Origin of the sequence: Zafaria cholistanensis (assembly GCF_008580665.1) — a bacterium.
Classification (GTDB): domain Bacteria; phylum Actinomycetota; class Actinomycetes; order Actinomycetales; family Micrococcaceae; genus Zafaria; species Zafaria cholistanensis.
The window spans coordinates 172,486-230,156 of record NZ_BKDJ01000004.1 but is presented as its reverse complement, the minus strand read 5'-3'; the positions used below and the strand labels follow the sequence as shown (position 1 = coordinate 230,156).

At 71.3% G+C, this 57,671-nt stretch carries 38 protein-coding genes, 1 tRNA gene and 1 pseudogene (2 of these 40 only partly in view); 30 read left to right on the top strand and 10 right to left on the bottom strand.

Annotation, left to right across the window (positions count from 1 at the left end; all coding sequences use genetic code 11):
- Nucleotides 1–86 carry part of the coding region annotated (locus NCCP_RS05960; RefSeq protein ID WP_149956318.1) for an aldehyde dehydrogenase family protein on the top strand (this coding region is incomplete at its 5' end). Its footprint begins 27 nt before the window's first position, so 86 of the 113 annotated nt are shown.
- A gap of 68 nt (nucleotides 87–154) precedes the next feature.
- Here the strand turns inward: NCCP_RS05960 and NCCP_RS15430 are convergent.
- From NCCP_RS15430 to NCCP_RS05945, 3 genes are read right to left on the bottom strand one after another with little or no spacing between them, the layout of a single operon-like run.
- On the bottom strand, nucleotides 155–2,911 hold the full coding sequence (locus NCCP_RS15430; protein ID WP_149956317.1) for a transglutaminase TgpA family protein: 2,757 nt from the start codon (nucleotides 2,909–2,911) through the stop codon (nucleotides 155–157).
- A complete protein-coding gene (locus NCCP_RS05950; RefSeq protein ID WP_149956316.1) occupies nucleotides 2,908–4,359 on the bottom strand; it encodes a DUF58 domain-containing protein in 1,452 nt (483 codons plus the stop codon). Before NCCP_RS05950 ends, NCCP_RS15430 begins: the two co-directional genes overlap by 4 nt.
- 11 nt (nucleotides 4,360–4,370) lie before the next feature.
- Nucleotides 4,371–5,417, bottom strand: coding sequence for an AAA family ATPase (locus NCCP_RS05945; RefSeq protein WP_149956315.1), 1,047 nt, complete (start codon nucleotides 5,415–5,417; stop codon nucleotides 4,371–4,373).
- A 188-nt stretch (nucleotides 5,418–5,605) separates the two neighbouring features.
- Between NCCP_RS05945 and NCCP_RS05940 the strand changes: the two genes are divergently transcribed.
- The 15 genes and pseudogenes from NCCP_RS05940 (at nucleotide 5,606) to NCCP_RS05870 (ending at nucleotide 28,388) form a co-directional block, all read left to right on the top strand.
- The gene (locus NCCP_RS05940) at nucleotides 5,606–6,583 is read left to right on the top strand and encodes a TatD family hydrolase (protein WP_149956314.1); all 978 of its coding nucleotides are present in this window, start codon (nucleotides 5,606–5,608) and stop codon (nucleotides 6,581–6,583) included.
- A 377-nt stretch (nucleotides 6,584–6,960) separates the two neighbouring features.
- On the top strand, nucleotides 6,961–8,097 hold the full coding sequence (locus NCCP_RS15515) for a resuscitation-promoting factor (protein WP_149956313.1): 1,137 nt from the start codon (nucleotides 6,961–6,963) through the stop codon (nucleotides 8,095–8,097).
- 185 nt (nucleotides 8,098–8,282) lie between these two features.
- Nucleotides 8,283–9,215 (top strand): 16S rRNA (adenine(1518)-N(6)/adenine(1519)-N(6))-dimethyltransferase RsmA, encoded by a 933-nt coding sequence (rsmA, locus tag NCCP_RS05930; RefSeq protein ID WP_149956312.1) that lies wholly within the window; start codon nucleotides 8,283–8,285, stop codon nucleotides 9,213–9,215.
- Nucleotides 9,215–10,132, top strand: a complete 918-nt coding sequence (locus tag NCCP_RS05925) for a 4-(cytidine 5'-diphospho)-2-C-methyl-D-erythritol kinase (RefSeq protein WP_149956311.1) — start codon at nucleotides 9,215–9,217, stop codon at nucleotides 10,130–10,132. The genes rsmA and NCCP_RS05925 overlap by 1 nt, the downstream gene beginning before the upstream one ends.
- Nucleotides 10,133–10,194: 62 nt before the next feature.
- A complete protein-coding gene (locus NCCP_RS05920; RefSeq protein ID WP_149956310.1) occupies nucleotides 10,195–12,027 on the top strand; it encodes an ABC-F family ATP-binding cassette domain-containing protein in 1,833 nt (610 codons plus the stop codon).
- Between the two features lie 194 nt (nucleotides 12,028–12,221).
- Complete coding sequence (locus NCCP_RS05915) at nucleotides 12,222–15,089, top strand: helix-turn-helix transcriptional regulator (RefSeq protein ID WP_149956309.1); 2,868 nt, start codon at nucleotides 12,222–12,224, stop codon at nucleotides 15,087–15,089.
- Nucleotides 15,090–15,361: 272 nt separating this feature from the next.
- Nucleotides 15,362–17,953 carry a helix-turn-helix transcriptional regulator gene (locus NCCP_RS05910; RefSeq protein ID WP_149956308.1) on the top strand — a complete coding sequence of 864 codons (2,592 nt, stop codon included), beginning with the start codon at nucleotides 15,362–15,364 and terminating at the stop codon, nucleotides 17,951–17,953.
- Entirely contained in the window at nucleotides 17,950–20,616 is a 2,667-nt protein-coding gene (locus NCCP_RS05905) for a LuxR family transcriptional regulator (RefSeq protein WP_149956307.1), read from the top strand. The genes NCCP_RS05910 and NCCP_RS05905 overlap by 4 nt, the downstream gene beginning before the upstream one ends.
- Before the next feature lie 27 nt (nucleotides 20,617–20,643).
- Nucleotides 20,644–21,093 carry an FAD synthase family protein gene (locus NCCP_RS05900; RefSeq protein ID WP_149956306.1) on the top strand — a complete coding sequence of 150 codons (450 nt, stop codon included), beginning with the start codon at nucleotides 20,644–20,646 and terminating at the stop codon, nucleotides 21,091–21,093.
- An 892-nt stretch (nucleotides 21,094–21,985) separates the two neighbouring features.
- Nucleotides 21,986–23,491 carry a sugar transferase gene (locus NCCP_RS05895; RefSeq protein ID WP_172627313.1) on the top strand — a complete coding sequence of 502 codons (1,506 nt, stop codon included), beginning with the start codon at nucleotides 21,986–21,988 and terminating at the stop codon, nucleotides 23,489–23,491.
- A 35-nt stretch (nucleotides 23,492–23,526) separates the two neighbouring features.
- Nucleotides 23,527–24,453, top strand: a pseudogene (locus tag NCCP_RS05890) (DUF1972 domain-containing protein); the annotation flags it as partial.
- A gap of 559 nt (nucleotides 24,454–25,012) precedes the next feature.
- Nucleotides 25,013–25,084 (top strand) — tRNA-Gln (locus NCCP_RS05885).
- Between the two features lie 105 nt (nucleotides 25,085–25,189).
- The gene (glmU, locus tag NCCP_RS05880; protein ID WP_149956304.1) at nucleotides 25,190–26,644 is read left to right on the top strand and encodes a bifunctional UDP-N-acetylglucosamine diphosphorylase/glucosamine-1-phosphate N-acetyltransferase GlmU; all 1,455 of its coding nucleotides are present in this window, start codon (nucleotides 25,190–25,192) and stop codon (nucleotides 26,642–26,644) included.
- 46 nt (nucleotides 26,645–26,690) lie between these two features.
- Nucleotides 26,691–27,671 carry a ribose-phosphate diphosphokinase gene (locus tag NCCP_RS05875; protein WP_149956303.1) on the top strand — a complete coding sequence of 327 codons (981 nt, stop codon included), beginning with the start codon at nucleotides 26,691–26,693 and terminating at the stop codon, nucleotides 27,669–27,671.
- Between the two features lie 126 nt (nucleotides 27,672–27,797).
- Entirely contained in the window at nucleotides 27,798–28,388 is a 591-nt protein-coding gene (locus NCCP_RS05870) for an arsenate-mycothiol transferase ArsC (RefSeq protein WP_149956302.1), read from the top strand.
- Between the two features lie 78 nt (nucleotides 28,389–28,466).
- Here NCCP_RS05870 and NCCP_RS05865 read toward each other — a convergent pair whose 3' ends face one another.
- Nucleotides 28,467–30,233, bottom strand: coding sequence for a tyrosine-protein kinase domain-containing protein (locus NCCP_RS05865; RefSeq protein ID WP_225873698.1), 1,767 nt, complete (start codon nucleotides 30,231–30,233; stop codon nucleotides 28,467–28,469).
- 322 nt (nucleotides 30,234–30,555) lie between these two features.
- Here NCCP_RS05865 and NCCP_RS05860 point away from each other — a divergent pair, with 322 nt between their 5' ends.
- From NCCP_RS05860 to NCCP_RS05830, 7 genes are all read left to right on the top strand, one after another.
- The gene (locus NCCP_RS05860; RefSeq protein ID WP_149956301.1) at nucleotides 30,556–30,840 is read left to right on the top strand and encodes a 50S ribosomal protein L25; all 285 of its coding nucleotides are present in this window, start codon (nucleotides 30,556–30,558) and stop codon (nucleotides 30,838–30,840) included.
- A gap of 18 nt (nucleotides 30,841–30,858) precedes the next feature.
- On the top strand, nucleotides 30,859–31,449 hold the full coding sequence (gene pth, locus NCCP_RS05855; RefSeq protein ID WP_149956300.1) for an aminoacyl-tRNA hydrolase: 591 nt from the start codon (nucleotides 30,859–30,861) through the stop codon (nucleotides 31,447–31,449).
- Between the two features lie 602 nt (nucleotides 31,450–32,051).
- Nucleotides 32,052–32,870, top strand: coding sequence for a CDP-alcohol phosphatidyltransferase family protein (locus NCCP_RS05850; protein ID WP_225873697.1), 819 nt, complete (start codon nucleotides 32,052–32,054; stop codon nucleotides 32,868–32,870).
- A complete protein-coding gene (locus NCCP_RS05845) occupies nucleotides 32,860–33,675 on the top strand; it encodes a hypothetical protein (RefSeq protein ID WP_149956299.1) in 816 nt (271 codons plus the stop codon). Before NCCP_RS05850 ends, NCCP_RS05845 begins: the two co-directional genes overlap by 11 nt.
- 3 nt (nucleotides 33,676–33,678) lie before the next feature.
- Nucleotides 33,679–37,938, top strand: coding sequence for a PKD domain-containing protein (locus tag NCCP_RS05840; protein WP_149956298.1), 4,260 nt, complete (start codon nucleotides 33,679–33,681; stop codon nucleotides 37,936–37,938).
- Nucleotides 37,935–38,858 (top strand): hypothetical protein, encoded by a 924-nt coding sequence (locus NCCP_RS05835; RefSeq protein ID WP_149956297.1) that lies wholly within the window; start codon nucleotides 37,935–37,937, stop codon nucleotides 38,856–38,858. Before NCCP_RS05840 ends, NCCP_RS05835 begins: the two co-directional genes overlap by 4 nt.
- 11 nt (nucleotides 38,859–38,869) lie before the next feature.
- Nucleotides 38,870–41,446 carry a PKD domain-containing protein gene (locus tag NCCP_RS05830; RefSeq protein ID WP_149956296.1) on the top strand — a complete coding sequence of 859 codons (2,577 nt, stop codon included), beginning with the start codon at nucleotides 38,870–38,872 and terminating at the stop codon, nucleotides 41,444–41,446.
- A 162-nt stretch (nucleotides 41,447–41,608) separates the two neighbouring features.
- On the opposite strand, the gene NCCP_RS05825 is transcribed toward NCCP_RS05830, so the two are convergent.
- From NCCP_RS05825 to NCCP_RS05810, 4 genes are all read right to left on the bottom strand, one after another.
- Nucleotides 41,609–43,318, bottom strand: coding sequence for a right-handed parallel beta-helix repeat-containing protein (locus tag NCCP_RS05825; RefSeq protein WP_149956295.1), 1,710 nt, complete (start codon nucleotides 43,316–43,318; stop codon nucleotides 41,609–41,611).
- Between the two features lie 216 nt (nucleotides 43,319–43,534).
- Nucleotides 43,535–44,479, bottom strand: coding sequence for a glycosyltransferase family 2 protein (locus NCCP_RS05820; RefSeq protein WP_149956294.1), 945 nt, complete (start codon nucleotides 44,477–44,479; stop codon nucleotides 43,535–43,537).
- Nucleotides 44,476–46,077, bottom strand: coding sequence for a lipopolysaccharide biosynthesis protein (locus NCCP_RS05815; protein ID WP_172627312.1), 1,602 nt, complete (start codon nucleotides 46,075–46,077; stop codon nucleotides 44,476–44,478). The genes NCCP_RS05820 and NCCP_RS05815 overlap by 4 nt, the downstream gene beginning before the upstream one ends.
- Nucleotides 46,074–47,309 carry a glycosyltransferase gene (locus NCCP_RS05810; RefSeq protein ID WP_149956292.1) on the bottom strand — a complete coding sequence of 412 codons (1,236 nt, stop codon included), beginning with the start codon at nucleotides 47,307–47,309 and terminating at the stop codon, nucleotides 46,074–46,076. The genes NCCP_RS05815 and NCCP_RS05810 overlap by 4 nt, the downstream gene beginning before the upstream one ends.
- 201 nt (nucleotides 47,310–47,510) lie before the next feature.
- On the opposite strand from NCCP_RS05810, the gene NCCP_RS05805 reads away from it, so the two are divergent.
- From NCCP_RS05805 to lepB, 6 genes are all read left to right on the top strand, one after another.
- Nucleotides 47,511–48,944: a tyrosine-protein kinase domain-containing protein gene (locus tag NCCP_RS05805; RefSeq protein ID WP_172627311.1), complete on the top strand. Its 1,434-nt coding sequence runs from the start codon at nucleotides 47,511–47,513 to the stop codon at nucleotides 48,942–48,944.
- Nucleotides 48,945–50,294, top strand: a complete 1,350-nt coding sequence (locus NCCP_RS05800; protein ID WP_149956290.1) for a hypothetical protein — start codon at nucleotides 48,945–48,947, stop codon at nucleotides 50,292–50,294.
- A gap of 5 nt (nucleotides 50,295–50,299) precedes the next feature.
- Entirely contained in the window at nucleotides 50,300–51,814 is a 1,515-nt protein-coding gene (locus NCCP_RS05795) for a glycerophosphodiester phosphodiesterase (RefSeq protein ID WP_149956289.1), read from the top strand.
- A gap of 169 nt (nucleotides 51,815–51,983) precedes the next feature.
- Complete coding sequence (locus tag NCCP_RS05790; protein WP_149956288.1) at nucleotides 51,984–53,306, top strand: aminotransferase class V-fold PLP-dependent enzyme; 1,323 nt, start codon at nucleotides 51,984–51,986, stop codon at nucleotides 53,304–53,306.
- The gene (gene sufU / locus NCCP_RS05785) at nucleotides 53,303–53,764 is read left to right on the top strand and encodes a Fe-S cluster assembly sulfur transfer protein SufU (protein WP_149956287.1); all 462 of its coding nucleotides are present in this window, start codon (nucleotides 53,303–53,305) and stop codon (nucleotides 53,762–53,764) included. Before NCCP_RS05790 ends, sufU begins: the two co-directional genes overlap by 4 nt.
- A 43-nt stretch (nucleotides 53,765–53,807) precedes the next feature.
- Nucleotides 53,808–54,527, top strand: coding sequence for a signal peptidase I (gene lepB, locus NCCP_RS05780; protein WP_149956286.1), 720 nt, complete (start codon nucleotides 53,808–53,810; stop codon nucleotides 54,525–54,527).
- Here lepB and NCCP_RS05775 read toward each other — a convergent pair.
- Together NCCP_RS05775 and NCCP_RS05770 are read right to left on the bottom strand one after the other, a co-directional pair.
- Entirely contained in the window at nucleotides 54,490–54,933 is a 444-nt protein-coding gene (locus tag NCCP_RS05775) for a VanZ family protein (RefSeq protein ID WP_172627310.1), read from the bottom strand. The genes lepB and NCCP_RS05775 overlap by 38 nt on opposite strands.
- Before the next feature lie 60 nt (nucleotides 54,934–54,993).
- Nucleotides 54,994–55,494, bottom strand: coding sequence for a DUF2505 domain-containing protein (locus NCCP_RS05770; protein ID WP_149956284.1), 501 nt, complete (start codon nucleotides 55,492–55,494; stop codon nucleotides 54,994–54,996).
- A gap of 212 nt (nucleotides 55,495–55,706) precedes the next feature.
- On the opposite strand from NCCP_RS05770, the gene mfd reads away from it, so the two are divergent.
- A protein-coding gene (mfd, locus tag NCCP_RS05765) for a transcription-repair coupling factor (RefSeq protein ID WP_149956283.1) crosses the window boundary here: on the top strand, nucleotides 55,707–57,671 show its 5' portion. The gene runs 1,644 nt beyond the window's last position; 1,965 of the gene's 3,609 nt are visible here — the first part of the coding sequence; its start codon is at nucleotides 55,707–55,709; its stop codon lies off the right edge, out of view.

The following is a 57,671-nucleotide window of genomic DNA, read 5'->3' as shown; positions in this document are numbered from 1 at the left end:
TGGGCCGCGAAGGCGGCGCCGAGGGCCTGGACGAATACACCACCGTGCAGTACATCGGCATCAACGACCCCTACGCGGCCCAGTAACACCCAACCCCCAAAGGGGCCGCACCGTAACGGACCACACCGTAACGGACCGCACCGCGAAAGGCCCCTCAGGGCCCGGTTCCACCACGGTGGAACCGGGCCCTGCCCGTCTTCCCGGGGACCGCCTCCCGGGGACCGTTCCCGCCCGCGCGGGAACGGCGCGCCGGAAGGGCAAGGCACGACGCCGGAAACCAGCGGGCACGCATCCGCGCCACAGGCGGCGCGGCCAGGCGCAGGGCCGTGTCCACCTCCGCCAGGGCCCGCACCAGGCTCTGCCCCGGGGCCGGAGGGGCGGCCGTGGGCCGGTCGTAGGCGGCGGACTCCTGGGCCCGGCGCAGCAGGTCCAGCGCACCGGCGGCCTGCGGGACGGCGGATGCCAGGCGCCCGGTGAAGGCGGCGGGGCTCTCGGTGGGGCGCGGACCGCGCCCGTGGTCCCGCCCAAGCGCCACCAGTTCCTGCCAGGCGGCCTCCGTGCCGGATTGCCACCTGACGGGAGCGGGCACCGGGCCCTGCCGCGGCCGGCCCCGGCCCACCCGGCGCACCCCGCCCGCCCCTCTCACTCGGCCCGCCCCGCCCACTGGTCCCGCCCCGCCCACTGGTCCCGCCCCGTCCGCTGGTTCCGCCCCGCCCACCAGGCGCAGCCGCCGGCGGCGCTGTCCCCGGCGAAGCAGCCACGGCAGGAGAAGGACGGTGGCCCCGGCCAGGGCTGCGCCAAGCCACGGCAGGGCCGAGGGCGCGGGCGGTTCCGCCGCAGCCGTTGCCGGGGAGCCGGGGACCCCGGGGGAGGGATCCGGAGCCCCGGCGCTCGGCTCCAGCTCCGGCAGGGACACCGGGAAGTCCCCCAGGGCGGGGTCGGCGGGAGCCGGGGCCGGAGCGTACTCCGGCACCGCTCCGCGCCCCGGGGTGGGTTCGAACGGGACCCACCCCACCCCCGGGAAGTGCAGTTCGGGCCAGGCATGCGCGTTCCGGGCGCCGAGCACGTACCCCGTCAGCACGGTTCCGTCGGGTTCCTCCCGGGTCTGCGGGGTCTTCTGGCCCGGGGCGTAGCCGACGGCGATCCTGCTCGGGATGCCCAGGGTCCGCGCCATCAGTGCCATCGCCGAGGCGTAGTGCACGCAGTAGCCGCTGCGCTGCTCCAGGAAGGCCCCCACAACCTCCAGGCCACCGCCGTCGTACCCCTGCTCCAGCGGGGTCTGCTCCGAGTAGGTGTAGGCGGAGCCGCGGAGGTGGTTCTGCAGGGCAACGGCCTGCTCGTAAGGCGTGGCGGCGTCCGCATCGGACGCCACGCGGGATGCGGTCTCCTCCACGATCCGCGGCAACCCGGCTGGGACCCGGGAGTACTGGGGGGCGGTCCCGCCCAATCGGCCCTGACCGCTGCGTTCCAGGCGGTCGGCGGTGACCGGAGCGGACGCGGAGACCACCCGGTAGGCCTGGTGGGAGCTGGAGGTGCCCGCCAGGGCGTGCAGGGTCGAGGTGGCCGGGGACCAGCCCCACCGTCCCTCAACCCCGGCCACCGAACGTGCCCCCACCGGCAAGGGCAGCCACGGACTGTGGTACTCCCCGGTGGCCACCCGGGTGACGGTGCCTCCGGGGGGGAGCGGTTCCCCCGGGCCGGGCGGCAGGTGCCCGGAACCGCCGGGGACCACGGAACGGCCGGCCGGCTCGTCATCGGGCATCCAGCGGGCGGCGTCCAGGTTGCCGATGACGGCGGTGCGCAGGTACAGCGGCACCTTGGAGTTCGTGTAGTAGGAAACCGGAGCCGGACCGCGGCCGGTGCGCAGGTTGTTGCCCAGGTCCAGCAGCGTGCTGACCCCTGTTTGCCGGCCCAGGGCGTTCAGGCGGGTCCCTTCCGGGAACAATCCGGTGCTGAACCCGGGCAGCAGCGGGGGAACCAGCAGCATGGCGGCCAGTGAAGCGGCGATGATTCCGGCACCGCGCACTGCTCCGGATCCTGCCGCTCCGGATCCTGCCGCTCCGGATCCTGCTGCTCCGGTCCGCATGGTCCCGCCCCGTTCCGGTCCGCCCTGTTCCGGCGCGCCCTCTTCCGGCCCGCCCGGCGGCGGGTGGGGTGGCGTGCGGGGCGGCTGCCCGGCCTCCTCCGGCTGCCCGGCCTCCTCCGGCTGCCCGGCCTCCTCCGGCGGACGGGCGGCGCCCAGCAGCAGCAGGAACGCTGCCGCAGTGGCGGCCAGGGGAACCAGTCCGGCCCCGGAGGCCTTGGCCACCGAGCTGGCGCCGAGCACGGCCACCAGCGGGACCGCCGCCAGGGTGGGCAGGAACAGCCCGAATGCCACCAGGTCCACCATCAGTGCGGCCAGGCCCAGCAGCAGGCAGGTCATGAACACCACCGGACGCTCGGACGACACCGGGGCCGTGTCCGCGGCGGCGGTCCGGTTGGCCTCCACGGCCAGGTCCAGGGCCAGGCGCAGTGTCGTTCCGTCCGGCACCACGCCCCACCATCCCGTGCCGGGGAAGAAGAGCGGGGTCGCGGCCAGGCACAGGCCAAACATCCCCGCCAGGGTGGGCACCGGCACCGGCGCCCTGGCCGCCCGTGCGGCCGCGGACGCGGCGAGCGTGGCACCCACGCACACCGCCGCGGGACCCAGCCACTCCCACCCCGCCAGCACCCCGGAGAGGCTGGTGGCGGCACAGAGCAGCGCCAGCATTGCCGCCGCGCCGCGCCGGGCCTCAGCCCACAACCGGGCCCACCACCGGGCCCCTGCCGGGGCCCGGCCCGGGCGGCCTGCCCGCAGGGGCTCCGGGGGACCGGCGGCGGGTCCCTTTCCTCCCGGGGTGCGGGACGCGGCCGTGGCCGTGGGGCGGCTCACCGGTCCTGCCCCGGATGTGCGCCGTTTCGCGGACGGGTCGGGTTGGGGCGGGGCGGGGCAGGTCTGGCCTGGGCGGGTCGGGTTGGGTCTGGGCGGGCCTGGTCAGGCGGGACGGGGCCCATGTCCAGGGCCAGCCAGGCCTGCTCCAGCGGGAGGGACGGCGGGGCCGCCGCCGCCCTCCAGCCGTTTTCCCGAAAGATCCGTACCGCGGCCGCCGAACCTTCGGGCAGGCCGTCGGCCAGCAGCGCGCTGACCGCCCGGTTGGGGCCCAGGGCGGCCACCCAGGCGCGGGCCGCGGCGCCGTCGAGCCGCCCCGTGAGCAGCACCACCGGCCCGCCTCCGCCCTGCCCGCCTCCGCCCCGCCCGCCGCCTCCGTCCGGACCGCGCACGGGAGGATGTCCCCGGTCGGCCTCGAGGCCAACGGCGGCCAGGACGTGCCGCAGCTCGGCCCCGGCTCCGGCGCCGTTGAACACCGCCCGGCCCGGGTCGGGGGCGCTGGGGGAGGAAGCCGCCAGGGGACCGCCGTACCGGTCCAGCAGTTCCACCGCATACCCGAGCATGGACAGGCTGGCACCGATGCCGGCCGCGGCAGCGACCACCCAGTCGAAGCATGCGGTGGTGGTCCCGGGGGCGCCGGTGAAATGGCCGACCGGTTCCGGCCGGCTGGACGGGGCGGAGCCGGGGGTGAAGGCGGCGGCGCTGCGGTCCAGCACCAGGGTGGCCCGGCGCGGGGCCCGCGGCTGTTCCTGGCGGACCATCAGCCGGCCCCGGCGGGCCGTGGTGGCCCAGTGGACGCGGCGCATCGGGTCCCCTTCCCGGTATTCGCGCGTGGCGGCGTCGTCGCTGTCCGCGGACGCCGTTCCGCGGGCCGCGGTTCCCTCCATCCCGCCGCGCAGGCCCGGCAGCTGGCCCGCATCCACCCGGGGAAGCGGGCCCAAGACGGTCAGGGGGGAAGGCTCCCCGAGGGCCACGGTCCGCCGCGCCAGCCCAAACGGATCGGTCGATTCGACCGTCAGCGGCCCCACCGCGTACAGGCCGCGGCGCGGCGGCCGCAGCCAGTACCGGAAGGTTCCCGGCACCGGGGTGGTGCCGGAAGGGGGCGGACCGGATCCTGGAGGCAGCGTTTCGGTCAACCGGAGCGGACCGCGTGACCCCCGGCGCGCCGGCCGGGGAAAGGGACCCTGTCCGGGAACCGCGGAAGGGGGCGCGACCTCCACCACCACCATGCACTCCCGTCCGGCGACGGCCTGCGGGGTAAAGGAACGGCGCACCTGCAGCCTGGGAAGGCCCACGCGCAGCACCGCGGCAGCCACCAGGGGAGCCGACACCAGGAACACCGCCACGTTGAGCAGTTCCCGCCGGCCCAGCAGCCACGCCAGCACCAGAGTCCCCGCCCCGCACGCCAGCAGTGACCAGCCCCGGGCAGTCAGGAAACGCAGCGCCGCCACTTTTGGCCCCGTCAGCCGCGGGCCCCGGGACGCACGGGGATCCGGGCCAGCAGGGCCGCCACCAGCTCCTCGCCCGTGGTCCCCGCGGCCTCCGCCCGGCGGTGCAGCACCAGCCGGTGGGCCAGGACGGCGGGGGCCACAGCGGCGACGTCGTCCGGCAGCACGAAGCCCCGCCCGTTCAGGGCCGCCTCCGCCTTGGCCGCGCGCAGCAGCTGGAGCAGCGCCCGGGGGCTGGCGCCCAGCCTGATATCCGGGTGCGCGCGGGTGGCCTGCCCCAGGGCCACCACATACTCCTTGACCGGGTCCGCGGCGAACACCGAGCGCACGGCCGCGGCCAGGTCCAGGAGCCCGGCGGCGCCCACCACCGGGCGAACCGCCTCCAGCGGGGAGCCCGACTGGTGCGCCTCCAGCATTGCCAGCTCGGCCCTGGTGTCCGGATAGCCCATGGAGACCCGCGCCATGAAGCGGTCCCGCTGGGCTTCCGGCAGCAGGAAGGTCCCCTCCAGCTCGACCGGGTTCTGCGTGGCGACCACCATGAAGGGGTCCTCCAGCCGCCACGTGGCCCCGTCCACGGACACCTGGTGCTCTTCCATGCATTCCAGCAGGGCCGACTGCGTCTTGGCCGAGGCCCGGTTGATCTCATCCGCGATGACGATGTTGGCGAACACCGGTCCCGGCCGGAACTCGAAGGAGTGCGTGTCCTGGTTGTAGACGGAGACCCCGGTGACATCGGAGGGCAGCAGGTCCGGGGTGAACTGGATACGGCTGACGCTGCAGTCCACGGTGCGGGCCAGTGTCTTGGCCAGCATCGTCTTGCCCACCCCCGGGACGTCCTCGAGCAGCAGGTGGCCCTGGGCGAGCAGCACCGTCAGGGCGGTCCGGGCCACCGCTTCCTTACCGTCAATCACCGTGGCCACCGCGTCGAGGATCCCGCGGCAGGCGCGCTCGAACTCGGCTGTCTCCGGCCCGGCGGCGAACTGCCCGGCGTGCTGTCCTGGGGCGCGCCCTCCGGCGGAGTCCCGGGCGGTCTGCGGCGCGGTCCCGGCGGTGGATTCCATGCGTCCTCCCGGTTCCTTGGGGAAGTGCGGGGTGGGAAGTGCGTGTGGCGGTGCTGCACCCGTGTCGGGTGGTTCCAGACTACCTGCGATTGGCGGGGCGGGGACCACGCGATTTGCCCCTCCGGCCCGGGTAGCCGGCGCGGCGGTACCCTTGGTGGGTTCCCGTAGACCACGAAAGGACCTCTCGCATGTGCCACGGATCGGGCGGGGTTTCCGCCCATGCGCCCGCGGCCGTCCCCGGACTGACGCCTCCTGCCTACGAACGCCCCGTTGAAGGGGCCGACGCCGGCGCGGCACCGTCCGCCGCCCGCGACCCGCGCGACGGCGGCCGGAAGCGCAACCTTGACTATCCGCCCGCTCCCGAGCCGCTCGCGGTGCCCGTCCCGGACAACCACACCCACCTGGACTTCCGCGACGGGCTGGTCGCCGTGGACGTCTCCGATGCCCTGGACGCGGCCAACGCCGTAGGGGTCTCCGGCGTCGTGCAGGTCGGGTGCGACGTCGAGTCCTCGCGTTTTGCGGTCGAGGCCGCCGCGTCCGACCCGCGCGTGCTGGCCGCCGTGGCGCTCCACCCCAACGATGCGCCGCGGTATGCGGCACGGGGCGGGCTGGAGGCGGCGCTGGAGGAAATCGACCGGCTGGCGGCCCACCCGCGCGTGCGCGCCGTGGGCGAAACCGGCCTGGACTACTTCCGCACCGGTCCCGAGGGGGCGGGCGTGCAGGAGCTTTCCTTCCGCCGCCACATCGAGATTGCCCGCACCCGCGGCAAGGCCCTGCAGATCCACGACCGGGATGCCCACGCGGACATTGTCCGGATCCTGGAATCCGAGCAACTGCCGGAGCACGTGGTCTTCCACTGCTTCTCCGGGGACGCCGAGCTGGCCCGGATCTGCAACCGCCACGGGTGGCACATGTCCTTTTCCGGGACCGCGACCTTCAAGAACGCGCAGGACCTGCGCGAGGCGCTCGCCGTGGCGGACCCGGACCTGGTCATGGTGGAAACGGATGCGCCGTTCCTCACACCCCACCCCTATCGCGGCCGGCCCAACGCGTCCTACCTCATCCCGTACACGGTGCGGTCGATGGCGGAGGTCCTGCAGGAGGACCTGGACACGCTGTGCGCGCGGATCGGCGCCACCACCCGCAGGGTCTACGGGGAGTTCTAGCCCTCCCGGACCCCGCCCGCGAGCCGGATCCGGGCGGGGTCCGGGGGAGCACCCGGGCTACGTTCGGGCAACGGAAAGGTCACGGAAAGGCATCTATCCTTCCCCGGAATCTCGCGGATTTTGGGACCTGGGCTTGTCTATTTATTACAGAACGGTTACGGTTGGGGGCTAGTAGCCGGGATCGGGGAAGGTTTCCGGGTATCAAGCCGAGGCCAGCCTCGCGGCGGGACGTCCGGTTCGGGCGGTCCGCCGCAGTCCGGCTGCCCCGGCCTGTGCCAGCAATGACGCCAGCATGGGAGCATCCCGCGTGAGACCCGTCGGGGTTCCCCTCCCATGACGCATCCCCGTGCCCGGGTCAACGCAAAGTTTGGATTCCCGTGCTGCATGCCTTCAAGAACCGCTGGGTGAAAATCGGCGCCCAAGCCACCGTCCTGACCGCCCTGGTCCTGGGCCTCGTCTCCTTTGTCGGGGCCAACAAGACCATCGCAGTGACCGTCGATGGGCAGACGCGAAGCGTCCAGACCTTCGGCTCCACGGTCGCCGACGTCCTCGCCGCCTCCGACATCACGGTCGCCCCCGAGGACGAAGTCACCCCGGCGCTTGAAGCCGGAGTCTCGAACGGTTCCTCCATCGAGGTGAACCGCTCCAAGCAGGTGTCCGTCTCCATCGACGGCGTGGACCGCGTCGTGCACACCACCGGGCTGACCGTGGCCGACGTCCTGGCGCAGCTGGAGGTTGCCGGGGGCTCCGAGGTGTCTGCGGCCGGCCAGCTTGAGCTGGTCTCGCTGAAGACCCCGCTGGAGATCACCACCCCCAAGGAGGTGCGCATTGCCGTTGACGGCAAGGACCGCAAGCTCTCCACCACCGCCGCCACCGTGGCCGACCTGCTGGCCGAGGCGGACATCACCGTCGGCAAGGAGGACGAACTCTCCGCCAAGACCGGCGACGAGGTGGTCGACGGCCTGAAGCTGAAGGTCGTGCGGGTCGAGACCAAGACCAAAACCGAGACCGAGTCCATCGCCGCCGGCACCACCAAGGTCAAGGACCCCAAGCTGGCCAAGGGCACCACCAAGGTCCTTTCCGAGGGCAAGGACGGCGAGCGCAAGCTCACCTACAAGGTCGTGGTCAAGGACGGCAAGGCCGTATCCACCGAGCTGGTGAAGACCGAGGTCCTCACCGAGGCCAAGGATGCCAGGATTGCGGTCGGCACCAAGCAGGCTGCCTCCTCCAGCTCCGGCGGCGGGACCACCGCCGGCGCGGGTGGCGTCTCCGGCGCCTGGGCCGCGCTGGCCAAGTGCGAATCCGGTGGAAACTGGGCCATCAACACCGGCAACGGCTACTACGGCGGACTCCAGTTCAGCCTGAGCAGCTGGCAGGGCGTGGGCGGCACCAAGTACGCCCCGTACCCGCACCAGGCCACTCCTGCGGAGCAGGTTGCCGCCGCGGAGAAGCTGCGCGCCAATGGCGGCTGGGGCCACTGGCCCTCCTGCTCCGCGAAGCTGGGCCTGCGCTAGAACCTGGGTTAGGTGCCTCCGCCAGGGGCGCGGCCGCCCCGCATCCGGGGCTGCAGTGCCCCATGCCGTGCGCCTGTGCCGGGAGCGGCCGGATTTTTCCGGCCGCTCCCGGCACAGGCGCACGGTGCGTACTCCGCTGCGGCGCACCGGCCAAGCCGGGGGGTCCGCTCAACTAGAATTGATTCGTGACTGAAGCCCCGAACACCCCCGCCCCGCTGCTGGGCGCCGCCGATATCCGACGCCTCGCCGGGGAGTTGGACGTTCGGCCCACCAAGACGCTGGGGCAGAACTTCGTGATCGACGGCAACACCATCCGCCGCATTGTCGCGGCCGCGCGCCTGGATCCGGAGGAGACGGTGCTGGAGGTTGGGCCGGGACTCGGGTCGCTGACGCTGGGCCTGCTCGATGCGGCCCGGCGCGTGGTCGCCGTGGAGATCGACCCCAAGCTGGCCGCCCGGCTGCCGCAGACCGTGCGCGAGTTCCGCCCGGAGCGGGCCGACCGGCTGGACGTGGTCCTCTCCGATGCGATGAAGGTGATGGACCTGCCGCACGCGCCCACCGCGCTCGTGGCCAACCTGCCCTACAACGTCGCCGTCCCGGTGGTCCTGCACCTGCTGGAACACTTCCCGAGCCTTCGCCACGGCCTGGTCATGGTCCAGGACGAGGTGGCCGACCGGCTTGCCGCCGGCCCGGGAAGCAAGACCTACGGCGTGCCCTCGGTCAAGGCGGCCTGGTATTCCACCATGCGCAAGGCGGGCGTGATCGGCATGAATGTCTTCTGGCCCGCCCCCAAGATCCATTCCGGCCTGGTCGGGTTTGAGCGCCACGAGCCTCCCGCCACCACGGCAACCCGCGAGCAGGTGTTCGCCGTCATCGACGCCGCGTTCGCCCAGCGCCGCAAGACCCTGCGGGCCGCCCTGGCTGGCTGGGCCGGCGGGGCCGCGCAGGCGGAGGCAGCCCTCGTGGCCGCGGGCGTGGACCCGCAGGCACGCGGGGAAAGGCTCGGCATCGAGGAGTTCGCCCGCATCGCCGCCGCCCATGCCTCGGGCGCCCCGGTGGGGGAGCCGGCCGCGGAGGCCACGGCGCCGGAGGCCGGCTCCGGCTTCGGGGGCGCCTGATGCGTTCGGTCGTGGCCCGCGCCCCGGGCAAGATCAACGTGTACTTCCGGGTCGGACCGCCCCGCGAGGACGGCTACCATTCGGTCGCCAGCCTTTACCTGGCCGTCTCCCTCTACGAGGACGTCGCCGCCAGCGCGCGCACGGACAACGAGATCACTGTGTCGCTGAACCCGGCCTCCACCTCCGTGGTGGACCCGGAGGACTTCCCGCTCGGGGAGGACAACCTGGTGGTCCGGGCGGCGCGCCTGCTCGCCGAGCACACCGGCCACGTCGCCGGCGTCCACCTGGACATCACCAAGCGCGTGCCGGTCGCCGGCGGCATGGGCGGCGGCTCAGCGGACGCGGCGGCCGCGCTGGTGGCCTGCAATGCCCTCTGGGGCACCGGCCTGACGCGCGAGGAGCTGGGCCGCCTCGGGGCCCGGCTCGGGGCGGACGTGCCGTTCGCGCTGTCCGGAGGAGCCGCCGTCGGCCTGGGCGTGGGTGATGAGCTGTTTCCGCTGCTGCTGCGCGGGCGCAGCGACTGGGTCCTGGTGCCCGCCAGCTACGGACTCTCCACCCCGAAGGTCTACGCCATGCTGGACACGCTGCGCCACGGGGTGGACGTGCCCGCCCCGGAGGAGGTCGACCCGGAACTGGTACAGGCGCTGGTCGTCGGGGACCTGGGCCGGGTGGCCGACCTGGCCGCCAACGACCTGACCCCGGCCGCGCTGGCACTGGCGCCCGAGCTGGGGCCGGTGCTGGAGATGGGCGACCGCGCCGGCGCGCTGGCCGAACTCGTTTCCGGGTCCGGCCCGACCGTGGCCATGCTGGTCCGCGACGGCGAGCACGCCAGCCAACTGGCCACCCAACTCCAGGACGAGGCCGGCGTCGACGCCTTCCCCGTCCACGGCCCCGTCCACGGGGCACGCATCCTCTAGCGCGGCTCCCGCCGCCCCGGTGCCGCCCGGCCCGCGTCCTGACCCCCATCGATTGGAACACCATGGCCCACCTGCTCGGCGCGGAGAACGTCTCCGTCGCCTTCGGAACCCGAACCGTGCTCGACGGCGTCAGCCTGGGCCTGGAGGACGGCGACCGCATCGGAATGGTTGGCCGCAACGGAGACGGCAAGTCCACGCTCATGCGCCTGCTGGCCCAGCGGCAGGACCCGGACTCCGGCCGCGTGACCAAGCGCGGCGACGTGGTGGTCGGCTACCTTGACCAGCAGGACGTGCTCGACGGCGACCTCGAGGTCGGCCAGGCGATCGTCGGCGACGCCGCGGACCACGAATGGGCCGCCAACCCCAAGGTCCGCGACGTCATGGGCGGCCTGGTCGGCGAGGTCGACTGGCACGCCCGCGTCAGCAGCCTCTCCGGCGGCCAGCGCCGCCGCGTGGCCCTGGCCAAGCTGCTGATTGGCGACGCCGACGTGATCATGCTCGACGAACCCACCAACCACCTGGACGTCGAGGGCGTCGCCTGGCTCGCGCGGCACCTGAAGCAGCGCTGGCGCGCCAACGAGGCCGGCCTGCTGGTGGTCACCCACGACCGCTGGTTCCTCGACGAGATCTGCACGCGCACCTGGGAGGTCCACGACGGCGTCGTGGACCCGTTCGACGGCGGATACGCCGCCTACGTCCTGGCCCGCGCCGAACGCGACCGCTCGGCCAGCGTGGCCGAGGGCAAGCGCCAGCAGCTGGTCAAGAAGGAGCTCGCCTGGCTGCGCCGCGGCGCCCCCGCCCGCACCTCCAAGCCCAAGTTCCGCATCGAGGCCGCCAACCAGCTGATCTCCGACGTGCCCGCCCCGCGCGACTCCGTGGCCCTGTCCAAGCTGGCCACGGCCCGGCTGGGCAAGGACGTGCTGGACCTGGAGCACGTGAGCCTGGCGTTCGGCACCGGGGCGCCCCTGTTCAACGACATCACCCTTCGCCTGGCCCCGGGGGAGCGGCTCGGCCTGGTCGGGGTCAACGGAGCCGGCAAGTCGACGCTGTTGCGCCTGCTCAACGGAGAGATCGCCCCGACGTCCGGGAGGATCAAGCGCGGTAAGACGGTCAAGACGGCCGTGTTGACCCAGGAGGTGCGCGAACTCGACGAGGTGGCGGACCGCCGGGTAATCGAGGTCATCAAGGACGAGCGCAACGTTTTCCAGGTCGGCGGTAAGGAGGTCTCCGCCGGCCAGCTGGTGGAGCAGCTCGGGTTCACCAACGAGAAGCAGTGGACCACCGTCAGGGAACTCTCCGGCGGCGAGCGCCGCCGCCTGCAGCTGCTGCGCCTGCTGGTGGGCGAACCCAACGTACTGATGCTTGACGAACCCACCAACGACCTGGACACGGACACGCTCGCCGCCGTAGAGGACCTGCTGGACGGCTGGCCGGGCACGCTGGTGGTGGTCTCCCACGACCGTTACCTGCTCGAACGCGTGACCGACCACCAGCTGGCGCTGCTTGGCGACGGGAAGCTGCGCGGCCTGCCCGGCGGCGTGGACCAGTACCTCGAACTGCGCGAAGGCCTGGCCGGGACCCCCGGGCAGGCCGCGAAGACCGGCCCCGCCGCCAAGTCGGGCGGCTTGCCCGGCGGCGATCCCGGGGAAGCGGCGGTTTCCGGGTACTCGGAGGCCCAGAAGCGTGAAGCACGCAAGGAGATCAACCGGATCGACCGCCAGCTGGCCAAGCTGGCCCAGCAGGCGGAGAAGCTGCACGCCCAGATGGCGGCCGCATCCGGGGCGATGAAGCTCGATGAACTTGGCGACCTGAACGCGAAACTGCAGGCGGTCGAGGCGGAGCAGGCCGGCCTTGAGGAGGCCTGGATGGACGCCGCGGAAGTCGCCGAAGACTAGCGGTTTGAGCCCCGCCCAAGTCAGGCGCGGGTCGGGAAGACGCGGCGGCCGGTGGTGCCGGGCGCCGCACCCTTTAGGTGCGGGTTGACCGACCCCTCTGGCGCGCGGGCCGATCCGCCCCTAGACTCGGCGATCTGGGGGTGCATCTGTGGGGAACCCCCCAGGCAAACCTACTGTGGGGGATAGGTGCAACTGTGGTACGTGGGAAAGGTGATTCGGGGCAGGACCGTGCCATTGGCGCGGCCCCGCTTGGCTTCAAAACCGACAAGGAGGGGCTTGCGCCGGCCGGGGACGCCGTGGAGGGGATCCTTCATGCCCTGCGCCAGGGCAGCGGAGCGGTAATCGAGGGGGACCTCGGCACCGGCCAGGACGAACTCGCGCACCAGGCGCTCCAAGGGGTGCGCGGCATGGCGCACGTGGTGCTCGTTGACGCCCCCGCGGACACCCATGCCGCAGGGGCTTCCGCTGCGGGGGCGCCGCCGCCGGGGGGCCTTGGGGACCTGGGCCGCCTGGGTGGCGCGCTGGAACCGGGGGACCTGGCCGAGGGGCCCAAGGCCATGAACGCCGTCCGCGGCCTGCTGGCGCGCGAATCCGGCGGCCTGCCCGTGGTGGCCTACGTGCCCGACTGCGGCAGGCCCGGGCCGGAAGCGGTCTCGCTTCTTGCCAACCTGGCCCTCGCCGGTGTCCTGTCGCTACTCGCGGTCTGCCGCGGGCACGCGCCCAATGCCCCCCACCGGTTGTGCCGGGTGGCCCACTTGGAGCGCTTTCGTCCGCAGCCGCTGACACCGCAGGAAACCGCCGCGGAGATTGCCGCCCGCTGCGGCTCGGATGCCAGCCCCGAGGCGGTGGCTGCCCTGTGGGAAGCGAGCGCCGGAAACCGGCGGTGGCTGGCCGCAATCGCCGGGGATTGGCTGGAGCTGGGCCATCTGGTGAACAGTTCGGGAACGTGGGTCCTGGCGGCGGGCCCGGCGCCGGTGGGCGAGCGTGCTCGCCGCGAATGGCGTGACATTTTGGATGCGCTCCCGCCCGGGCCGCGCACGGTGGTGGTCCTGGTGGCCCTGGCGGGCAGGATTCCGCTGCATGCGCTGCTGCAGGTGGCGGATCCGGCCGATGTGGACCACGCGCACGAATCGGGTCTGCTCGATCCCGGTCCGGCTCCCATCAGGACTCCGCGGCTGCGCGGCACGCTCTCGGCCCGGACCATCGCCTCGCTCATCCCGCCGGGGCGTTCGCGCGAACTCCTGCGCCTGCTGCAGGAGAAGCTGGGCCCGGACGCCGGGATTCCGCCGCGCGAACTGGTCGACTGGAAGCACGCCGCAGGCGCCGCTCCCGACCCGGCAGAGGCATTGGCCGCAGCCCGGGAGCTGCTCGGTGACGGAGAGCCGCGCAGCGCCTTGGCCTACCTCGACATGGCCAGGGACCTGGCCGGAACGCCGGCCTTCGCCACCGTTGAGGCACTGGGGCTGGCTGCCGGCGGCCGGGCCGAGGAAGCCTGGGAGACCGTGGCGTTCGCGTGGGGTCCCGCGCCGGCGCACGGACCGGGGGAAGCGGCTGCCGCCGCCGTGGCCGAATGGGCCGAGCTGGGGTTGGCCGGGGCCAGGGCGCAAGCCCTTCGGGGAGTCCACGGGGACGGTCCCGCAACGGGGGAGTGCGCAGCCGTGCTGCTGGCCCGGGTGCGGGAAACGCTGGGGAAAGCTGCGGACGCGGAACCGGGCGCCGCCGGGCACCGCCGGCTCCGGGGGCTCACGGCCGAGGCCGAACTGCTGGAACTGGAATTGGCCGTGGGAACGGGCCGGCATGCCGAGGTGGCCGCACTGCCGCACGACCGTCCCGACTTTCCGCCGGAGGCCCGGCTGCTGTGGCAGGCCCTGGTGGCCGAGGCGGAGGTGATGTGCGGCCGGGTGCATGACGGGCTCGAACTCGGCCGCGAACTGATGCTCCAGCCCCGCTCCCCGTCCGGCCGCGCCGGCGTGCGCGGGAACGCGCGGCGGCACCTCCTCAACGCCTGCGCCGTGTCCGGCGACTGGGCGGAAGGGACCGACCCCGCGGGTCCCCTGCGCTGGGCGGGAACGGCGCCGCCCGGCGCAGGGGTACCGGGCCGGCGCGCGGACGGGCTGGCGGAAGTCCTCAGGACCTGCCTCGCGGGCCGGGGCGAGGGGCTGGAACGGGAGATCCACCAGTTGCGGGTCAATGATCCCTGCGGCCTGCTGCCGCTGGCCCTGGCCGGTTCGGCCCGGACACTGGCGGCACAGGGCCGCGAGGTCCTGGCCCGGGAGCGCCTGCGGGAGCTGGCGGACCTGGAGCAGCAGCCTTCCGCCTGGCTGGTCCGACGCGGCACCGAACTGGCGGCCACATGTGCCGAGGCCCTGCTCGGCGCCACGGATCCGGGTCTCAGGCTGTTGCTGTGCCGCGCCGCCGAGGACCGTGACGCCGGACGGACCTCCCTGGAGCTGCTGGTCCTGGCCGCGGCGGTGCAGATGGGAAGCACTGAGGCGGTACCCCTGCTGGCCGACGCGGCCGGGCGGGCCGACGGAAGGTTCGCCGCGGCCTGCCGGGCCCTCGCGGCGGCGCTGGCGGCTCCCGGGGGGCAGCGGGCCAGCCCGGACGGAGCGGGGCTTTTGGCGGCCGCCCGGACACTGGAGGCACTGGGACATGGGCCCCTGGCGGAGCACGCGTACGCTGAGGCCGCCGCGGCGGGCGTTCCGCGTTCGGAAATGGGGGACCGGGGGTACGGTCTCCCGACCCCGGGGCGCCGGAGCCCCGGCGGGGCCGCCGTACGGACACCGCCCGGCGGCCACGCGTCCGCGGCCAGGCCGAGTCATGTGGCAGGCATGGACCACCGGGCACGCGCCGGCGGGCCGCCGCGGGATCCCTTTGCCGGGCTGACCGGCAGGCAAAGGGACATCGCCCAACTGGTTGCCGCAGGCAGCAGCAACCGGGAGATCGCCGACGCGCTGGGCCTGTCCGTGCGCACGGTGGAAAGCCACCTGTACCAGATCTATGCACGGCTGGGGGTATCGCGCCGGGGGGAACTGGCGGTGCCCGGTCCCACGGGACGCTGACCGCGTCCCGGCTGTAAATCACTTAAGTAGATGGGGGGAAGACGAGTGGACCAGGGGCAACGCTACTGATGCCCTTGCTCATTTCCGCGCCTAGCATATGAGGAATTCCCGCAATCCCCGGGGCTATTGGGGTACCCGGAGTGTCGCGGGCATGGACTTGGGGGAAGAACATGACTTTGCCGCACCTTGGGAGCAGCACGGTTCGGATCAGCACGATTCCATCGGGTTTTCTGGCAGCCTTGGGGAAGGACGGGCCGGGCCCCCGAACGGGGATGGTTTCTGCGCGGGTAAACCGGGCCGGTGTCGCGGAGGAGCTCTCCGCGGCGCTGCGCGACCGCGCCTCCGCGGGCGCGCTTCTGCTCGGCCTGCCCGGCAGCGGCCGGCGGACGGCCCTCGAAGAGGCACTGGCCACCCTGCCGCCAACAACCCGGCGCTTGAGCGTCTCGGGGACTGAGTTCGCCAGCGGCATCCCGTACGGGGCGTTGATGTTCCTGGTGTCCGGCGTCGACCCGGCCCTGCTGGCTTCGGCCCAGGGGGTGTTGCGCGGCATGGGGGAGGTGTTTGCCGCCTCCGGGGGGCGTCCGGTGGTGGTGCTGGAGAACACCGCACTGATCGATGCGGCGTCCTGCAACGCCCTGGCCCAGCTGGCCGCCCAGGGGTCGATCTCGCTGGTGCCGGTCTGCGAACGCATTGAGGACGTACCGGCGGACATTGCCGGCCTGGTGCGCAGCGGCGGGATGGCCCGGCTGGAGCTCGGGCCGCTGACACCGGCCGAGGCGGGGGAGGTTCTCGCGGCCGACCTGGGCGCGTCACTGTCCCACGCGGCGTCGGCCCGACTGTGGCGGGCCAGCGAAGGCAACCTTGAGGGCCTGCGGCTGCTGGCCCGGGACTGCGTGGCCGACGGCAAGCTGCGGCTCGTGGAGGGGCACTGGATCCTGGCGCCGGGGGCCCTGCCGCTGGACGGACACTTTGCGGCGCGGATCCGCGCCCGGCTGGCAGGCCTGGGCGAACGCGAGCGTTTGCTGCTGGACGTGCTGGCGGTGCGGGGGGAAACGTCGGTGGCAGCCTTGAACGCCGCCGGGTTCGCCCCCGCGCTCGATACCCTCCACGGGGCCGGGCACGTGGTGCGCAGCCGGCACGATCCGGGGCGGGTCGAACCGGCGAACGCCATGGTGCGCCACGTGCTGTGCGCGGTGCTGGACGAGGGCCAGCAGCGCCTGCTGGCGGAGATGGTCCGGGATGAGGAGCCGGAACCGTTTTCGGCCGTCCGGCTCATGGCGGACACCGCCCGGGAGATGCTGGATGCCGGCAACGCCCCGGCGGCCGCCGCTTTCCTGCAGGAGCGGAGGGAAACGGGGGACCTGCCCGAACTCCTGTGGCACGAGGCGCCGCAGGTCCGTGCCGACCTGCTGCGCACCGAGGTGCAGGCGCTGCGCTGCGCGGGACGCGGCCGCGAGGCCCTGCGCATGGTGCACGTCCTGCTGGACCGCCTTGAATCCGGGGCGTGCCAGCAGGGCGTGCCCCCCGAAACGCTCGATGAAGTGCGGCTGCTGGCCGCCGACCTCGCCTTCAAAGCGGGGCCGCCGGAGGGCCGCACCCGCCCCGCGCCCGCCGCCGGTGGCGGGGAGGAGGAGGCCGCCGGCCTTCGGCTCTCCGCCCGCCGCTGGCCCGACGACGGCCTGCGGATCGCCGAACAGGCCTGCCGGGCCAGGGAATGGGCCTTGGGCGAACGCCAACAGGAGGCCGCGGAAACGGCGCGGCTGCTGGTACAGGACATCCTTTCCCACCGCGCGGCGGGGGTCCTTGACGAAGTCCTTCCACCCGAACGGATGGGCATCGTAGCCGACGCCCTGATGACGGTATTCCTCGCGCTCGGGGAATGGGACACCACGGCCCAACTGGCCCGGGCCCTGCAGGACGAAGCCGACGCCGGACCCGATGGTGCGGCGGCCGCCGCACTGGTGTTGGGCTCCCTCTCGGCACTGGGCGCGGACACCGGGGCCGCCCTGCAGCAGGCCATGCCCGCGTTGCGCCAGTTGGAGGCCTGGGGGCCGCCCGACCAGCGGGCCGCGCTGGCGGCGCTCGCCGCGCACTGCCTGGCCGACCAGGACCGGCTGCAGGAAGCGGCCGAACTGCTGGTCGGGCTGCGCGACGGGCTCGCCGCCGGACATCCCGTCCTGGCCTGGGCGGCAGAGTTCTTCAGCGCGCTGACGGTCGCCAACCTTCATTCGGCCCACGCGGCCTGCAACCGGCTGATGGCCCTGGCCGACTCCATGGCGGGATCCGGGTGGACGCTGCTGGAAGCGCACACGCTGGCCGCAGCGCTCAGGCTCGGTGAGTTCGCCGCTGCGGGCAGGCTGTCCGCGGTGCTGGACCGGGTCCAGGGGCCGCTGGCCGGGGAACTGCGCCGGCTGGTGGACGCGGTCACCGGAGAGGATGGGCAGGGCGTGGAAGCGGCACTGGAGCGGATCGCGTCCATGGGCTACCGGATGTTTGCCGAGGAAACCGGAAACCGGCTGTATTCCTTCCTGTCGGCGGGGGAAATCCGCAACCTCACCCGCCACCTGGCACGGACCGGGTACGACCGGACGGCGCCGGGCAGCGCGTACGGCGACGCCAGCGGAACCGATCCCGGACCCGAGGACTTGTGCGCGCACCTGGCTGTCCTGACGCGCCGGGAGCGCCAAGTTGCCTCCAACGTCGTCGAAGGCCTCAGCAACGCCGAAATCGCCAAGCGCGGAGGAGTGTCCGTCCGCACGGTGGAAGGGCACCTGTACCAGGTGTATTCAAAGCTGAACGTGCGCAGCCGGACCGAGCTCGCCCGGCTGCTCAGCCAGCCGGCCAACGACGGGGTCGTGGCATGAGTGCCCCGCGCGACGGCCTGCTGGTGGGCCGGCAGGAGGTTCTGACCCGCCTGACGGGGATCCTCGGCGACGAGTCCGCCCCGGGCGCCGTCGTGGTGGGGGCCGCCGGAATGGGCAAGACGGCATTGGCCTCGCTCGCCCTGTCGTCCCTGGATCCTGTCCCGAACACGGTACGCATCCATCCGAGTGCCACCCTCTCCACGGTCCGCTTCGGGGCGCTGGCGCCTTACTTGGGGTCCGTCCAGGACACCGCCGACGTCATGGCGGTCCTGCGCGAACTCGTCGACGTGCTGCCGCGCAAGGCAGCGGGGGGCGAAGGGGCAGGGTGCGGCAAGCCCCTGCTCGTGGTGGACGATGCCCACTTCCTCGATCCGGCCAGCCGCTTCGTGCTGTCCCAGCTGGTGCAGACGTCCACGGTGCGCATGCTGGCCCTGGGCGCGGGCACCGATTCGGCCGAGGGGCCGGCGGATTCGGCGCTCGGGGTGGGCCAGCTGCCCGTGCTGGCACTGGAAGCGCTGGACGTGGAGGAGGTGCGTACGCTCTGTGCCGAGGTCCTCGGCGGGGAGGTCTCCGCGGGCACCGCCGAAGTGGTCACCTCCCTCACGGCCGGCAATCCGCTGCTGGTGCGCGCCTGGTTGAGGTGCGCCGCGGACCAGGGGGCGATGGTCAAGAACAGCGGGGTATGGATTGTTGCCCGCCCGGATCCCGAACCCAATGCGGAAATGCGGGACCTGGTCCGCGGCCTGCACGCCCGGCTGGGGACCGCCCAGCAGGAAACCATGGAACTGCTGGCGCTCGCCGGGCCCCTGCCGCGCACCACGCTCGCGGCCGCCGCGGCCGGCGGCGTGGAGGAGCTGCTGGAATCCGGCGCCGCCGTCGTGGACCGGGGAGGCCAGATCCGGATCGCCAGCAACCTCTATGCGGATGTGCTGCGGGTCCTGGTGCCGCCGGGCCGAAGCGCCCGGCTGCTCCAGCGTTGGCGCACGGCCGCGGGAACCGCGGCGGCGCCGAACCACCGCCAGGTGTTGTGGGCGGTCGAATGCGGCGAACGGGTGCCGCGGGAGGACCTCAAATGCGCCGCGGCCGCGGCCAATGACGCGCTGGAGCCCCTGACGGCCCTGCACCTGTGCCAGGCGGTGGGCGACGATGACGCCGTCGCGCTCGAAACCGCCCGGGCGATGCTGGGGCTGGGACGGCCGCTGTCCGCGCTGTCGGCGGCCGAACGGGTCTTCGAGGGGCCCCACGACGACGCCATGCTCCAGGCCGCCCTGGCGGTGGCGGCCTTAGCCGCGTGGAGGACCGGGGCGTCCGCGCCGGCCCTGGAGGAACTGGCTGGCACATGGGAACGCCGCATCCGGGACGCCGGCCCGCGCGCGGGGGCCGGGGGCGGCTCCGGCAGCCCCGTCCTGCTGGCGGGCCTGGACATCCTGCGCCTCTGGGCCCGGCGGCTCGAGGGCTCCCTGCCCAACGACGCCGGGCAGCGGCTTGAGGAGCTGCGGCGGATGCCGGGGGCCACGGCCGAAATCCGGTTGCTCTCCACCCTGCTGCTTTCGGATGTCCACTGGACGGCAGGCCGCACCGACTCCGCGGCGGCAGTGGCCGCCGAGGCGTGGGCGGCGCTGGAGGCAGAGCCCGCGCTCTGCAGCCGGTACTGCGTCCAAGTCATCGGGCGCCATGCCTTGTGCCTCATCGAGGCGGGGCGGTATGCGCAGGCCGCCGCGTTCCTGGACCGGCACGTTTCTTCCGACCCGCGCGAGGCCGTCCGGCGGCAGGGGACCGTGCAGTCCCTGCGCGGCCTGCTGCATATGCGGCAGGGACGGCTGGCCGAGGCGGTCGAGGAGTTGCGGGAAGGCACTGCGGCCCTTTCGCTGGCGGACCCGTTGCAGCTGCTGCCCCTGGCGACGGGCCTGTTGGATCTGCTGCGCGCCGAGACCGGAACCGGGTCCGGGGAGGGCGCCGCGGTGCATCCGCCGGTGCTTGCCTATCGCGGCCCCTACGATCTGTGGCTCCTGGCCCGGGCCTTTGCCGCCGCGGCCGGCACGGCCCTGGGGGAGGACCGCGGCGGCACGCTGCAACCGGCCGGAACCCTGGGCTCGCTTGCGGGGGAGGCCCGGGCCAAAGGGCTGCCCCTGGTGCACCGGGAGATCCGCGCGCTGGCCTGCCTCCGCGAGGACGGCAAGCCGGACCAGGGCGCATTCCGCCTGCTGGGGGAGGCGGCGGAGGGGCTGGAGGGGCCGCGCAGCCGCACCCTGGGCCGCATCGCCCTGATCGGCGATGCCACCGACCCGGGACGGTTGGAGACCGCGGCCGGGGAGGCGGAGCAGGCGGGGGAAGTGGCGCTGGCCGCGGAACTGCTGGGCCACGCCGTCCTCCTGCACGCGGAGCGGGGGGAGGACAAGCTCGGGGGGCATACCCTGCGCCGGCTGCACCTGCTGACCCGCGGGCTGGGGACACTGTGTTCCCGGACCGTGCTCCGGGCCAGGTCCCATGGCGAGCTGACCTCCCGCGAACGGGACATCGTGCGCCTCGCTGCGGAAGGCAACAGCAACCGGCAAATCGCCAAGGTGCTGACGCTCTCCCAGCGCACCGTGGAAGGACATCTGTACCGCATCTATCTAAAGCTTGGGATCGGTGAGCGCTCCGAGCTCTCCGACTTCCGCTGATTGCCCAACTGGTTAGGGAGACACTTCATGACGATTCGGATTGGTTATGCTGCCGGAGCCTACGACCTGTTCCACATAGGCCACCTGAACCTCCTGCGGAACGCGAAGAGCCGCTGCGACTACCTCATTGCCGGCGTCGTTTCTGACGAACTGATCGAGGCAACGAAGGGGATCCGCGCGGTGGTGCCCCTACCGGAGCGGCTGGAGATCGTCCGCGGACTGGAATGCGTCGATGCCGCCGTTGCCGAAACCCATGCGGACAGGCTCGATACCTGGCGTGAGGTGGGCTTCAACGTGTTCTTCAAGGGCGACGACTGGCGGGGGACGCCGAAGGGAACCGAGCTTGAACGGCGCTTCTCCGAGGTCGGAGTCACGGTCGAATATTTCCCGTACACCATGCAGACGTCCTCGACGGCCCTGCGCCAGGCCCTTTCCGTCCTGTCCGCGCCGCGCCACGCCACGCAGAAGAACGGCTGACGCGCAGCTGTTCCGCTGATGCGCAGCTGTTCTATGGCCCCACCGGTTCCCCGGGAACGCCCACCGCACCACGGGCGCTCCCGGGGAACCGCTGTGCGTGCGGCGGAAACCGGCGGCATGTGCGCCTGCGTAGACACGTACCCGTCTCTGCGTGGTGGCGGGGCCACAACGAGTATCCGCCACTCGTGCCGGGGCGTGCGGGGCTCCGTACTCTCGGGGGTACGGGCGTTGTCCGATCGCCCGTACCGGCAACTGGAATTCCTCGGCCTTGGAGGCATTCGCAAGTGCATGTTGCCGCTCCAGATGGTGCCGGCGGTTCGTGAGCTAGGCGACGCCTAGACTCAGCCCCCCCAGCGACCGCCGGCCCTCTGGAGTTCTTCCCGCCCCAGGCAGTCCGGGCGGGAAGACCCGTAAGCTGCGGCCATGGGGGGAACAAAACACCCCCGATCCGGACAGCATCCGGGCAGGAACTGCCCCCCTGATCGGGCCGGCGGTATGCGAGCTTTCTGAGACAAGGCTCAATCCCCAGCTGCCGCTGGCCCTTAGGCACCGTCTGGCCGGGCACCGGTACCACTCCTGGTACCGGTGCCCGGCCAGACGGCTGTCCACGCCCCCGCGGACGCACAATTTCCGCCCACTAGGTGGTAGCGGGTGTGGGATGCCCGTGGATTGCGCAGGAATCGGGGCACATTCGAGTACCCGCCCACCCGTGCCCGGGACCGCTCCGCTTCCTACCCTCGGCGGTGGGCATTGCGCAAAGGCGCGATGTCCGGCCGGCAAACACCGGATTTCGCTTGGTAAACACTTGGGGGGCGTGAGCATGGCTAGTCCGTTGCACGAACTCGGGGGCACCCTGGAGTGCCCCGCACCACCTGGGGGGGGATCGGATCCCATGACCCAGACCCGTGAACATGTCAAGGCACATCCTGCCGTCGCCGGCTTCAACCGCTGGACCGGACCCGGCATCCTTGAAGCCGGAACCCCGGAGGACCCGGGCACCAAGGCACGGACCAGCGGCGAGTGGCGCCGCCGCTACCAGCTCAACCTGTTGGCCTCCGACGGCCTGGTCATCATGGCCAGCGTCCTGCTGGTCCTGTTCATGGACGGCACGGACACCTGGCCGGCAGCCCTGGCCGTCGCGTCGAGCTGGATCCTCCTGCTGTCCCTTTTCCGGGCGCATTGCCCGCGCTATGCGGGGGTCGGCGCAACCGAATACAAACGCATCATCGATGCGACGGCGGCCACGGCGGGTTGGCTGGCGGTCGTCGACATCGCTTTCGGATTCCAGGCGCTGCGGGACTTTTTGGTGTTGTCCCTTCCCCTCGGCGCGGCACTGCTGCTGGCCACCCGCTGGGTCTGGCGGCACCGCCTGCTGACCACCCACGCGGAGGGCCAGGCACTGTTCAACGTGCTGGTTGTCGGCCAGCCGGCGGACATCGCCTACGTGGTCACCCAGCTGGAGAAGAAGTCGGGTCCGGCCTACCGCGTCGTTGGAGTCGTGCTCGAGCACGAGGAAGGACCCGAGGTTTCCCGTCCCGGACGGGGCCGGCTTCCGGTCCTGCGCGGACTCTCCACGCTGGAAGCGGCCATCCAGCGCTACAGCGCCGACGCAGTTATCGTTGCCGGCCAGCTCGATGCGGGCAGCAGCTACATCACCCAGCTCGGCTGGCGGCTGGAGAGGACCGGGACCGAACTGATCCTGGCCTCCTCGCTGACCAACGTCGCGGGTCCACGCATCCACGTGCGTCCTTTCGAGGGACTGCCGCTGATGCACGTGGAAACCCCGACCTTCGACGGGGGCAAGTTTGCCGTTAAGCGGGCGCTCGACGTCGTGGCCTCCGGGCTGGGGCTGCTGGTCCTGGCTCCGGTGCTGGCCGCGGTGGCCCTCCTGATCGTGCTCGACAGCCCCGGAGGCCCCGTTTTCCGGCAGCAGCGGGTCGGCAGGGACGGCCGCACGTTCACGATGTACAAGTTCCGCACGATGTGCACCGACGCCGAACGCGAGCTGGAGCGGCTCGCGCACCTGAACGAGGGCAGCGGGCCGCTGTTCAAGCTCAGGCACGACCCCCGCATCACCCGGGTCGGCGCCTGGCTGCGCAAGTTCTCGCTCGACGAATTCCCGCAGCTGCTGAACGTGCTCCGCGGCGACATGTCGCTGGTGGGGCCCAGGCCGCCGCTGCCGCAGGAAGTCGAAAGCTACGACGGGCACGAACACCGCCGGCTGCTGACCAAGCCCGGCCTCACCGGCCTCTGGCAGGTCAGCGGACGCTCCGACTTGGACTGGGAGGAGAGCGTGCGGCTGGACCTGTACTACGTCGAAAACTGGTCGCTCACCGGCGACCTGCAGATTCTCTGGCGCACCGTGAAGGTCGTCCTCAAGCCAGTCGGGGCCTACTGAGCCCGCACGCCACGCAGAAAACGTTGGAGGGGAAAATGCGTAAAAAGACCGGGCCGGACGGCCCGCTCAGCATCGCCATGGTGGGCACCCGCGGGGTGCCGGCCAAGTACGGGGGATTCGAGACCGCGGTGGAGGAGATTGGGCGGCGCCTGGTCGACCGCGGCCACGAGGTGGTCGTCTACTGCCGCGGGGGCGACGGGCTGCGGATGCACCGGGGCATGCGGCGGGTGGAGCTGCCGGCACTGCGCACCCGCAGCCTGGAGACGCTCAGCCACACCGCCCTCTCGGCCGCCCACCAGGTGTTCCACGCCGCCGACGCCGCGATCGTGTTCAATGCGGCGAACGCTCCGTGGCTGCCCCTGCTGCGCGCGGCCCGTATCCCCGTCGCCACCCACATGGACGGCCTCGAATGGAAGCGGGCCAAGTGGGGACCGGTGGGCAAGCGGTATTACCGGGTATGCGAGTCCCTGGCCGTCAGGTGGTCCGATGCGCTGATCGCCGATGCACGCGGCATCGCCGACTACTACCGGCACGAGTTCGACGCGGACACCCGGCTGCTGACCTACGGGGCGCCGATCCTCCCGGAGGGGCGCTTCGAGCGGCTCGCGGAGCTGGGGCTGGAACCCAACGGATACCACCTGCTGGTGGCCCGCTTCGAGCCCGAAAACCACGTGGACCTGATCGTTGAGGGGTACGTGCGCAGCGGATCGAAGGTTCCGCTGGTGGCGGTCGGCAGCTGCCCGTACAACAGCGCCTACCTGCAGCGGGTGGAGGCCGCGGCGCAGGGGAAGGTGAAATTCCTGGGCGGTGTGTGGGACCAGGAGCTGCTGGACCAGCTCTACGGCAATGCGCGCATCTACTGGCACGGGCACTCGGTGGGCGGGACCAACCCCTCCCTGCTGCGCGCGATGGGGGCCGGCGCCGCGGTCAACGCCTTCGACGTCGGCTTCAACCGCGAGGTGCTGGGCGGGACGGGACACTACTTCACCGACCCGCAGGACGTCGCAGCGCTGGTGGCCCTGGCCGACGCGGATCCCGAGGCCGCGCGCGAGCGCGGACGGCGGACCCGGGACGCGGCCGCGGCCTACGACTGGGACGTCGTGACGGACGGGTACGAACAACTGAGCCGGGACCTGGTGGCGGGAACCGCCCGCCAGTCCGGCGGGCGCCGCCTGCACCCGGCCCGGGACCTGGTGGCCGCAGGAAACAGTGCCTGGGCCGGCGGCATCCTCACCCCGGGACAGCCGGTGTCCGCGGGACCCATTGCCGCACGCACCGCGGAGGTTCCGGCCCGCAGGACCCGGCTGGTCCGGGGCCTGCGGGTGGGCCAGGCGGCGGGACTGGGGCTTCTCCTCCCGCGGCGGGGGCCGGCCTCCCCGCCGCACGCCGCCCCCTGGGGCCCGCCGCGCGGGGGCGCGCCCCACCCGGGGCGGCGCGCCACGGCGCGCATGCGCACTCCCACGGGCAAGAACGCGTGGCGCTGTGGCAGAATGTTTTCCTGTGCCCGCCCTGCGGACACGGTCCGCCCTGGTGTAATGGCAGCACGCCGGCCTTTGGAGCCGTGCAGTCTAGGTTCGAATCCTAGGGGCGGAACGGAAGGTGTCCTGCGCCACCCGGCGGACGGGGGAAACGGTGTCCGGGCAGGCGGTAGACTGGGGCGGTCCGATTCGAGCCCCGGACGCAGTGCCAAACGATCGCATGGGAGTGCACATCTTGAGCGTGGAAGCCGCCGCCGTCATCGTCCTCGCGGCCGGTGCCGGAACCCGCATGAAATCGGCCAAGCCCAAGATCCTCCACGAGATCGGGGGCCGTTCCATGGTCGGCCATGCGCTGGCCGCCGCCCGGGGCCTTGAGCCCCGCCAGCTTGTTGCCGTCGTCAGGCACGAGCGCGACGCCGTCGCCGCACACCTCCTGAGCCTGGAACCGGGCCTGACGATTGCCGACCAGGACGAGATTCCCGGTACCGGACGCGCGGTCCAGGTCGCGCTCGAGGCCCTGCCCCCGCAGCTGGAAGGCACCGTCGTGGTTACCTACGGCGACGTCCCGCTGCTGACCACCGGGCTGCTGCGCGAGCTGGTCGCCGCGCACGACCGCGACCAGAACGCGGTCACCGTGCTCACCGCCGTCCTGGAGGACCCGGCCGGCTACGGACGCATCCTGCGCGCACCGGACGGAACGGTCGCCGGCATCGTCGAGCACAAGGACGCCTCGCCCGAACAGCGCGCCATCGCCGAAGTCAACTCCGGCATCTACGCCTTTGACGCCGCCGTCCTGCGCGCGGCGCTCTCCCAGGTCACCACCGACAACGCGCAGGGCGAGATGTACCTGACGGACGTGCTGGCCATTGCCCGCGCGGCCGGCGGACGCGTCGCCGCCGTCACCACTGAGGACCGGTGGCAGGTGGAGGGGGCCAACGACCGGGTCCAGCTGGCCGCGCTCGGCAAGGAGCTGAACCGCCGCATCCTTGAACGCTGGATGCGCGCCGGAGTCACCGTCGTGGACCCGGACACCACCTGGGTCGACGTCGAGGTTGCGCTCAGCCCCGACGTCACCCTCAAGCCCGGGACCCAGCTGCACGGAACGACGGCGGTGGGTACCGACGCGGTGATCGGTCCCGACACGACGCTCACCAACGCCACGGTCGGCCAAGGTGCCAAAGTCGTGCGTTCGGACGTGACGGATGCGCGCATCGGTGCCGGCGCCAGCGTCGGTCCCTTCGCCTACCTGCGCCCGAAGACGGACCTGGGCGAGGACGGCAAGATCGGCGCCTTCTACGAGACCAAGAACGTCACCGTCGGCAAGGGCTCCAAGCTCTCCCACCTCGGCTACGCCGGCGACGCCGAGATCGGCGAATACACGAACATCGGCTGCGGCAACATCACCGCCAACTATGACGGCGTGAACAAGCACCGCACGGTCATCGGCTCCCACGTGCGCACCAGCTCCAACACGGTGTTCATCGCCCCGGTGACGATCGGCGACGGGGCCTACACCGCGGCCGGCGCGATTGTGCGCAAGAACGTTCCGGCCGGCGCGCTGGCCCTTTCCGTGGCCCCGCAGCGCAACACCGAGGGCTGGACCGAGGCCAAGCGCCCGGGCAGCCCCTCGGCGCTGGCCGCCTCGCGGGCGCACCGCGGCGCCACCGCCCCCTGAACCCTTCCTGGCCCCCTGAGATACCCTCCCCCGAGAAAGTGATTCCATGAGCGAACTCAGCTACAACGTCGACAAGAAACTGGTGTTGGCGTCAGGCCGTGCGCACCCCGAACTGGCCGAGGAGATCGCCAAGGCGCTGGAGACCGAACTCCTGCCGATGTCCGCCTACGACTTCGCCAACGGCGAGATCTACGTCCGCTCCGGCGAGAGCGTACGCGGCAAGGACGTCTTCATCATCCAGTCATTCCCGGCGCCGCTGAACAACTGGCTCATGGAGCAGCTGATCATGATCGACTCGATGAAGCGCGCCTCGGCCCGTCGCATCACCGTCGTCGCCCCGTTCTACCCGTACGCCCGCCAGGACAAGAAGGGCCGCGGCCGCGAGCCCATCTCCGCCCGCCTGGTCGCGGACCTGTTCAAAACCGCCGGTGCCGACCGCCTGATCAGCGTCGACCTGCACACCGCGCAGATCCAGGGCTTCTTCGACGGTCCCGTCGACCACCTGATGGCCATCCCGCTGCTGGCCGACTACATCCGCGGCCGTGTCGGTTCCGACAACGTCACGGTCGTCTCCCCGGACACCGGGCGCGTCCGCGTGGCCGAACAGTGGGCTGACCGCCTCGGCGGCGTCCCGCTGGCCTTCGTGCACAAGTCCCGCGACCTCACGGTCCCGAACCAGGCGGTCTCCAAGACCGTCGTGGGCCAGATCGAGGGCCGTACCTGCGTGCTCATCGATGACATGATCGACACCGGCGGCACCATCTCCGGTGCGGTGCGCGTGCTCAAGGACGCCGGGGCCAAGGACGTCATCATCGCCGCCACCCACGCGGTGTTCTCCGAACCGGCCTCCCAGCGCCTGGCCGAGTCCGGTGCGCGCGAGGTGGTGGTCACCAACACGCTGCCCATCCCGGAGAGCAAGCGTTTCGACGCCCTGACGGTGCTGTCGATCGCCCCGCTGATCGCCCGGGCCATCAAGGAGGTCTTCGAGGACGGCTCCGTGACGAGCCTCTTCGACGGCAACGTCTAGCGGGACCGGCACCAGCCGGCCACGGAGCCCGGACGCACTGCGCGTCCGGGCTCCGCCGTTTTCGGGCCCGCGGTTTTGGGCCCCGCCGTTTCCGGAGGACCGCCCGCGGCCCGGTAACCTAGGGGGGTGGTCCACATCCTGACAATCTGCACCGGCAACATCTGCCGTTCCCCGTTTGCCGAACGCTACCTCCAGCGGGGCTTCGATGAGATCGCTCCGGGGACCTTCACCATCTCCAGCGCCGGCACCGACGCCCTGGTGGGCCGTGCCATGGACGAACGTTCCGCGCAACGGCTGGCCCACGCGGGAGGGGATCCGGAAGGGTTCGTTTCGCGCCAGCTGACCGAGTCGCTCCTGGGGCAGGCAGACTTCGTGCTGGCGCTCACCGCCGCGCACCGCGCGCGGGCCGTCGCGCTGAGCCCGCGCATGCTCAAGCGGGCCTTCACGGTGCGCGAGTTCGCCCGGGTCCTGGCCGCCGTCACGGCCGACGACGGCGGAGGCAGGCTTCCGCGCGGCGGAGGAAGCGTCGAGGAGCGCTGGAAGGCGCTGCCGAACCTGGCCGCGCTCAAGCGCCACGGAGTGCGTGCCGCCGATCCCGCCGAGGACGACGTGGTGGATCCGTTCACCCGGGAGGACACGGTCTACGACCGCATGGTCGTTGAGCTCCTGCCGGCCCTGCACGGCATCCTGGCATTCGAGGCCGCGTCGCGGTCCTAGCCGTACTCAGCCGGCGGGGCCGGATCCTGATCCGGGCCTGGCTCCTGGTACGGGGAGCCAGGCCCGGGAACGGGCAGACTACTGGTTGCGGCGCAGGTGGCGCATCTGCGAGCGGGAGGCCAGCGTGTTGCCCAGGACGTCTCCGGAATCCTCGGGGGAGGGGCCGCCCCCGAAGCCGTATTCGGCGCCCGGCACGTGGGGAATCTGCGAGGTCGCTGCCGGCATCGGAGCGATCGCGGGGGAGAGGGCCTGGCGCGGAGTCAGGTCCGGCGCCTGGACGGGCACCCTTCCCTCAATCCGGCGGCTCGGCGTGGTCCGTTCGGCCGGCTCCGCAGGCTGGGGCAGCTTGGAGGCCTTTTTCGCGGACCTGGAATCCGCCGCGGGGGTCTCCTCGGAGGTGTAGTAGTAGTACTGCCCGTAGTAGCCGTACCGGGAAGCCCCCGCACCCCGGGTGGGTACCTGGTTCAGGATGGTGCCGAGGATCCGGCCCTCGACGCGGCGGAGGTTGTCCAACGCGCGGCCAAGTTCGTCGACCGTCGTGGAGCCGGCCTTGACCGCAACCAGGGCACCGTCGCCGATCCGCGCCAGGATGGCGGCGTCGGTTACGGGCAGCAGCGGGGGAGAGTCGATGAGCACCACGGCGTCGCGGGAAAGTTCCGTGAGCAGGGAGCGCATGGCCTTGGAACCGAGGAGTTCGCTGGGGTTCGGGGGGATGCGGCCGGCCCCGAGCACGGACAGTTCCGGGACCGGTCCATACGGCTGGAGGACGTCGTCGATATCCGCGCTGCCGCTCAGGACGTCGGTCAGGCCCGCCCCGGAGGGCAGTCCGAAGAATTCGGTCAGGACGGGGCGGCGGAGGTCTCCCTCGATCAGGACGGTGCGGCGGCCCGTGCCGGCAATCGCGACCGCCAGGTTGGCCGCCACGGTCGACTTGCCCTCGCCCGGCACCGATGAGGTGACCACGATGACCCGTGGCGGATTGTCCACATCGGTGTAGGAGAGGTTGGTGCGCAATTCGCGCAAAGCCTCGATGAAGGGGTGCGATTCGCGGTCCGCGTGGTCGATGCCGCCGGTTTCGATAATCCGGCGGCCGGCGGCCGAGCGGGGATCGCGCGGGATGGTTCCCACGACGGCGGCCCCCAGCCGTTCGATTGCCTCGACAGAGCGGATGCGCCGGTCCAGGTGGTTGCGCAACAGGGCATAGCCCAGGCCCAGCGCCATGCCCACCACGCCGCCCAGTGCCAGCGCCAGCTTGGTGTTCGGGGAAATGGGCGCGGTGGGGAGCACGGCCTTGCCGAGAGGGGCAATCTGGACAGCGGGCTCGGACGCGAAGGCGTCCTTGGAGCCGGAGGGCGCCACCGATTCGATGTCGGTTGCCTGCTCCGCGAGGGCTGCCACCCAGGCGTTGGCCAGGTCCTGTGCCTGTTCAGGGTCCGTGGAGGTCGCGTTAATACGGATTTCCGCGGTGTTGGTGGGAACGGTCACGCTGATGCGCTCCAGGAGGGCGTTGGCGCTCGTGGAGAGATTCAGTTCCTCGATCACCCGCCGGGCCACCGGCACGGTAAGGGCGATGCTCTTGTAGCTGGTGGCCTTCGATTTGGCCAGGTTGTCACCGGCCAGGGCCATGGTGATGTTATCGCCGCCAGCCGCCACCACGAGCCCCGACGAGGAGGCCTGGTAGATGCGCGGCTGCAGGAGCGTCCAGCCGAAGGCCAGCAGCACCGTACTGAGCAGGATGGCGACAATGCCCCGCCAGTAAGACGCGACCACGGACAGGTATTGCCGGAGATCGGGCCCGTCGGGGCTTCCGTTTACGTCGCTTGATTCCAAGATGCTGTCCCCCATGGGCTCTTTGGCGTGATTCGTCGCGTGCTTAGACTGACTCGTTCTCATTTTAGCCTAGACACAACGTATTACTTATTTTGTCAATTACCGGCGCGGCCCCTGCCGCCCCCGGTGAGGGCCGGGTTGGCCGGGCCCCCGCGGCCCCTTCGGCGCGCGGCTGGTATAGTTGTTCGCAGTGCCCAGGCGAGGGAGCGAATGCGACTCCGTGATCGACGAGGCTAGACGCCCAATACAGCGCCCCTTCCTTTACGGAACGCGTGCGGCATCTAGGCCGGATCCCTGGCCCGGGCAGACCGCTAACCACGCTTCCCAAGGAGACACCATGTCGACCAAGATCGCCGCAGAACTTCGCTCGGACTTCGGCAAGGGCGCTGCCCGCCAGGCCCGCCGCGACGAGAAGATCCCCGCCGTCATCTACGGCCAGGGTTCCGAGCCGGTCCACGTCCTGCTGCCCGCCCGCGAGACCACCCTCGCCATCCGTGGCCAGGCTGCCGCCGAACTGATCCTGGACATCGAGGGCACCGAGCGCAAGGTGGTCGTCAAGGACATCCAGCGCGACCCGCTGAAGCAGATCGTCGAGCACCTCGACCTGCTGGTCGCTGCGTAAGGCCAACAGACCCCTCGCATGGCAAGTGATACCTGGCTCGTGGCCGGGCTCGGGAACCCCGGGCCCGGCTACGCGCACAATCGGCACAATGTGGGCCAGATGGTCCTCGACGAGTTGGCCGCCCGCGTGGGTGGTTCGTTCAAGGCGCACAAGTCCCGTGCCCAGGTGCTTGAGGGTCGGCTGGGAGTGGGTGGGCCCCGCGTGGTCCTGGCCAAGCCCATGACATACATGAACCTCTCGGGCGGTCCGGTGGCCTCGCTCGCCAAGTTCTTCGGGATCGAGCCTGACCACGTCGTGGCCATCCACGATGAGATCGACATCCCGTTCAACACGATCAAGCTGAAGATCGGCGGCGGCGAAGGCGGCCACAACGGGCTGCGGGACATTTCCAAGGCCCTGGCCACGAAGGACTACTACCGGGTGCGCGTGGGCGTGGGCCGGCCTCCCGGGCGGATGGACACCGCGGACTTTGTCCTGCGCGACTTCGGCACCACGGAGAAAAAGGAACTGCCGTTCCTGATTGGCGATGCCGCCGACGCTGCGGAACTGCTGATCCGGGAAGGCCTCCTGGCGGCCCAGCAAAAGTTCCATGGGGCCACTTCGGCGTAGCTTCCGCCGAAACCCTTCCTGCAGTGTTACGGCTCGGTCCGCGCCGGCGTTCCCCGAAATCTTAGCAATGCCAAATTTTTCGGGGGCGTGGCGCAGGATTGTGTCCTGCCTTGACAGGCTCCCTGTACCGGGGGGGCCGGCAGCGGGCGGCCTTTGAGACTGGGCCATCCCCACCCCGCCGCCGGCCCCCTTTTCCTTTTTAAAGCCCCTTCCCCAAGGCCCCGCCCCGGCACCACGCGTTTCCATCGAGTGCGGACCGCCCGGCCGACCACGTGTTTTTCCTCCATATTCAGGTAGGGCCCCCGCTCCGGCACGTGTCAAACCCCAGTAATCACTGTTGCCCCCCACGCGTTTACGGTCCCTGAAGCGCTCCGTAGGATGCACCGAACCGGAGCCCCGGACGGTTCCGGTGGATCGGCCCGCACACACCTGGAACCTGCCTGCGGGCGGGAGCGGGCACATCTTGTTGAGGGGGACAACATGGCTAGGCATATCCGTACAGGCCCGCCCATTGTGGGGGGCACGCCATCGAGGGCGCCGGCAGGGATCCTGCACCGCCGCATGGGCCCGGCGGCCCGCCCGCAGTCCCTGCGGGGCGTGCAGTGAGCGCGAACGCAGGGGTGCAGGGAGCACCGCGCACCCGCGGATACCGGGAGACGGTCCATATCCTGGCCCAGGCGCAAAAAGGCGTCGCGCCCGGCGCCCCGGCCTACTCGGTCCTGGTCAACCGCCGGGCCGGGCGCTACCTGGCGGCCGCCGCGTTCCGTGCGGGCCTGAGCCCCAACGCGGTCAGCGTGGTCAGTGCGGCGTTTACGTTTTCCGCGATCGCCATGCTGGCCTTCGCATCTCCGTCCCCCTGGCTGGGGGCGGTCATTTGGCTGGCGCTGGCGGTGGGGTACGCCTTCGACTCGGCGGATGGGCAGGTGGCCCGCCTGCGCGGGGGCGGTTCCCCCGCGGGAGAGTGGCTGGACCACGTCATGGACAGCGCCAAGATCACGGCACTACACCTGGCGGTGCTCATCTGTGCCTACCGCACCTTCGGGCTGGAGGACCCCGCGTGGCTGCTGGTTCCGATCGGGTACTGCCTGGTGGCCGCCGTGGCCTTCTTCACCATGATCCTGACCGAACAGTTGCGCACCACCCATGCGCTGCGGACCGGGTCCAGCCAGCCCAGGACTCCCGGCACGCGCCTGAAGTCCCTGCTCCTGCTGCCCACCGACTACGGGGTTTTCTGCTTCCTCTTCCTGTTCCTGGGCGCTCCGGCGCTGTTCATGGTGCTGTACACCCTGTTCTTTGCGGCCAACCTGCTGCATCTGGCGATGGCCTTGGGCAAATGGTTCCGGGAGCTGGGCCGGCTGGCCCCGACCGCCCCGGGACGTCCGGCGACCGGCGCGATTGCGGGAGGCAGCCATGCCGGATGAGAACAAGGCAGCCGGCCGGGGACAGGAAACGGCTCCGGCCGGTTCCGCTGTGCCCGCCGCCCGACGCCGCGCCGTCTCCGTAACGGCGCTTGTGGCGGTGGCGGCCCTCGCCGTGGGACTGGGCGGCTACGCGCTGTCCACCCCGCCGGGCGCCGCGGACGATGCCGCCCGCACCGCCGCCCAAGCGGGCGCCGGCACCCTGGCGGACAGCGCGCAGGAGGACAGCGCGAAAACCCCAGCCGCAGCCGAGCCGACATCCGGGGCGGGTGCGGCGAAGGAAAAGGACACCTCCGCTGGCGGGAAAGACGCAGCGAAGGAGGACGGCCCCGGGAAAGCCGACGGATCCCGGGACGTGCCCGAGGTCGCCCCCGACGCCCGCCTGGCCGAAGTCGAGCAGCCGGTGGCCGAGCCGGTCGCGCTCGGGAAAAAGGCCACCACGGAGTCGTTCAAGGTATCGGTCTCGAAAATGGAGGCCATCCAGGGCAAGGCCGAAGGCGTGGGGGAAGTGGCGGGTCCGGCGGTCCGGTTCGTGGTGACCGTGTGGAACACCTCGGACAAGGAGCTGGATCTGGGCGCCGCCGTCGTCACGGCCGAGTACGGCCAGGACCGCATTCCCGCCACGGAGCTGAGCAAATCCGGAGCCAAGGCCTTCCCGGCCACGGTTGCCGCCGGCAAGGACGCCTCCGGGACCTTCGTATTCCAAATGCCTGCCAAGGAACGCGGCACTGTCCGCGTCCTTTTCAACCAATCCGCCAGCGAGCAGGTCGTCGCCTTCGAAGGCGCCGCCTCCACTGGGAAGGGATGAGACATGCTTCCATTGCGCAACCGTTTCGCCGCCATAGCAGTAACCGCCATCGTCTCCGGTTCCCTGGTGTTTGCCGCCGGATCGCCGGCCGCCGCGGACACGGCCCCCGCCGACCCGGCAAACCCGCTGACCCCGGCGACCGTGACCGCCGACGGGCTGCCCACGGTCCAGATCAATGGCGTGGCGTGGACCCAACTGATCATCGGCGACACCGTGTACGTCGGCGGCGAGTTCACCAGCGCCCGGCCGGCAGGCTCTCCTGCCGGGGTCAACGAGGTGCCGCGCGGGAACATCCTGGCCTACAACCTGCACACGGGCCAGCTGATCGACTCCTTCGCCCCCAGCTTCAACGCACAGGTCACAGCCCTCGCAGCATCCCCGGACGGGTCCAAGCTGTATGTGGGCGGGCAGTTCACCGCACTGAACGGGGCCACCGTCTGGCGCCTGGTGGCACTGGATCCCGCCACCGGGGCGCTGGACTTGAACTTCCTGCCCAAACCCTCCACCACCGTGCGCGCCATTGCCGCCACCGAGGACACCGTCTACTACGGCGGCCTGTTCGGGGCTGTGGGGTCCGTGGAACGCCTGGGGCTGGCGGCCGCGCGCGTTTCCGACGGCGCGCTGCTGGACTGGGCCCCCCGGGCCCAGGGGGGCCGGGTGAACGCGCTGGCGCTGTCCCCGGACGGGAGCAAGATCGCCGTCGGCGGTGCCTTCACCACGCTCAACGGCTCCAGTCGGCCGGGCTATGGCCTGGGGGTGCTGGACACGGTCACGGGCACCCAATTCCCGCTGCCCGCCAACGACTTTGTGCGCAACGGCGGAACCGGCGGGGCGATCACCGCGCTTGCCGCGGACGGGACCAACTTCTACGCCACCGGTTACACCTTCGGCCAGACCAGTACGCTGGAGGGCGCTGTCTCGATCAAGTGGGCGGACCTGAGCACCGAATGGCTGGAGGACTGCCACGGCGACACCTATTCCGTGTACGCCGGCGCCCCGGACGCGGTCTACATCGCCGGCCACCCGCACTACTGCGGCAACATCGGCGGCTTCCCGCAGGAAAGTCCGCGAACGATGTGGGAATTCCGCCGCGGCCTGGCCTTCAGCAAGAAGGCGGGCGGCACCATCACGCGGGATGTGCACGGCTACCCGAACTTCGAGGGCCAGCCCCACCCGACGCTGCAGCACTGGTACCCGGACATGAATACGGGCACCTTCACCGGACAGAACCAGGGGCCCTGGTCTGTGACCGGAAGCGGCGACTACGTCGTGATGGGCGGCGAGTTCACGATCGTCAACGGACGGGCGCAGCAGGGCCTGGTGCGTTACACGACGCGCCAGAACGCCCCCAACGCGGAGGCCCCCCGCATCAGCGGCGCCAACTTCAAGCCCACCCTCACCTCTCCGGCGCCCGGCACCGTGAAGGTGCGCTGGCAGGCCAACTGGGACCGGGACAACGAGCACCTCACCTACCGGGTGATCCGCAACGGCAACACCGCCAACCCGGTGCACACCACCACGGCGTCGTCGTCGTTCTGGTGGCGTCCCGGCATGAGCTTCACGGATACCGGGCTGGTCCCCGGGCAGGAATACCGCTACCGGATCTTCGCGACGGATCCCCTGGGCAACGAGGTACGCAGCGATACGGTCACCATCATCGCCGCGGCCGAAGGTCCGGCGGCCAGCGCCTATGCCGATACGGTCGCCGCAGACCGGCCCTCCAACTACTGGCGTTTCGGCGGCGATGGCCAGGCGGCCGGCATCGACCGGGCGGGAAATGACGACCTGACACTGAACGCCGGGGTCGCCCTGGGCGGGGCCGGTGCCCTGGCCGGGGATGGCGACACGGCGGCCAGCTTCTCGGGAACGGCCACCGGCACCGCCCACCCCACTTCCCGGGTCAGGCAGGCGGACACCTTCAGCGCCGAGGTCTGGTTCCGGACCACCACGGACCGTGACGGCAGGATCATCGGTTACGGCAGCGCGGCCGCCAACACCTCCGACCTGATGGACCGCCACCTGTACATGAGCAACAACGGCCAGCTGTACTTCGGCGTGCGGCAGCGCGGTGTCCGGTCCACCGTCAATACCACGGCCCGCTACAACGATGGCCAGTGGCACCACGCGGTGACCACGCTCGGCCCCAACGGCATGCAGCTGTTCGTCGATGGAAAGCGGGTAGCCGGCCGGGCCGACGTGAAGGCGGGATTGGAGATGCCCGGCTACTGGAAGATCGGGGGCGACAGCCTGGCCGGATGGATCACCGCGACCCCAAGCACCGCCTACTTTGCCGGCGACATCGATGAGGTGGCCATCTACCCGAGCGTTCTCAGCGACACCCAGATTCAGAACCACTACGTTGTCGGGACCACCGGCGTTGCGGCCAACCAGGCTCCGGCGGCCAGCTTCACTTCCTCGGCGGAGGGGCTGGCGGTTGGGGTGGACGGGTCCGGTTCCACGGATGCGGATGGCACGATTGCCTCCTATGCGTGGGAGTTTGGCGACGGGGCTACGGCTACGGGGGCCACGGCCTCGCACACCTATGCGGCGGCGGGCACCTACACGGTGCGCCTGACCGTGACCGATAACGGCGGGGCCACGCACAGCATCTCCCGCGAGGTCACGGTGACCGCGCCACCGGCCAACCAGGTCCCGGCGGCCAGCTTCATTTCCTCAGCGGAGGGGCTGGCGGTTGGGGTGGACGGGTCCGGTTCCACGGATGCGGATGGCACGATTGCCTCCTATGCGTGGGAGTTTGGCGACGGGGCCACGGCCACGGGGGCCACGGCCTCGCACACCTATGCGGCGGCGGGCACCTACACGGTGCGCCTGACCGTGACCGATAACGGCGGGGCCACGCACAGCACCTCCCGCGAGGTCACGGTGACCGCGCCACCGGCCAAGGAGCCGGCTGGCCCGTTGGCGGTGGATGCGTTCGGGCGGACCGAGACCGGTGGCTGGGGCAGCGCCGAGACCGGTGGAGCCTGGGGCCGGAACGGGTCGGCGTCCCTGTTCGCGGTGGACGGCCGGGCCGGAACGATCCGGATGGGTGCTCCGGGCTCGGGCCCCTCGGCCTACCTGGCCGGGGTCTCCTCGACCAGCAGCGACGTGTCGGTCACGGTGTCCCTGGACAAGCAGCCCACCGGGGGCGGGACGTTTGTCTCGGTGGCCGGGCGCACCACTTCGGCGGGGCAGTACCGGGCGAAGGTGAAGGTGGCCGCCAACGGTGCGGTGACCCTGTACACGGTCCGGGTCGTGGGCAACGTGGAGACGGTCCTGGATTCCGGGACCGTGGCCGGGCTTACCTACGCGGCCGGGGACCGGCTGCGGGTGCGGGTCCAGGTCGACGGGACCAGCCCGACGACGGTGAACGCGAAGGTCTGGCGGGAGGGCTCTGCCGAGCCGTCGGCCTGGCAGGAAAGCGCCACCGACACCACGGCGGGGCTGCAGGAGGCCGGCGGGATCCTGCTGGCAACCTACCTGACCGGTTCCTCCACCAACGCACCGGTAGTCGCCAGCTTCGACGACCTCAACGCCATCCCCGTGGGCTTCGTGGCCCCGGAGGAACCGGCCGACCCCGGGAACCCGCCGGCCGAACCGCCGGCTGAACCGCCGGTGGTCCCGTTGGCGGTGGATGCGTTCGGGCGGACCGAGACCGGTGGCTGGGGCAGCGCCGAGACCGGTGGAGCCTGGGGCCGGAACGGGTCGGCGTCCCTGTTCGCGGTGGACGGCCGGGCCGGAACGATCCGGATGGGTGCTCCGGGCTCGGGCCCCTCGGCCTACCTGGCCGGGGTCTCCTCGACCAGCAGCGACGTGTCGGTCACGGTGTCCCTGGACAAGCAGCCCACCGGGGGCGGGACGTTTGTCTCGGTGGCCGGGCGCACCACTTCGGCGGGGCAGTACCGGGCGAAGGTGAAGGTGGCCGCCAACGGTGCGGTGACCCTGTACACGGTCCGGGTCGTGGGCAACGTGGAGACGGTCCTGGATTCCGGGACCGTGGCCGGGCTTACCTACGCGGCCGGGGACCGGCTGCGGGTGCGGGTCCAGGTCGACGGGACCAGCCCGACGACGGTGAACGCGAAGGTCTGGCGGGAGGGCTCTGCCGAGCCGTCGGCCTGGCAGGAAAGCGCCACCGACACCACGGCGGGGCTGCAGGAGGCCGGCGGGATCCTGCTGGCAACCTACCTGACCGGTTCCTCCACCAACGCACCGGTAGTCGCCAGCTTCGACGACCTCAACGCCATCCCCGTGGAGAAGCCATGACCATCACCCAGACGCGCGCGACGCACGCGCGGCCCGGTGCTCCCCGGGCCGCCCTGCGGCGGCTGAAGAAAAAGGCCAAACGGATCCATGCCCACGTGCTGGCGGCGGGGCTGCGGCTCCGTAACCGCTTCGCCACCGCATCGGTGCTGGGGGAGACGCCGGTGGCCGTGTCCCTGACCAGCTACGGCCAGAGGATCGGCACGGTGGCGCTGGCCATCGAATCCATCGCCCGGGGCCGGGTGCGGCCGCGGGAACTGATCCTCTGGCTCGACGACGCGGACGCCTACGCGCAGCTGCCGCCCTCCCTGCGGAGGCTGCAGCGGCGGGGGCTGAGCATCAGGCTTTGCGACAACCTGGGTCCGCACACCAAGTACTACCCGTACCTGGAGGCCACGGGTGAGGACGGGCGCTTGCCGCTGGCGACGGCGGACGACGACATCCTTTACCCGCGCAACTGGCTGTTTGATCTCTACCGGGGCTACCTGGAGCATCCGGACGCGGTGAACTGCCATTGGGCCAGCGTGGTCGGCGTCGAGGAGGGCGGGATTGCCCCCTACGCCGGGTGGGCACGGTGCCGGGACACCTCGGCGTCGGTGGCGCACTTCGCCACGGGCGTCTCCGGGGTGCTCTACCCGCCGGCCCTGCTGGCGGACCTGGCGGCGCGGGGCCGGGCCTTCCGCGCGGTGTGCCCGTCCACCGACGACATCTGGCTGCACTGGGCGGCCCTTCGCACCGGCACCAAGGTTCGCCAAGTGGCCCCACGGCCCAGGCACTTCCCACTCCTCCCGGGCACGCAGGAACAGACCCTGCTGGCCGGCAACGTGATCGGCAACGGCAACGACGCGGTCTTCTCCAGGCTCTACACGGAGCAGGACGTTGCCCTTCTCAGCCGTGCGCGGGAGGTATCCAGCTTGAACTAGGGAGGATTGCCATGAGACCCACAGCAACGTTCCGAAGGTGGATCGCGGCGGTGATCGGCTTTGTGCTGGTCGCTGCCCTGGGGATGTCGGGGGGCATCCCGGCGGCGGCGGACACGGCTCCGGTCAACCCGAACGATCCGCGGACCCCGGTCACGGTGTCCTCGGATCCGCTGCCCACGGCCCAGCACGACGGCGTCGCGTGGCAGCAGGTGGTGGTGGGAAACACCGTCTATGTGGCGGGCCGCTTCACCCGCGCGCGGCCCGCCGGCGCCGCGCCGGGCTCCCAAACGGTGGTGCGCAACAACATCATGGCCTACGACCTGACCACCGGGGCGCTGATCACGACCTTCGCGCCGTCCCTGAACGCCCAGGCCCTGACCATCGCGGCGGCCCCGGACGGGTCGCGGATCTACGTGGGCGGGGACTTCACCTCGGTGAACGGGACGCAGGTCTGGCGGGTGGCGGCGCTGAACCCCTCCACCGGGGCGCTGATCGCCAGCTTCCGCCCCCGGGTCGGCGGACAGGTGCGTGCCATCACCGTCACCAACTCGGCGGTCTACGTCGGCGGGAACTTCGGCACTGTGGGAACCGCCACCCGCACGCGGCTCGCTGCGATGCGCCCGGCCGATGGGGCGCTGCTGGGCTGGAACCCCTCCGCCAACCTGCGGGTGAACGCCCTGGTCGCCTCCCCGGATTCGACCCAAATAGTGGTGGGGGGCGCCTTCACCACGCTCAACGGTTCCAACCGGCCCGGCTACGGCCTGGGCCGGGTCAACGCCACCACGGGGGCGTCCCTGCCGTTCAACGCCAACAACACGGTGCGTAACGGAGGCAGCGATTCGGCGATTCTTTCGCTGTCCTCCGACGGCACCAACGTCTACGGCACCGGATACATCTTTGGCACCGGAGGCAACCTGGAGGGCGGATTTGCCGCAAGATGGTCGGACGGCAACATCCACTGGGTGGAGGACTGCCACGGGGACACCTACGGGATCTGGGCATCCTCCACCGCGGTCTACACCGCCGGCCATGCCCACTACTGCGGGAACCTGGGCGGCTTCCCCGAAACCTCCCCCCGCACCTGGCACCGTGCCGTGGCTTTCAGCAGGGCAGCCACGGGAGTCATGACACGGGACATCCACGGCTACCCGAGCTTCACCGGGGTGGCGGCGCCTTCCGTGCTCAACTGGTTCCCCGACCTGGACACCGGCACGGCCTCGGGCCAGAACCAGGGCCCCTGGGCCGTGGCGGGCAATGAGCAGTACGTGGTGATGGCCGGAGAATTCCGCAACGTCAACGGCCGTCCGCAACAGGGCCTGGTGCGCTTTGCGGTGCGCTCGCTGGCACCGAACAGGGACGGGCCGCGGGTAAGCGGGGCAAACTTCAGGCCGACGCTGGCCTACCTCTCCCCGGGCACGGTGCGGGTGCGGTGGCAGGCGAACTGGGACCGCGACAACACCAACCTGACCTACCGGATCATCCGCAACGGCAACATTGCCTCCCCCGCGGGTCAGGTAACCCGGGAGTCGACCTTCTGGCAACGGCCCACGCTGGAGTTCACCGATTCCGGGCTGGCTGCGGGCACCCATTCATACCGCATCTTCGCAGTCGATCCGCTGGGCAACGAGACCCGCGGGGATACGGTGACGGTCACCGTCCCGGTTGGTGGCGGGGGCGCGGCCAACACCCCGCCAAGCGCCAGCTTCACTTCCTCGGCGGAGGGGCTGGCGGTTGCGGTGGACGGGTCCGGTTCCACGGATGCGGATGGCACGATTGCCTCCTATGCGTGGGAGTTTGGCGACGGGGCCACGGCCACGGGGGCCACGGCCTCGCACACCTATGCGGCGGCGGGCACCTACACGGTGCGCCTGACCGTGACCGATAACGGCGGGGCCACCAGCTCCACCACCGGCACGGTCACGGCGGGCGGTGCAACACCGCCGGCCGGGGTCCTTGCCGCGGACGGCTTCGGGCGGAACCTGGCCGCCGGCTGGGGGAGCGCGGACACCGGTGGCGCGTGGACGCTGCAGGGCTCGTCGGCGTACTTCTCGGTGGCCGAAGGACAGGGGCGGATCCGAATGGCATCCGGCGGCCAAGGTCCCAGCGCATTTCTGGGCGGCGTGTCCCTGACCTCCACCGACACCACGGTTCGGGTCTCCGCAGCCCCCGTCGGCAACGGCTCGGGGACCTACGTCTCCGTGGTCGGACGCCGCATCGACAGCGCCAACCGGTACTGGGCCCAGCTGAAGGCGGCCTCCAGCGGGGCCTTGACCCTGGCGGTGGCCCGGCAGGCGGGCACCCAAACCACCTTGGCGCAGGCGAATGTCGCCGGCGCCCTCGCTGCCGGAAACCAGGTCAATGTCCGCGTCCAGGTGGCCGGGACCAACCCCACGGCCATCCGGGCGAAGGCCTGGCATGCCGGGGCGGCCGAACCGGCGGCCTGGCACGTCCAGGCTACGGACAACACCGCCGCGCTGCAGGCCCCGGGCGCGGTGGGGCTGGGCGCCTACATTTCCGGTTCCACCACCAACACCCCTGTGGTGGCGACGTTCGACGGCCTGGAGGTCCGGGCCCCGGCGGCAGGATGACCGGGGCAGGGTGACCACGGCAGGATGACCGGGGCGGGCGGATTGGGGGCCAGTGGCACCCGCTGACCTGCGCCCGGGAAGGGTAAGGGGCGGGACTATACAGTCCCGCCCCTTACCCGGGCCCGCCGGGGATTCCCGCGCACGGCCCGCCGGATGCGCCGGTCAGGAGTTGAAGCGGATGCCTCCGGTCTTGCTTTCGGTGAGCGCCACCTTGGTGTCCGCCCAGCGGTTGGTGAACAGTCCCGTCACGGTGGACGCGGACTTCTTGATGATGCGGATCGGGTACTTGGAGCCGCCGCCAAAGTCGAACTGGTTCCGGCCCAGGTTGTTCTCCCTGACCGTCACCGTGATGTTGCTCTGCTTGGAGGCGGTGTGATCGATGTTGATGCTGGTCTGGCCGCCGTCCACGTAGTTGTCCTCCACCACCACGTTCCCGAGCTTGGAGACGTTCTGCTGCAGCAGGATGCCGATACCGGCATGCGGATGCCGCGGGCTGCGGGCGCTGCCGCTGCCGGTCTGGACGAAGGCATCGATGGTGTTGCCCACGATCTTGATGTTGGTGCCGCCCTGGACCTGGATGCCGTCATTGTGGGTGCCGTCCGAGTGCGCCGGGTCGTTGCTCCAGAACGTCAGTGTGTGGATGTAATTGCCGGAGGCGGTGACGTTGGCCGCAGTGGGTCCACCCGGGCGGTTGAAGATGCCCAAGCCGTCGTTGGTGTGCGCGATCTCGTTGCGCAGCGCCGTGTAGTCGTGGCCCACGATGCCGTCGCGGTAGTACGAGGGACGCTGCGGATCCAGCGTGCTGTCCTGGACGACCAGGTTGGAGACATTGGCGTTGGTGGCGTCGATGATCCCGGTGTTGCCCGAGGGGATCTTGTTCCCGCCGTGCAGCCGGCTGTTCTTGATGGTCACGTTCTTGGCACGCACCTTGATGTCGCCCCAGATCTCCAGGCCATCGAGCACCGTGCCGTCCTTGGTGATGACCAGGTCGGCCCCGCCGGTGTTGTAGGGGGTGAGCTTGAGGCCGTCCGGCACGCCGGTGGTGCCGGCGGCGGGCTTGTAGGTCCCGGCCACCAGGGAGGTACGGCTGGCGTTGGTGGACGACGACGGCGTGCCGGTGGAGAGCTTGGCGACCGGTGGGACGCTGGGGGCCTGCACCGGGGTGCTGCCGGCGGCAGCCGCCTGGAGGCTTTGCAGATTGTCGTACGTCGCGGTGATCGGGGCATTCCTGGCTGAACCGGACACGTAAGCCCCCAGCGCGATGCTGCCGGACTTCTGCAGCGACGGCGCGGTATCGGTGCCCGTGGCCTGCCAGGCTGCCGGCTCGCTGGCCCCAGCGGCCCAGGCCTTGGCGGAAACGGTGGTCGGAGCGCTTCCGGTGACCTTCACCCGAATGTTGAGCTTCTGTCCGGCCGAGTACTTCAGGCCGTCGATGGTGCGGGAGGCGATGGCTTTCTCGGCCCCGCCCACCACTCGGGCGGCTTCGACCCGGACCGAACCGTCGGCCTGGATGCGTACCTTGGCGCGGTACTGGTCCGCGCCCACCTGGCGGCCGGTCACGTAGAGGTAGCCGGCGCCGGCGCTGGGCAGCTTGTCCAGCGTGGCGGTGACGGTGGTGTCGGAGTTGGCCTGCGAGAGGCCGGAAAGCGTGGAAGTGCGCCCCTGGCCAGCTGCCAGGGAGATCTTTCCGGCGCCGTTGTTGACGCTCAGGCCCGCGGCCGAGGACCAGGTGCCGCCCTGGGCGGCCTTACCCCATCCGGCGGCCGCCGTGCGGGTGAAGGAATCCTGGGCGAGGGTGGTTCCGGCGGCGTCCGCCGGCGCCGTAGCCGTGAAACCGGCCGCCAGTGTGGCGGCGGCGGCCAGGACGGCCAACGGTCCTGCTGCTTTCCGCAAAGGGGAAACCGGGGCGCGGTGCGCCGGGGAAGCGGTTGCTCGGGAGGAAGGAGTCTTGTGCGCGGTGTGCATCTGTCTGAACCTAAGAGTCGGGGAAGCCGGACAACGTGTTCGATCGTAATCGAATCGTTACCGATGTCCAACCGCACCCTTCCCTCCCGGGGGACCGCCGTAGGGTAGGCCCCCGGGAAACGGCTACTTCCTCCGGTACTCGGCGTACACGTACCCGAAGGCCCCCGACACCATTCCCAAGCCCCGCGCCGCGGTCCTCAATCCCTTAGCCTCGTGCGAAAGGGAGCGGGACAGGAGACCCACCGCGTAGCGCAGGGACCCGCCCGCGAGCCGCACCGTTCCCGGTCCCAGCAGGCGCAGCCGGGCGGCCAAAGTGTGAATTCCGTCACGGGAAAGTTCCAGGGTGACCCGGCTGGCGGAGTTTCCGCTGCGCAGGGCGCGGCGCAACACCCAGCCGCGGGTCAGCCGTCCCCGCGGCACGTTGTCCACCACCACGGCTTCGTCGCACCAGACCATCCGCCCTCCCCGCGCTGCCAGCGACCGGGTGAAAAGCGTGTCGGAACCTCCGCTGAGGCCGAAGCGTTCATCGAATTCGAGGTCCAGGGCGCGGATCCTTTCCATGTCCAGCAGGAGGTTGTTGGTGGCCGCGACATCGACTTCGGTTCCGGTGGGCAGCCGCCTCCGGCGGAAGAAGTCGCCGGCCTGGATCCAGGGACCCGGTTCGGCGGCAAACTCCGAAATGACGGGGCCGACCACGGCTGCCGCGCCCGTGTCGCGGTAGGTCTGCAGCAGGTGGTTAAGCCAGCCGGCAGCCGGCACCTCGTCGTCGTCGATGAACACCAGCAGGCTGGCATCCGCGGCTTCGCGCAGGGCCCGGTTGCGGGCCGCGGCGATGCCGGGGCGGGGCTCATGCACGTAGTCGACCCGCGCGGCGGATTCGGCCGCTGCCGCTTGGACGGCCTCCCGGGCGCTGGCGTCCGGATCGTTGTCGATCACCAGCACGCGGGCCGCGGCCTGCGCGTCCAGGGCCTGGGCGGCCAGCCGCGGCAGTGCCAGGGCGATGTCCTCGGGCCGGCGGAAGGTCAGCACGGCAATGACGACGGTCTCCGCCGGAGTGGTCTCGCTCATGAGTGGCTCCTTGCTGCCCGGTTCGACTCCGGGGCGTCCGAGTTCGCCGGCGCGGGTGCGCCAGCGGGATTGGATGGTTCGTGTGAGGGTGTCGCGGTGGTGTCGGCACCTGTCTGCACATGCCGGCCGCTACGGGCCTGGGCCCGGCGGCTGCCGAGGGGCTGTGCCAGGGACAGGAATTCAATCAGGCGGCGGCGGTGTGCCAAAAACAGGACGGCGGCCAGCACCAGCAGGAACACCGCGCCTCCCAAGGCCAGTCGCGCAGCACCGGCCGGCGGCGCGGCGGGGACGGCCAGCAGCCCCAGGTACGCCCCTCCGGCCCACAGGCTGGCATGCAGCGGAGGCCAGATGTTGCCCAGCTGGGTACGGACACTGATCCCGCAAAGCCGCTTTTGGATGCCCAGCAGGACGGGGGTGAGCAGGAAGCCCGCGGCCACGAGCCCCACCGCGACCCCGAGGAGGCCGAACTGCAGTCCGGCCACGATCCCGCCGACCTGCAGCGCGAAGGCCAGCAGTTCGTAGCGCAGGTTCAGCCCCGCCCGGCCCAGGCCCTTCATCAGCGGCGGGGTGATGTAGAAGACGGTTTCCCTGGCGCCGCCGATCGCCAGCACCGCCATCAGGGGTGCCGCCGGGAGCCAGGCCTCTCCCAGGACCAGCAGCACCAGGTCGTGGGCGGTGCAGGCCACCAGCGCCATCATCGGGATCACCGCCATGGCCAGCAGCCGGGTGGTGGTGGCCAGGTGCCCCGCGACCACGGACCGGTCTCCGGCGGAGCGGGAAATGGCCGGAAACATTACGCGGTTGACTGTCTGGCCGATCAGCTGCACCGGGATCACCATGATCCTGTAGGCCATGCTGTAGAAGGACAGCGCCGCCACGCCCAACACCCGGCCGACCAGAATGTTGTCCATGTTGCGGGAGAAGTAGGCCAGCCAGTTGGTGGCAAAGACGCTGGCGCTGAAAGCCAGCAGCGGACGGACCTCGGACAGGCGCAGGTTGGGGACCGGTCCGCGTGCGGCGCCCAGCAGAATGGCAGCGGTGAGCAGGTCCGCCGCCAGGATTTGGGGAACGATGGCGAAGTATCCCGCTCCCAGGAGGGCCGCCGAGATTCCGGCCGCGGCGCCGGCTGCTGCGGCGGCGATGTCCGCCGCCCCGATGCCCCGGAAGTGCAACTCCCGGGAGAGCATGGCACGCGGAACGATGGACAGTGCCTTCAGCGGCAGCGCCGCCGCCAGCAGCAGCAGCACCGGTTCGAGGGCGGCGGCCCGGAAAAAAGCCGCCAGGTGCGGTGCGGCCGCCACGGTCAATCCGGCCAGCGCCACCGCCATCAGCAGGTTCAGCCCCGCGGCGGCCCCGGCGGTGCGCCGCGCCACCGACTCCCTTTGGATCAGCGCTGCGGATAACCCCTGGTCCAACAGCAGGGACATGAACATGATGTAGACGGTGGCGGCGCTGATCACCCCGTAGCTGGATGGGCCCAGAATCCGGGCCAGGACCACGGCGCACAGCACCTGGAAGCCCTGCTTGGCCACCACGGCGCCCAGGCTCCAGCGGATGCCACGGGCCGCGGTTCGGCCCGCGAAGGTCGGCGCGCTCACTCGTGCGTGCCCAGGCTGGCGGCTTCCTGCCTGCCCGGAGCGCCGCCCTCGGGGCCCTGGCCGCCGAAGCCTCCGCGGGCAGGACCGAGGATGAGCCCCGCAATGGCCAACCGGTACCTTTCCGGCGCATGGCGCTCGCCGGCCACGGAGGCATCCGCCGCTGCCGCTGCGCGGACAGCGTCCCATTCCGCGGCGATCCCCGCCAGCGCGTCCGCGAGAGCTTCGGCATTCCCGGGTGCGGCGAATCGGGCGCTGGAATACCCGGCGGCGGCCTCCCGCAAGCCGGAAGTGTCACTGACCACCACCGGCCGGGCCGCCAGCACGGCCTCCACCGCGGTGTTGCCGAACGGCTCGTCGAGGCGGGAAGGCACCACCACGGCGTCGGCGGAGGCCAGGAAGTCCCATGTCCCGGGCTGGAATCCGTGGAAGGAGGCCGCTTCCCCGAGCCCCAGCTCCTCCACGCGGTCCCGCAATGCGCGCTCGAAGTCCTCATAGCCCGGGAAGACCGCGCCGACCACGTCTAAAGTGGCGTCCACGCCGCGCCGGCGCAGTTCGGCCACCGCCTCCACGGCGACATCCACGCCCTTGCGGTGGGAGAGCCGGCCCACATAAAGCACCCGCAGGGCGCCATTAAGGGCGGCACGGGCCGGCACCGGCTTCTCCGGGCCGGGCACCCCGTTGTAGACCACCGTGGCGCGCCCGCGCAGGGCGGGCAACGATTCCTCCAACGTGGCCACGCTGTAAAGGCTGTTGGCCACGATCCGGTGTGCCAGGAGCAGCGGCAGCGCCAGGGCGACCCGCAGCGGGCGGGCCGCATGGCGTTCGGCCTCGTGCACATGGATGACGGTCCGAATGCCCGCCAGCCGGCCCAGCAGCGGCCACAGCGGGATGGTCACCGTGCTGACGTACAGCGCGTCGGGACGGTGGCGGCGCACCAGGGCAGCCCCCCGGTAGAGGCCGCGGATGCCCTCGCCCGCCAGGCGCACCAGGCCCAGGGGGCTCAACAGGGACTTGCGCAGCACGGGAGTGGGGCAGAATTCCACCACCGCGCCCCGGGCACGGAGTTGGTCCACCAGCGGCCCCGGTCCCGGCAGCGCGACGGCAACATGGTTTCCGCGGTCCAGCAACCCCTGCACGCTCTCCAGCAGAACCCGGTCGGAACCATAAAGGTCGGCGGCGGGATGCGCCACCAAGACGCGCAGCGCGCGTGATCCAGCATCGATCGAAGTCATTTCATTCCCCCAAGAAAGCGGCGCGAGACAGCCGATGAACATGACCCGCGACGCCGGGCATCGAACGGGACAAGGCCGAATGGGTTCGGATTTTTCTTGTCCAGGTCTAGCCAAAGCCACGGACCTTGCAACTACGATGTGGCAGACAGCATACATACAAGGACGTGTGCTGGCATGGGGGAAGCTTCAATGGGGGGAAGCATGTCTGAATTAATGGGGTATTTAAAGGCCGTCCTGAACGGCTGGTGGAAGGTACTGATCTGCGCTGTGCTGGGCGCTGCGCTGGCCATGGGGGCAACCGCTGCCGCCACGCCGCAGTATGAGAGCAAGGTCGGGTTCTTCGTGGTGGCTCCGTCCAGCCAGAACCAGTCGGCGTTGGAGGCGGACGCACTGGTCAGGGGTCGGATCGACGCTTACACCGCACTCATGACCAGCCGGCAGTTCATGACCCAGCTGGTGAGTGCCAGCGACGAGCCGTTGCAGGAGGAGCAGCTGGTCCAGGCCATCTCGGCCAGCGGGAATGCGGACCAGCACAGTCTGACCGTGACCGTGCGGGCCTCCGATCCGCACCAGGCACTGGCCCTCGCCCGGTCGGTGGCCACCAGTTTCGGCAAGCTGGTCAATGACCTGGAAGCGGACAGTGACAAACCGCAGACGGTCCTGAATGTGGTGTCGGAGCCGCAGCTGGGCCAGGACCCGGTGTCCCCGCGGCCCCTGCTGAACCTGTTGCTGGGCATCCTGGCCGGGCTGGTGGTCGGTGCCGCGATCGTCATCCTGAAGCGGCAGGCCGATGAAACGGTCCGCTCGGCACAGCAGCTGGAGCTGGAGCCGGCCCTTCCGCTCCTGGCCACCATCCCGCTGGACGGGGCCGTGCGCCGGCCCCAGTCCGGCTCCGACCCGGGAACCAGCCTGGTCCTGACCGAATCCGCGCGACGGCTGCGCACCAGCCTGCACTTCGGACCCGGCTACAGCAACCATTCGGTGCTGGCGGTGACGTCGCCGCGGCGGGGCGACGGCAAGACGACGACGGCGCTGTACCTGGCGCTGGCGCTGGCCGAGGCGGGGGAGCGGGTGCTGCTGGTGGAGGCGGACCTGCGCAACCCCACCCTGGCGCACCGGCTGGGGATCCCGGCCGAGCCGGGCCTGGCGGAAACGCTGTCACAGGCGGCGCCGGTCGACGCCGTGCACCGCAACTTCCGTCCGCGCCTGGACGTCCTGCCCGCCGGAACCCAGATTGGGAACTCTGCGCCGCTGCTGGGCAGCCCGGCCATGGCCCGCCTGCTGGAACAGGCCCGCGCGGACTACGACGTGGTGGTGCTGGACACCACCTCCCTGCTGCCGTTCGCGGATGCGGCCGTTGCGGCTGCCCTCTCCGACCGCGCCATCATGGTGACCCGCTACGGACGCACCCCACTGGGGGACATCGCGATCGGCCTGAATGCGCTGAAGGCAGTGCAGGCCACAGTGGTGGGAACCACCCTGAACGCGGTCCCGCTCAGCAGGGTCGAACTGCGGGCGTACGCCGCCGGGCAGCGGTCGGAGCTGGTCGCGCCGGGCGCGGGACCGCAGGGTGGGGAGGCCTCCGCCAAGCATGTCCTGAAGGAGGACGCGGACCCGGTCGGCCGGCGGTCCTAGATGCAGCTGGCTGCCTGGATTGCCTTCTGCGCGGTGGCTGCGGTGCTCACCCGCAACCACCCCAGACTTTATCTGTCCGCCGTGGTGGTGGCCTGGTTCGCTATCCCTGCGGTCGGCAGCAGCCTGGTCACCGGGGAAGCCGACGGGCCGCTGTCTTTCCACCCGGCGACGTGGCTGGTCGCCGCCATCGCGGGGGTGCAACTGCTGCACACCCCCCGCGCCCTGGCGGCGGCCCTGGCCCGCCAGGTGCATGTCTTCCTGGGGCTGGCCCTGGTGGCGGGAGCCGCGGTCATCACGACCGTGGCCGGCGGCGGCAGCTCCGTGGCGCTGATCGACCAACTGCTGGCACCAGTGATGTTCTTCCTGCTCATCCTGGCCGCGGGTCTGGCCGACCGCGGGCTGCTGACGGTGCTGAAAAACCTGCTGCTGACGCTCGCGGCGGCGGTTTCGATCGTCGCGTTGGCCCAGACGCTGACGGGTCAGGTGATCTTCTACGAATCTGGCTTCCTGACCCAGTACTGGTTCGACCCGGAGGACAACCGTTGGATGGGCACCCTCGACCAGCCGCTGGCTTTGTCGCTGGCGCTGTGCATGATTGCGCCGCTGGCGGCGGGGGTGCGCCGCCCGGCCCTGCAACTGGTGCTGCTGGTGCTGCTTGGCGCCGGCGTGCTGGTCAGCCAGTCGCGCCTGGGGATCGTCACCTACGCACTGGTTGCCGCCTTCGCGGTCCTGCGCAGCCGCATCCCCTGGCAGGGGAAACTGTCGCTTGCCGGACTGCTGGCCACGGCGGCATGGTTTGCGGCAGGCAGCACCGTGTCAGCCGGGGTGGCGCAACGGTTCGCCGACGACACCGGTTCCGCCGCCGCCCGTGCGGACGCCTGGGGCTTTTTCCTGACCCGCTGGCAGGACTACCTGGTGGCCGGGGAGGGGATTTCGGCCAGCTACCGGGTGTCGGAGGCCGGCGGACTGATCACCAGCCTGGAAAGCTCCGTCCTGATGTACGCCGTGGACATTGGCGTGGTGTTCGCCCTGGTGTATTTCGGGGTGATGGCCGGGCTGATTGCCCGCAACTGGCGTCAGCAGGCCTGTCCGGGGCTCGCCTTGGGATCGGTGTTGGGGCTGCTGATCGTGCAGACCTACAGTGCGTTGGCCACCCGTTCGGTGGCCGGGATCCTGATCTGGACCATGCTGGCCCTGCTGGTGCTGGCGGGCCGGCAGTCCCGCACTCCGGAGGAGCCCCGCACCCCGGAAGAGGGTGCGGCCGGGACGTCCAGCGGCGCGGACGGACCGCGGCTGCGGCCGATTGAGGCGCAACTGGCGGCCGCGATGCGGGCCGCCGCAGCCCGGTGAAGCCCTTGACGCCGGGCCAGTCAGCAGGCGGGCCCCCGGCCCGCCTGCTGACGGACCGGCCCAGCCGCCGGCAACTGCTGGCCGTGGCCGCCTCCGGCCTGGTCCTGTCCGGCTGCGGTGGCGGCGCGGGCGGCAGCGGAGGTCCGGCGGAGGGCCCGGAGCCGGTCCACACCCTGGACCGGCTCCTGGCCACCCGGCCGTTCCACATTGCCCACCGCGGATCCCACGACAACTGGCCGGAGCACACCGCGGAGGCCTACCGGCAGTCGGCCGCACACGGTGCCGCCGCCATTGAGGTCTCCGTGCAGGCGACGGCGGACGGGGTGCTGGTGTGCCACCATGACCCGGATCTGCTGCGGATGACCGGGGTGGCGCGGCAGATTGCCCACCTCGGGCACCGCCAGCTGGAGGGAGTCCTGAACAACGCCCGGCCGTGGCTGGGCCCCGGCAGCGCCCAGTTGCCCATCCCGGACCTGAAGAGCGTGCTGGACGCGCATGCCGGGAACCGGGTGGTCTTCATCGAAGACAAGCAGGGCACCAATACGCAGGCCCTGCTGGACCTGATGGACAGCTACCCGGACGCCCGGCAGCACTTCGTCTGGAAGCAGCCGGCGGGCTCCAACCGCTACCGGCTGGCGGCCGAGCGCGGGTACCGGACTTGGGGGTACTTCACCGGGGAGGACTTTGGCCGGCTGGACGAGCTGGGGGAGCGGTTCGACCTGCTCGGGCTCCACCACAGCGCCGGGGACGAGGTGGTGGCCCGGTTCGTGGCCACCGGGAAGCCGGTCATTTGCTGGGAGGTCCACACCCGCTGGCTGCGCGACCGGCTGCTGCGCCTGGGGGTAGCGGGGATGATGACTTCCAACTACCCCTATGTCAGCACCGATGCCCCCAGCGCCACCGCGGACCGCTTCGTCACCGGCCTGCGCGGAGCCGGCGACCTGCCCTGGGCCCTGGCGTGGAGCCACCAGCCCCCGATCCGTCCCGAAACGTCTTCGATCCGGCTGGACCACAGGGAGAAGGCCAGCTACTGCATGGGCTCGCTGTGCCCGGTCACGGCTGGCAGCTACACCCTGGGCTTTGAGCTGCGCTGGCCGGAGGGTGGACCGGGCGCGGGCCAGCACGCCGGGATCGCCTTCGGCCAGGAAACGGACCTGCCCTACCGGGTGCGGGAGCCGGGCGCCGGGTCCGGCTACCATGTGGTGGTCCGGGAGGACGGACTTCTGGAACTCCTGGGCCGGGTGGCGAACACTGTTTCCGCCTATTCGCTGGCCAGCGTGCCCACGCCCCCGCCGGTGCCGGGGACCTGGCTGCGGCTGTCCATTGATGTCACTCCGGAGCAGATTACCGTCTCCCGGCTCCCCGGCTCCGAGGCGGCCGGATCGGATCCGGCAGGGGCCGCTGCGGGGGCGAGCGTCTCGGTTCGGGACTCCACCTACCGGGGTGGCTATTTTTCGCTGTGCCGCAACTACGACGGGGGCCCGCCGGTGGAGTTCCGCTCCATCCACGTGCGGGCCTGACCCGCCAGGGCCCGTGCGGCGTCGGGGCTTCCCGCCGTGCGGTGCCGCGGACGCCGGGACCAACTTAGGTACCGCTCACATGACCGCAACCGCCCGGCGTGGGATGATTAGAGCAGACTTGTCTTGCGTAATCGCAGGCAGCAAACGCGACCGGCCCAAAGGAGGACCCATGGTGCCTGTGCTTCCCGCCCCCACCACGACCAGGAACGCCGTCCCGGCGTTGGACGACGCCGAGGTCCTGCGCATCCGCAATGACTTCCCCATCCTGTCCCGGGACATCAACGGTGCCCCGCTGGTCTACCTCGACTCGGGCGCGACGTCCCAGAAGCCCCAGTGCGTCCTGGAGGCCGAGCAGCACTTCTACGAGCGCTACAACGCGGCCGTGCACCGTGGCGCCCACAGCCTGGCCGTCGAGGCCACGGATGTCTTCGAGGACGCCCGCGAAACCGTGGCGCGGTTCGTCAACGCCGGCGCCGACGAACTGGTCTGGACCTCCAACGCCACCGAGGCGCTGAACCTTGTCGCCTACTCCTTCTCCAACGCCAGCGCCGGGCGTGGGGGCGCCGCCGCCGAGCGCTTCCGGCTGGGCCCGGGCGACGAAATCGTGGTCACCGAACTGGAGCACCACGCCAACCTGATCCCGTGGCAGGAGCTGGCCTTCCGCACCGGCGCCACGCTGCGCTACATCCCCGTGTCCGCGGACGGCGCCCTGCGCATGGACCTGGCCGCGGACATCGTCGGCCCCCGGACCCGGGTGCTCGCCTTCGCCCACGTTTCCAACGTCCTGGGCACGCTGAACGACGTCGGCGCGCTGGTCGCGCTCGCCCGCTCCGTCGGGGCGCTGACCGTGCTCGACGCCTGCCAGTCGGTCCCGCACCTGCCGGTGGACGTCAAGGCCCTGGACGTCGATTTCCTGGCTTTTTCCGGGCACAAGATGCTTGGTCCCACCGGCATCGGAGCCCTCTACGGGCGCCGCGAACTGCTCAATGCGATGCCCCCGTTCCTTACCGGCGGCTCCATGATCACCACCGTCACCATGGAGCGGGCGGAGTTCCTGCCGGCTCCGACCCGCTTCGAGGCCGGCACCCAGCGCATCTCGCAGGCGGTGGCGCTGGCGGCAGCGGCCTCCTACCTGTCGGAGATTGGCATGGACCGGATCGCGGCCTGGGAGGAGCACCTGGGGCAGCGCATGGCCGCCGGGCTGGCGCAGCTCCCGGGCATCCGGCTGCTCGGCCCGCCGGCCGGCACCGGGCGCATCGGTACCGCCACGATCGAGGTCGAGGGCGTGCACCCGCACGACGTCGGCCAGTTCCTGGACAGCCGCGGCGTTGCCGTGCGCGTGGGCCACCACTGCGCGCAGCCGCTGCACCGCGCCCTGGGCGTTTCGGCCAGCACCCGCGCCAGCACCTACCTCTACAACACCACCGCGGACGTGGACGCGTTCCTCGACGCCGTCTCCGGCGTCCGCGGCTTCTTTGGAGCACAAGCATGAGCGGCCTTGAACAGCTGTACCAGCAAATCATTCTCGACCACGCCAGGCGGCGCGTCGGCGCTGGGCTGAAGGAAGCCGAAGCGGGCCACGCCTGGGGAGAGTCGCACCAGCACAACCCGATCTGCGGCGACGAGATCCGGCTGCGCGTGGAGACCGACGGCAACACCATCGCGCGCATCAGTTGGGAAGGCAACGGCTGCTCGATTTCGATGGCCTCGGCCTCCGCGCTGGTGGAGCTGGCCCAGGGGGAGGACCGCGGCACGTTCACGGACATGCTTGAGGAGTTCCGCGAAACCATGCGGTCGCGGGGAACCCGCGAAGGCGACGAGGAGCTGCTCGGAGATGCGGCGGCCTTTTCTGGAGTCTCCCGCTTCCCGGCCAGGGTCAAATGCGCCATGCTCGCCTGGGTGGCCGCCGAGGGCGCGTTGCTCGCCGCGGCCCCGGGGGATGCCGCTTAGCCCTGCACTGACCCTAGACTGTGCCCATGTCTACACTGGGCCTATGTCTACGGTAGGGCGCACGTCCGCCGGCGAGCGCAGGCGCCTTCCCCTGTGGCTGGCGACCCTGGTCAACGTCGTCGTGGCGGTGGCCGTGGTGGCGCTGGTGCAGATGTTCCTGGTCAAGGTCTACAGCGTGCCCTCGGGGTCGATGGAGACCACCCTCAATGTCGGCGACCGCATCCTGGTCAACCGCCTGGCCTACGGGGCCGGGGCCCCGCCCCGCGGCGAGATCGTGGTGTTCGGCGCGGACGCGGCCTGGGAGCAGGAGTTCCTGGCCACCGAGCAGGACGCGGCCGAGCAGGTGCTGCGCGGCTTCGGCGACCTGACCGGGATCGGTCCGTCCAATGAGAAGTTCCTGGTCAAACGGGTGATCGGCATCCCCGGCGACACCGTCGAATGCTGTTCCCCGGAAGGGGCCGTCATGGTGAACGGCCAGGCCCTGGCGGAGGACTACCTCCACGAGGACTTTGACTTCGTGCCCGGAACGCTGGACTGCGCCAGCACTCCCGTCTCGTTCCGCTGCTTTGGGCCCGTGGGGGTTCCGGAGGACAAGGTGCTGGTCCTGGGGGACCACAGGAGCACCTCCTCGGATTCGGTGGCCACCTGCCGCGGGCGCGACCGGCAGGCCCAGGTGTCGTGCGCCCGGTTCGTGTCCACGGCCGACGTCGTGGGCAAGGTGGTGGTCAAGGCCTGGCCGCCGTCCGACTGGCGCGCCTTCTAGGTCCGGCCGCAGCGGCCAGCAGCAGGAGGCCGCACAACCCGATCCCTACCAGGGCTCCGAGCGTGTTGGCGGCGATGTCGGCCGCCGAGGGGTACCGCTCCGGCAGCAGCTCGCGTTGGGCCCATTCGATGCCGGCGCTGGCGCCCGCGGCGGCCAGCAGGGCAAGCCACCAGTAGGGCAGCGGCAGGGCGGCCGCGAGCAGGAAGCCGAACGGCACGAACATCGCCACGTTGGCCAGCCATTCGACCAGCGCGTAGTCGAACCACTGCGGGATCCCGTGCCGGTGCAGCCAGTCCAGGCCGCGCAGCAGCCCCGCGCCTGCGTCGCGGTCCACAGGCACGGGCCAAAAGACCACCAGGAACAGGCACACCGCGTATCCGGCGGTGGGTACGGCGAGCCAGGCCACCCGCCGCGCCAGCGGCAGGTGGCCCAGCAGGGTGCGCTTGCGCCGTAGCAGGATTTCCGCCTAGGCCTGGCGGTCCAGCCACGCCTTGGCCTGGGCGGCCTGCAGGTTCAGGGCCTTGCCCACGAACGGCTCGGCCGCGGTGGCGATCTTTCCGCCCAGGAACGGGATGCCGGAGGAGACCTCTCCCTCCAGGTCCACGCGGCTGCCTTCGGCCGCGGCAACTACGCGCTGGACGGCCGAAACGTTCACCGGGATGCCGGAGACCTCGACGGTCACCGCGGCCTCGCGGGAACCGTCGGCGGCCGGGGCGGACCAGGCCTCGCGCTGGGTGACGTCCACCGAGGCGCCGACGAACTTGCGGGCGATTTCCGGAAGGCGTCCGGTCGGGACGCTGCGCACCGTGACGGCCTCGAACGCGCCGGCCGGATCCCCGGATACCGTGAAGTCCTTCAGCGTGCCGCCGACCTGGGTCCCCAGGTGCTCCACGAAGGCGCGGTCGGTCAGGGTGGCGACCACTTCGGCGGGGGTGTAGGGCAGGGTGGTGGTGGCGTTCAGGGCCATGGTGGCGTTCCTCCATCGTTGTGATTTCGTAACCTAAGCGTACCCGCCGCGGGACCCGCCGCGAGCGCCGGCGGGCGGGAGGAAGGCGGGGGCGCGGGCTCCTCCCGGGCGGGCGCGCCCGGACCGGCGGTAGGCTGTTAACGGCCCGGGAGTCGATGACGGTTCCGGGCTCCACGTGCGCTCCGCCGTGCCCCCGGAAGGAACACCGCCCCATGGCTCTTGCTGGACTCCGCGCCGCCCTCGCGGCCGATCCCTCCTATGCCCGCGTGCGCGCCCACGCTGCGCGTCCCTTCGCGGAACGCAGCCCCGGCCTTGAGGTCGCCGCCCCGCCCGGGCTGCGCGCGGCCCTGGTCGCGGAAACCGTCGACGGCCTGGCCGCGGCGGGGGCCGGCGGCGCGGACGCCGTCGTGCTGGCCATCACCGCCACCGGGCGCGAGGCCGAGGACCTTGAGGCGGCACTGGGCTGCTACCTGCCGGCCGAGGCCGTCGCGCTGTTCCCGAACTGGGAGACGCTGCCGCACGAACGGCTGTCCCCGCGTTCGGATACGGTGGGCCGCCGGCTCTCCGTGCTCCGCCGGCTCGCGCACCCGGACGGCACGCTGAAGGTCGTGGTGGCTCCGATCCGGTCGGTGGTGCAGCCGCTGGTCGCCGGGCTCGGCGACCTCTCGCCCGTGGATGTGAGGGTGGGGCAGGAAAAGCCGTTCGGGGACCTGGTGCGGGAACTGGCGGCGGCGGCCTATGCGCGCGTGGACATGGTGACCCACCGCGGCGAGTTCGCGGTACGCGGCGGTATCCTCGACGTGTTCCCGCCCACCGAGGACCACCCGGTGCGCATCGAGTTCTTCGGGGACGAGGTCGAGCAGATGCGCTGGTTCGCCGTCGCCGACCAGCGTTCCTTCGCCGCCGGGGAGGACGGACCGGCCGGGCCGGCCGAACTGCACGCCCCGCCGTGCCGCGAACTGCTGATCACCCCCTCGGTGATGAGCCGGGCGGCAAAGCTGAAGGCGGCGATGCCGGCCGCCGCGGACATGCTGGAGAAGATCGCCGGCGGTATCGCGGTGGAGGGCATGGAGTCCCTGGCCCCGGTGCTGGTGGACGCGATGGTCCCGTTCGTCGGGCAGCTGCCGCGCGGCTCCATCGCCGTCGTCATGGAGCCCGAACGGGTGCGCACGCGCGCCCACGACCTGTCCGAAACCAACGCGGAGTTCCTCGCGGCGGCCTGGTCCACCGCCTCCGACGGCGGCGCGGCCCCGGTGGACCTGCTGCAGGCCGAAGGGGTTTCCGCCTCCCTGGACGCCGGAAATTTCGCCACGCTCGCAGACACCCGCGCCACCGCGCTGGAAGCCGGAGTCAGCTGGTGGTCGGTCACCTCGCTGGGGCAGGACGAGGAGCTGCTCCCGGACGTGGACACCATCCGGCTGGCCGCCCGCGAACCGCGCGGCTACCAGGGCGACGTCGCCGAGATGATGGAGTTCATCGGCTCGCGCGTGCGCGAGGACTGGCGCGTCGTGGTGGTCACCGACGGCCCGGGGCCGGCCCAGCGCCTGGCCGAGCTCTTCCACGACGCCGGTATCCCCTGCCACCGGGTGCCTTCGCTCGATGCCCCTCCGCAGCCGGGCATCATCGAGATCACCACGGCGGTCGCCGGACGCGGCTTCGTCTTCGACGGACTCAAGCTGGGCCTGCTCACCGAGGCCGACCTGCTGGGACGCTCCAGCGCCTATGCCGCCAAGAGCGGACGCAAGCTGGCCGCCCGGCGGCGCAACGCCGTGGACCCCCTGCAGCTGGCGGAGGGGGACTTCGTGGTGCACGAGCAGCACGGGATCGCCAGGTTCGTCGAGCTCATCCAGCGCAGGGTCGCCACCGGTTCCGGGGATGCGGGCGTGCGCGAATACATGGTGCTGGAGTACGCGCCGTCCAAGCGCGGGGCCCCCGGCGACAGGCTCTTCGTGCCCACCGACCAGCTGGACCAGGTCACCCGCTACGTCGGCGGCGAGACCCCGGCGCTGTCCAAGATGGGCGGCGCGGACTGGTCCAGCACCAAGTCCAAGGCGCGCAGGGCCGTCAAGGAGATCGCCGGCGAGCTGATCAGGCTGTACTCGGCGCGCATGGCCGCGCGGGGACACGCCTTCCAGAAGGACACCCCGTGGCAGCACGAGCTCGAGGAGGCCTTCCCC

Coding starts and splice junctions, on each gene's coding strand:
- NCCP_RS05945 (WP_149956315.1), bottom strand. CDS start 5,417: ATGGAATCCACCGCCGGGACCGCGCCGCAGACCGCCCGGGACTCCGCC.
- NCCP_RS05940 (WP_149956314.1), top strand. CDS start 5,606: ATGTGCCACGGATCGGGCGGGGTTTCCGCCCATGCGCCCGCGGCCGTC.
- NCCP_RS05925 (WP_149956311.1), top strand. CDS start 9,215: ATGCGTTCGGTCGTGGCCCGCGCCCCGGGCAAGATCAACGTGTACTTC.
- NCCP_RS05920 (WP_149956310.1), top strand. CDS start 10,195: ATGGCCCACCTGCTCGGCGCGGAGAACGTCTCCGTCGCCTTCGGAACC.
- NCCP_RS05910 (WP_149956308.1), top strand. CDS start 15,362: ATGGTTTCTGCGCGGGTAAACCGGGCCGGTGTCGCGGAGGAGCTCTCC.
- NCCP_RS05905 (WP_149956307.1), top strand. CDS start 17,950: ATGAGTGCCCCGCGCGACGGCCTGCTGGTGGGCCGGCAGGAGGTTCTG.
- NCCP_RS05900 (WP_149956306.1), top strand. CDS start 20,644: ATGACGATTCGGATTGGTTATGCTGCCGGAGCCTACGACCTGTTCCAC.
- NCCP_RS05895 (WP_172627313.1), top strand. CDS start 21,986: ATGACCCAGACCCGTGAACATGTCAAGGCACATCCTGCCGTCGCCGGC.
- glmU (WP_149956304.1), top strand. CDS start 25,190: ATGGGAGTGCACATCTTGAGCGTGGAAGCCGCCGCCGTCATCGTCCTC.
- NCCP_RS05875 (WP_149956303.1), top strand. CDS start 26,691: ATGAGCGAACTCAGCTACAACGTCGACAAGAAACTGGTGTTGGCGTCA.
- NCCP_RS05865 (WP_225873698.1), bottom strand. CDS start 30,233: ATGGGGGACAGCATCTTGGAATCAAGCGACGTAAACGGAAGCCCCGAC.
- NCCP_RS05860 (WP_149956301.1), top strand. CDS start 30,556: ATGTCGACCAAGATCGCCGCAGAACTTCGCTCGGACTTCGGCAAGGGC.
- pth (WP_149956300.1), top strand. CDS start 30,859: ATGGCAAGTGATACCTGGCTCGTGGCCGGGCTCGGGAACCCCGGGCCC.
- NCCP_RS05845 (WP_149956299.1), top strand. CDS start 32,860: ATGCCGGATGAGAACAAGGCAGCCGGCCGGGGACAGGAAACGGCTCCG.
- NCCP_RS05840 (WP_149956298.1), top strand. CDS start 33,679: ATGCTTCCATTGCGCAACCGTTTCGCCGCCATAGCAGTAACCGCCATC.
- NCCP_RS05835 (WP_149956297.1), top strand. CDS start 37,935: ATGACCATCACCCAGACGCGCGCGACGCACGCGCGGCCCGGTGCTCCC.
- NCCP_RS05830 (WP_149956296.1), top strand. CDS start 38,870: ATGAGACCCACAGCAACGTTCCGAAGGTGGATCGCGGCGGTGATCGGC.
- NCCP_RS05820 (WP_149956294.1), bottom strand. CDS start 44,479: ATGAGCGAGACCACTCCGGCGGAGACCGTCGTCATTGCCGTGCTGACC.
- NCCP_RS05810 (WP_149956292.1), bottom strand. CDS start 47,309: ATGACTTCGATCGATGCTGGATCACGCGCGCTGCGCGTCTTGGTGGCG.
- NCCP_RS05805 (WP_172627311.1), top strand. CDS start 47,511: ATGTCTGAATTAATGGGGTATTTAAAGGCCGTCCTGAACGGCTGGTGG.
- NCCP_RS05800 (WP_149956290.1), top strand. CDS start 48,945: ATGCAGCTGGCTGCCTGGATTGCCTTCTGCGCGGTGGCTGCGGTGCTC.
- NCCP_RS05790 (WP_149956288.1), top strand. CDS start 51,984: ATGGTGCCTGTGCTTCCCGCCCCCACCACGACCAGGAACGCCGTCCCG.
- sufU (WP_149956287.1), top strand. CDS start 53,303: ATGAGCGGCCTTGAACAGCTGTACCAGCAAATCATTCTCGACCACGCC.
- lepB (WP_149956286.1), top strand. CDS start 53,808: ATGTCTACGGTAGGGCGCACGTCCGCCGGCGAGCGCAGGCGCCTTCCC.
- NCCP_RS05770 (WP_149956284.1), bottom strand. CDS start 55,494: ATGGCCCTGAACGCCACCACCACCCTGCCCTACACCCCCGCCGAAGTG.